We start from the raw sequence: 55646 nt of genomic DNA on the forward strand, positions 1-55646 counted from the left end.
GCGAGCGCCTCCGCGAACGCGCGGTTGTACGTCTCGTACGACGCCCACTGGCGCCGGAACTCCGCGTCGAAGACGGGCTCCAGCGGGGTCTGGTACAGCAGGTGGTGGATGAACCAGAGCACGGAGTTGGCGATGCCGTTGTACGCGTCGGCGTGCACGTCGGCCGGGATGTCGAGCATCCGGACGCCGTCCTCGCCGACCCCGCGCCGTACCGCTTCGCGGTCGTCGTCGGAGAGCGCCGAGCACACCCACAGGGCGCCCGCGTCCGGCCCGATCGCCGACAGGCCCGAGACCAGCCCGCCACCGCCTCTTCTGGCGTGCAGCGAACCGTCCTCGCGCACCTGGTAGGAGACCGGGCCGCGGTTGGACGCGACCAGCACCTGAGCACCCTCAGCAACAGCAGCACGCGTGGAAGCCATACGCCACAACCTAGCCCGGTCCGTAAACGCTCAAACGTACGGATGCGGTCCGTGGACGGGTCATGTCCGGCCGTATACGGCCGCCGGACCGGGTCACGCGGTCGTGCCCGGCCGGCCGTACGCACGGCCCGTCAGGCGACCTTGCGTTCCGCGTACTCGGCGATCTCCGCCATCGGCGGCCGTTCCTCGGTGTCCACGGAGTAGGTGCGCGGCTCGAAGCCGTCCGCGCTCCGTTCGAACTGGGTGAGGGCGGGGCGGATCAGGTGCCCGCGGGCCAGCCGGAGCTGCGCGGTGCGGTAGATCGCCGCCGCCATCCTGCCGAGCGCCTGCCCGTCCTGGTGACGGTGCTTGCGGACGCCGACGTCGACCTGGGCGAGGGCGTCCAGGCCGACCAGGTGCAGGGCGTCGACGAGCATGCCCAGCTCCACGCCGTAGCCGACGGGGAACGGGAGCTGTTCCAGCAGGCTGCGGCGGGCCGCGTACTCGCCGCCGAGCGGCTGCACGAAGCCGGCCAGCTGCGGCCAGTGCATGTTGAGCAGGGGGCGGGCCATGAGTTCGGTGACCCGGCCGCCCTGGCCCGCCGTCCTGCCGGAGCCGGGCGAATGCAGCTCGGTGCCCAGCGGACGGTCGTACATCGCCTTGACCAGGTCCACGCCGGGGTCGGTGAGCAGCGGGCCCACGATCCCCGAGACGAAGTCGGAGGAGAACTCCCTGAGGTCCGCGTCGATGAAACAGACGATGTCCCCGGTCGTCACGAGCAGCGACCGCCACAGCACCTCGCCCTTGCCGGGCACGGCGGGTATCCGGGGCAGGATCTCGTCCCGGTGGACGACGCGCGCCCCGGCCGCCGCGGCGACCTGCGACGTACGGTCGGTGGAGCCCGAGTCGACGACGACGATCTCGTCGACGAGGGGGACCTGCCGCATCAGGTCGTGGCGGATGACCGCGACGATGTCACCGACCGTCTCCTCCTCGTTCAGGGCGGGCAGCACCACCGACACCGACTGGCCCGAGGCGCGCTTCGCGGCCAGGACGCGGTGCAGCGGGCGGTCGGTCACGGACCAGGAGCGGGTGGCCAGCCAGGCCTCGGCTTCTTTCAGCACGGTCTGCGGCTCCTCACTGTCGTGATCACACGCGGTGCACGTGGGGTGACCGTGTGATCCATCTCGCGGTTCGGACGTCTGTCTCAACTGTCCTGGCCTTCGGTTACAGTCTTGAACAACGCGGATGACCATCGCATGTCCGAGGTGGCCGCTGTTCACAACTTCATACCGCTCATCCAGAGGGGCAGAGGGATACGGCCCGATGAAGCCCCGGCAACCCTCCAGCCGCGCGCGCCGCCAGGCGTGAACGCCAACGCGTCACGTCGATGTGGCGAGGCTCCCGGCTAGGGAAGGTGCCAAATCCGTCTCACGGCGAGATGCGTCGTGAGGAAGATGAGGAGAAAGGGCCTCGCCTCACATGGCTGCGCAGACAGTTGCAAGCACCACGAACTCCGTCGATCTCGGTCCCGCCGCGGCGCTCTCCTGCCGCGAGTGCGGACACCGCGTGCCCCTCGGCCCGGTCTTCGCCTGCGAGGAGTGTTTCGGCCCGCTCGAGATCGCGTACGACTTCTCGGCCTACGAGACCGAGGAACTCCGCAAGCGCATCGAGGCGGGCCCCGCGAACATCTGGCGCTACGCGCCGCTGCTGCCGGTCCCGGCCGACGTGGCGGAGAAGCCGAACATCAACCCCGGCTGGACCAAGCTCGTCCAGGCCGACAACCTGGCCCGCGAGCTGGGCGTCGACGCCGGCAAGCTGTTCGTCAAGGACGACTCCGGCAACCCGACGCACTCCTTCAAGGACCGTGTCGTCGCCCAGGCCATCGAGGCCGCCCGCGCCTTCGGCTTCACCACCCTGTCCTGCTCCTCCACGGGCAACCTGGCCGGTGCCGTCGGCGCCGCCGCCGCCCGCGCCGGTTTCCGCTCCTGTGTGTTCATCCCGCACGACCTGGAGCAGGGCAAGGTCGTCATGGCCGCGATCTACGGCGGCGAACTCGTCGGCATCGAGGGCAACTACGACGACGTGAACCGGTTCTGCTCCGAGCTGATCGGCGACCCGGCCGGCGAGGGCTGGGGCTTCGTCAACGTCAACCTGCGGCCGTACTACGCCGAGGGCTCCAAGACGCTGGCGTACGAGATCTGCGAGCAGCTCGGCTGGCGGCTCCCCGACCAGCTCGTCGTGCCGATCGCCTCCGGCTCGCAGCTCACGAAGATCGACAAGGGGCTGCAGGAGCTGATCAAGCTCGGTCTCGTCGAGGACAGGCCGTACAAGATCTTCGGTGCGCAGGCCGAGGGCTGCTCGCCGGTGTCCGTCGCCTACAAGGCGGGTCATGACGTGGTCCGGCCGCAGAAGCCGGACACCATCGCCAAGTCCCTCGCCATCGGCAACCCGGCGGACGGGCCCTACGTCCTGGACATCGCGCGCCGTACCGGCGGCGCGGTGGAGGACGTGGACGACGAGCAGGTGGTCGACGCGATCAAGCTGCTGGCGCGGACCGAGGGCATCTTCGCGGAGACCGCCGGCGGCGTGACGGTCGGTGTGACGAGGAAGCTGATCGAGAACGGTCTCCTGGACCCGACGAAGACCACCGTCGTCCTCAACACGGGGGACGGTCTCAAGACCCTCGACGCGGTGGCCGGCACCGGCCTGACCGCCACCATCCGCCCCAACCTGGACTCCTTCCGAGAGGCTGGCCTCGCATGAGCGTGACCGTCCGCATCCCGACCATCCTGCGCACCTACACCGGTGGCAAGGCCGAGGTCCCGGCCGAGGGCGCGACCCTCGGCGAGGTCATCACCGACCTGGAGAAGAACCACACCGGCATCGCCGCCCGCGTCCTGGACGACCAGGGCAAGCTGCGCCGGTTCGTCAACGTGTACGTCAACGACGACGACGTGCGCTTCGAGCAGGGGCTTGACACGGCGACCCCGGACGGCGCCGGCGTCTCCATCATCCCGGCCGTGGCCGGCGGCTGACCGGTGCCCGTACCCGTCGGTAGTACCTGCCGGTAGTAACCGTCGGTAACAGTAATTACCGAGAGTTCATCCAATTGCCCCCTCCGCGAGAGAAGCGGAGGGGGCAATTCAGTGTGGTTGAGCGCGGTAGAGTTGGGGAACGCGTCGCCCATCGCATGCCGGCCGCATATGAGTTCCGTCGGGGCGGGCGATGAGAAGCAGCCAAAGTGTGCATGTGTTTTGCGCCTTTCATTCCCTTTGTGGGGCCCGACTTGCCCTGAATCCGGGCGAATTCTCACTCTCCTCCGGACCGTTCGCGTCCAGAATTCTCGTCCGATTGACCTGTTGCAGACGGCAGTTGGACAGATACATTCGGCCGCGGTCGACGCGTTCCGGCGCACGCCCCCAACCAACTGGGGGGTGAGGTCTGACCCGGATCCGCGAAGTGCGGATCTGTGCAAGGGCCAGTAATAGGGGAGTTAGGCATGGCTCAGGGCACCGTCAAGTGGTTCAACGCGGAGAAGGGGTACGGCTTCATCGCGGTCGACGGTGGTGCGGATGTTTTCGTCCACTACAGCGCGATCCAGATGGACGGATACCGCACCCTGGAAGAGGGTCAGCGGGTCGATTTCGAGATCTCGCAGGGCCAGAAGGGACCGCAGGCGGACATGGTCCGGCTCGCGACCGGCTGAAGCACGCGCCGACTTGCAGCGACGTTCTTCTGTTCCATCGGCGAAGGGCTCGCACCTCCCGGGGTGCGAGCCCTTCGGCATGTCCGAAGCCGCGTGCGGTCACCCGTCGGCGTCCGCCGCCACCCCTCGTTCACCTGCGGATCCCCGGGGGGCGCTTGCACTCGGCACAGGCGAGTGCTAATCATTGCGTTAGCACTCTGAAGGTGAGAGTGACAACGAAGGACCGGGTCGGTGAGGCCCGCAGGCCAGGTGGGGCAAGGAACCACGGGGCCGGCGAGCCGTCCGTCGCGGGCGCGGGCGCGGTCCGAAGGAATCACCCCCAGTCCTGGAGGGACCACTTCACATGGCCAAGATCATCGCGTTCGACGAGGAGGCGCGGCGCGGCCTCGAGCGCGGCATGAACCAGCTCGCGGACGCCGTGAAGGTGACGCTCGGCCCCAAGGGCCGCAACGTCGTCCTCGAGAAGAAGTGGGGCGCCCCCACGATCACCAACGATGGTGTCTCCATCGCCAAGGAGATCGAGCTCGAGGACCCGTACGAGAAGATCGGCGCCGAGCTGGTCAAGGAAGTCGCCAAGAAGACGGACGACGTCGCCGGTGACGGTACGACCACCGCGACCGTGCTCGCCCAGGCGCTGGTCCGCGAGGGCCTGCGCAACGTGGCGGCCGGCGCCAACCCGATGGCTCTCAAGCGCGGTATCGAGAAGGCCGTCGAGGCCGTCTCCGGTGCCCTGCTCGAGCAGGCGAAGGATGTCGAGACCAAGGAGCAGATCGCTTCGACGGCCTCCATCTCCGCCGCCGACACCCAGATCGGCGAGCTGATCGCCGAGGCGATGGACAAGGTCGGCAAGGAAGGCGTCATCACCGTCGAGGAGTCGCAGACCTTCGGTCTCGAGCTCGAGCTCACCGAGGGCATGCGCTTCGACAAGGGCTACATCTCGGCGTACTTCGCCACCGACATGGAGCGTATGGAGGCCGTCCTCGACGACCCGTACATCCTGATCGCGAACTCCAAGATCTCCAACGTCAAGGACCTGCTCCCGCTCCTGGAGAAGGTCATGCAGTCGGGCAAGCCGCTGCTGATCATCGCCGAGGACGTCGAGGGCGAGGCCCTGTCGACCCTGGTCGTCAACAAGATCCGCGGCACCTTCAAGTCCGTCGCCGTCAAGGCCCCGGGCTTCGGCGACCGCCGCAAGGCGATGCTGAACGACATCGCCATCCTCACCGGTGGCGAGGTCATCTCCGAGGAGGTCGGTCTCAAGCTCGAGAACACCTCCCTGGACCTCCTGGGCAAGGCCCGCAAGGTCGTCATCACCAAGGACGAGACCACCATCGTCGACGGGTCCGGCTCCTCGGAGCAGGTCGCGGGCCGGGTCAACCAGATCCGCGCCGAGATCGAGAACAGCGACTCGGACTACGACCGCGAGAAGCTCCAGGAGCGTCTGGCGAAGCTGGCCGGCGGCGTGGCCGTCATCAAGGCCGGCGCCGCCACCGAGGTGGAGCTCAAGGAGCGCAAGCACCGCATCGAGGACGCCGTCCGCAACGCGAAGGCGGCCGTCGAGGAGGGCATCGTCGCCGGTGGTGGCGTGGCCCTGCTGCAGGCCACCTCGGTCTTCGAGAAGCTCGACCTCGAGGGTGACGAGGCGACCGGCGCCAACGCCGTGAAGCTCGCCCTGGAGGCCCCGCTCAAGCAGATCGCCGTCAACGGTGGTCTCGAGGGTGGCGTCATCGTCGAGAAGGTGCGCAACCTGCCCGTCGGCCACGGCCTGAACGCCGCGACCGGTGAGTACGTCGACATGATCGCCGAGGGCATCATCGACCCGGCGAAGGTGACGCGCTCCGCGCTGCAGAACGCCGCGTCGATCGCCGCGCTGTTCCTCACCACCGAGGCCGTCATCGCCGACAAGCCGGAGAAGGCCGCGGCCCCGGCCGGCGGCGGCATGCCGGGCGGTGACATGGACTTCTGAGCCTGACCGAGGCTCGGTTTTCCACCGAGGGCGGTACCCCCTGCACCGGCAGGGGGTACCGCCCTCGGGCGTTTCGGGCGCCGACGTCGTAGTACGGGGTTGTCGTGGGCCGCCCCGTGCGGCCGTGGGCCGCCCCGCTGGGCCCGGCCGGCGTGGTTCGGATCACAGGGGCGGCGGGGGAGCGGGTGGAATGGCGGAGGCGGGACCGCCGTTGAGAGGGAGGGCGGTTCTTGCATGTGCACATACCGCCCGGAATGTCCGCCGCTCGATGTCCGCCGTGACCTCTTTGAGGAGTCCTCTGTCGTGACTGCCACCCCCGCCGCCACCCGAGCCGCCGAGATCCTCGCGCGTCCCGTCTCCCTCAACGGCCTGACCGTGCCGAACCGCATCGCCATGGCGCCCATGACCCGCATGTTCTCGCCCGGCGGCATCCCCGGCGAGGACGTGGCGTCGTACTACGGCCGCCGCGCCGCCGCCGGTGTCGGTCTCGTCGTCACCGAGGGCACGTACGTGGGTCACGACTCGGCCGGGCAGAGCGACCGGGTGCCGCGGTTCCACGGCGAGGAGCAGCTGGCCGGCTGGGCGAAGGTCGCCGAGGCCGTGCACGCGGGCGGCGGGACGATCATGCCGCAGCTGTGGCACATCGGCATGGTCCGCGAGCAGGGCCAGCCGCCCGTCGCGGACGCCCCCGCCGTCGGCCCCTCCGGCCTGCGCCTGGACGGCGCCGAGGGCACCGGCAAGGCGATGACCCGGCGCGACCTGGACGACGTCATCGGCGCCTTCGCCGAGGCCGCCGCCGCCGCGGAACGCATCGGCTTCGACGGCGTGGAGATCCACGGCGCCCACGGCTACCTGGTCGACCAGTTCCTGTGGGCGGGCACCAACCGCCGCACCGACGCCTACGGCGGCGACCCGGTCGCCCGCACCCGCTTCGCGGCCGAGATCGTCGCCGCCGTACGCGGGACGGTGTCGCCGGAGTTCCCGGTCGTCTTCCGCTACTCGCAGTGGAAGCAGGAGGCCTACGACGCGCGCCTCGCCGAGACCCCGCAGGAGCTGGAGGCCATCCTCGCCCCGCTCGCCGCGGCCGGTGTCGACGCCTTCCACGCCTCCACGCGCCGCTACTGGGTCCCCGAGTTCGACGGCTCCGACCTCAACCTCGCGGGCTGGACGAAGAAGCTGACCGGCCGGCCCACCATCACCGTCGGATCGGTCGGCCTCGACGGCGAGTTCCTCAAGGCCTTCCAGGGCGAGGGCTCCGCCGTCAAGAACCTCGACGACCTGCTCGACCGGCTGGAGCGCGACGAGTTCGACCTGGTGGCCGTCGGCCGCGCGCTGCTCCAGGACCCCGAGTGGGCCGCCAAGGTCCTGGCCGGCCGCCTCGACGAGCTGAAGCCGTACGACGCGGCGGCGTTGAAGACCCTGAGCTGACACCGGCCGGGGCGGACCGGAGCGGGCCGGCCGCAGGGATGCGGCCGGCCTACAGGTTGCCCAGCGGCTCGATGTCGACCTTCACCGGGGTGCCCCAGACGCGCAGCACCTCGTAGTCGGTGAACTCGTGCACCAGGCGGTACGCCATGGCGGGGCGGGAGCCGCGGCGCAGGGCGTTGATGTACAGCTCCGCCTCACGCCGGTCCCGCCTCGGCGTGCCGCACAGATGCCACTCCTGTCCGGTCCACAGTTCCGCGAGCCACCGCTGCTGCGGCTGCGGGCGGTCGGCGCGGGCGCCGTACCGGGAGGGGGCCGGAGCGGTGGGGGGCGCCTGCGGGGCGGGGCCGTTGTACTCGGCGCGCCGGGCCGCGCGGCGACGTGTCTCGCACAGCAGGCACAGGTCGTGCGCCGCCTTGTCGACCGGGCCGTTCGGGTGCTCGGCGCAGCGGGTGGTGGGCGCGGCTCCGACGACGCTGTCGTCCAGCAGGTCCAGGGCGCGCCGCAGATCGGCCTTGATCTCGTGCAGCCGGGCGTCGGGGGTGTCGGCGGTCAGCGCCTCGCCGTGCTCCCCGAGCAGTCGGAGAGCACGACCGAGAGCGGTGAGCTGGGCGTGGTTCATGACACCCAGGGTAGGGCGGCCCGGCCGGACGCGGTTTCTCGCCGTCAGGACGCCGGCGGCGGCAGCCCACCCGTCGCCCGCGTCCGGCCCCGCCCGGGGCTCCCTGCATCCCGGGCAGCACGGCCGCCCGGGCGCTCGCCGGGCCTTCTCAGCACACAACCGGTGCACGCACGCGCAAGTCCGGTGGGTGTTTCCTCCCTAGAGTCCTCCGGGCCCGGGCGGCGGATTCCGACCGGCAGGCGGCAGCCCGGTCCACGGACCGCCGCGGTGCGCTGACGAGGACGAGAGGACAGACGATGAGGACAAGAGGCTTACGGAACAGGGGAATCGGACTCCTGCCGCGCGCGTGGGTGGCCCTGCTGGCCGGACTGGCGCTGCTGCTCGGCGTGTCGGCCGGACCCGCCGCGGCCACCGAGGGGTCGTGGATCAACGAGGGCGGTGACGCCAGGTCGCCCGACGCGCTGTCCGCGCAGTGGTTCCGCGGAGACCTCTACGAGGTGGTGCGCGGGAACGACAACCAGATCTGGTGGCGGTACCGCAACGGCGCCTGGCAGGTGATGCCGGGCGGCGCCCGCACCTATCACCGACCCGAGGTCGTCTCGCTGCTCAACATCGGCACCGGCGGCCTGCAGGACTCCCGACTGGTCGTCTTCCACGTCGGCACCGACGGCGTGGTCTACTACAGCATCCTCCGCGGCGCGGCAGGCAACCTGTGGTCGGACTGGGACAACGTACCGGGCAATTTCCGCACCAATACCGGCATCACCACGGCGAGCGGCATCAACAACGTCGTCCTCTACACGGTGCGCGACCAGCAGGTGTACGTGCACAACATGGAGCTGTGGAACGGCGCACCGTCGTTCCCGCTGGGCGACTGGGGCACGCAGCACTCCCCGCGGGTGAACGGCATGGTGGCGAGCGTATCCACGTTCAGCCGTTCCATCAGTAATAACATCATGAATCTCGAGGTCGCGCGGGGGCTCAACAACCGCGTCTACATCTCCCGTTCGCGCACCGACATGAACAGCGTGCAGAACGCGTCCTTCGCCGAACTGCCCGGCGGCGGCGAGTGCGAGTCCGTCGAGGTCGGCCGTGGGGGCCCCGCCTCTCCCACGACCGACACCAACGACCCCGGCTACCAGGCGCAGCAGAACCTCGCCATCGGCTGCATCAGCCCCAACGACCACGAACTCTGGGTCAACCGCTCCACCGACGGCGGCCAGAACTTCACGGGCTGGTCCCGCGTCAGCACCGGGGCCGCGGCCACCGCCTCGCCCGAGATCCACGGCGCCCCCGGCGGGGAGGTCTTCGCCGTCCTGTCCTGGGGCGGGGACGCCCCCTTCAAGCAGCGCATGATCGTCATGAAGCGGATCATCTGACCCGCAGGCAGCCCGGCGTCGGAGTGCCGGCGGCGCCGGATCTCAGGAGCGGTGCGGGTCGCGGACCGGAGTGACGGCCGTGGCCGCCGCCGCGACCCCGCCGAAGGCGTAGGTCGCGGCGAACCCGACCGCGTACCCCATCAGCAGCCCGCCCGCGTAGATCGCCGCCGTCACGCCCAGCCCCCGGTTGCCCGCCAGCAACGGGAACAGCGCCCAGCCGGACGGGCCGATGGCGGTCGCGCCGACCCGGTCGCCGAGCATCGCGAAGAAGCCGACGAAGGCCCCGCCGGCCGCCCCGCCCGCGCAGGCCGTGAGGAAGGGGCGGCCGAGCGGGAGGGAGACGCCGTAGACGAGGGGTTCGCCGATGCCCAGCAGGCCTGCCGGGAGCGCCGACCTGATCGTCGTGCGCAACGAGGTGTCGTGGCGCAGGCGGACGTAGACCGCGAGGGCCGCGCCGACCTGGCCCGCGCCCGCCATCGCCAGGACGGGCAGCAGCACGGTGTGGCCCTGCTGTTCGATGAGCGTGGTGTGGATGGGGATGAGGGCCTGGTGCAGCCCCAGCATCACCAGCGGGAGGAACAGCCCGCCCAGGACCAGCCCGGCGAACGCGCCCGTCGTCGTCAGCAGCCAGTCCGCCGCCGTGCCGATCGCCGTCGAGACCGCGCCGGCCGCCCACATCAGGCCGTACAGCGTGGCCAGGCCCGCGACGAGGACGGTCAGGGTCGGGGTCAGCAGCACGTCGAGGGCCGCCGGGACCCGGCCCCGGCACCACTTCTCCACGTGCGCCGCCAGCAGTGCCGCCGCCAGCGCGCCGAGGACCCCGCCCTGGCCGGGGGCGAGCGCCACCCCGAACGCCGTGACCTTCCCGACGCCCGGATACACCACGATCGCCGCCACCGCCCCGCCCAGCACGGGCGTGCCGCCGAACTCCCTCGCCGTGTTGACGCCGACGAACACCGCGATCAGCGCCATGAAGGCGGACGCCACGGCGGCCAGCGCGGGCGTCAGCCGGGGCAGCAGGCCGGCGTTGACCAGCAGCCCGTTGACGCCGGCGAGGACTCCGCAGCCGATCAGGGCGGGGATGAGGGGCACGAAGACGGCGGCGAGCCGGCGCAGCGCGGTCCTGCCGGGCGTGGCGTTGCGCCGCTGCCGCTCGCCCTTCAACTCCGCTCCCCGCGCCGCCAGTTCCACCGCCACCGTCGGCCCTCCCACCAGTTCCTCGAACGCCGCCGTCACCCGCCCGACGACCCCCGGTCCGAGCACCACCTGGTACGAACCGCCGTCCACGACGAGCCCCAGCACCCCGGGCACCGCCCGCAGCGCCTCCTCGTCCGCCCGTGACGGATCGGCGAGGCCCAGCCGCAGCCGGGTCATGCAGTGGGCGACGGAGGTCACGTTCGCGGGGCCGCCGACCAGCGGCAGGAGCGCGGCGGCTGTGGCACGGTCATCGGTAGGCACCTGCTGAGCGTGCGGGTCAGGAGCGCGCGGCGGCGAGCGCGGCACGCAGACGGCCGCCGGACTCCTCCAGAAGGCGGGTGGCCGACGGCCCGTCGACCCCGGCGAGCAGCACGAGGATCGCGTTCTTCACCTCGCCGCCGGTGACGTCGAGGGCCCGCTCGATCTCCGCGTCGTCCGCGCCCGTCGCCAGCGAGACGATCCGCCGCGAGCGGGCCCGCAGCTTCTCGTTCGAGGCCCGCACGTCGACCATCAGGTTCCCGTACGTCTTGCCCAGCCGGATCATCGTGATCGTCGACAGCATGTTCAGCACCAGCTTCTGCGCGGTGCCCGCCTTCAGCCGGGTCGACCCGGTGAGCAGCTCGGGACCGACGACCACCTCGATGCCGTGCTCGGCGGCCGCGGCCAGCGCACTGCCCGGGTTGCAGGCCAGCCCGACGGTCAGCGCACCGGCCGAGCGCGCGTACTCCACCGCGCCGAGCGCGTACGGGGTGCGCCCCGACGCGGAGATCCCGACCACCGTGTCCCCGGCGGTCAGCGCGAGCCCGGCCAGATCCGCCCGCGCCAGCTCCCGCGAGTCCTCGGCGCCCTCGACGGAGGTCACCATCGCCGGCGGCCCGCCCGCGACGAGTCCCACGACCTGGCCGGGGGCGGTGTCGAAGGTCGGCGGACACTCGGACGCGTCCAGCACGCCGAGCCGCCCGGCCGTTCCCGCCCCGGCGTACACCAGCCGCCCGCCGCGCTCCATCCGCGCGGCGATCGCGTCGACGGCGGCGGCGATCTCGGGCAGCCGCGCGGCCACGGCGGCGGCCACCCTGGCGTCCTCGCCGTTCATGAGCCGGGCGATGTCGAGGGTGGGCAGCCGGTCGATCTCGGCGAGTTCGGGCCGGAAGGCCTCGGTGGTGAGCGACCCGAGCTGGGCGAGCAGGTCGTCGGGGCGGGGGGTGGAGGTCATGGCAGCGGCTCTTTCTCTCCGGCGCGGGTCGGCCGACTCCGGCGCAGGGCGGTCGACGTGTCCCCACGGTCTACCGGTGCCGGTGCGCCAGGGCCTCGTACGACGCGGCCAGCGCCGGTGCCGCCGTGTCGTACGTGCGCTGCGCCACCCCCACGAACAGGCAGTCCACCACCAGCAGCTGGCCGGTCCTGGACGACATCGCCGCCGGCCGCAGCTCGCTCTCCCGGGCCGTCGACGTCGTCAGCACCTGATCCGCGTACTGTGCGACCGCCCCGCCCGGCCGCCCGGTGACGGCGACGGTCGTGGCGCCCCGCTCGAAGGCGACCCGCAGCGGTTCGACGACGTCCCGCGTCGACCCGGAGTGCGTGATCGCGACGGCGACGTCCCCCGCCCGCAGCTGCACCGCGTTCGTCACCGCGAGGTGCGGGTCGCTGTGGGCGTGGGCCACGAGCCCTATCCGCAGCAGCTTCTGCACGAGGTCCTGGGCGACGAGCCCGGACGCGCCGACGCCGTAGACGTCCGTCCTGCGGGCGGCGGCCACCGCCGCCACCGCCGCCCCGAGCTGCACGGTGTCGAGCCCGGCGGCGGTGTCGGCGAGGGCCTGCCGTTCGTCGCGGGCGAGTTTGGCGACGACGTCCGCGATCGGGTCGTCGACCGCGATGTCGGTGGTGAGGGCGGGGGCGCGGCCGGACTGCTGCTGCGCCGCGAGCCCGGCGAGGGCGAGCCGCAGGTCGCGGTAGCCGGGGTAGCCGAGCAGCCGGGCGGTGCGCACGACGGTCGCCTCGCTGGTGCCGGTGCGCTGCGCGAGGCGCGTGACGGTGAGCGCCGCGCAGCCCGCCGGGTCGCCCGCGACGGTCTCGGCGACGCGCTGCATCGAGCGGGTCATGGACGGGGCGAGCGCGCGGACCCGGGCGGCGAGGGCGCCGCCGAAAATTTCCGTCACGTCCTGGGTCACCCCTGAAAAATATTTCCGGCCCGGTGCCACGGTCAAGAGTGCGCACAATGGATGCATGGATCCCTCCCCTGCCCGCATCAGCCCACTGGAGCAGGCGTTGCACGCCGCGCGCGCCCTCGTCCTCGCCGACCTGGCCTCGGGCGAGGTGGCCGCGGCGGACGTGGTGTCCCTGGTCGAGGAGTCCGTGACGCAGCGGCGCTGGTGGGTGGAGCAGTGGCCGGACGGGGTGGCCTTCGTGGCCGGACTGGTGGCGCAGGACGTGCAGGACGCCCTGCTGGAGCGCCACGGCCGCTGGCCGATCTGCCCGGTGTGCGGCTCGGGCGACCCGCACGCCCTGGAGGTCGAGCCCGAACTCGGGCCCGACCCGCACTGGGTGTGCCACCGGGCGGGTGTGAAGGTCGCGGCGGTCGGGTCGCTGGGGCCTGCGTCCGGCCGGGCCTCGTGAGGCGCGCGTGACGATCTACGTCGATCCGCCGGACTGGCCCGGCCACGGACGGATGTGGTCCCACCTCGTCAGCGACGTGTCCTTCGACGAACTGCACGCGTTCGCGGACGGGTTGGGCGTGCCCCGGCGGGCGTTCGAACGCGACCACTACGACATTCCCTCGCACCGGTACCCCGACGTGGTCGCGGCCGGCGCGGTGCGGGTCAGCAGCCGCGAGGTGGTACGGCTGCTGACGGCGGCCGGACTGCGGCGGCCCAAGGGGCGCCGCCTGCCCTAGGGACGGGATGGCTCGCAGGACCGCGGGGCGCGGCGCGTGTACAGCCGTAGCGTGTCGTCCTCCAGGAGGGGCTCCCGCGCCACGTCGGCCCGGACGAACCCGGCGCGGGTCAGCACGGCCTGCGAGGGGGTGTTCGCCTCCTCCACCGCCGCGTACAGCAGGTGTACGTCGTCCCGCGCGAGCGCCCACCTCGCGAGGGCGTCGACCGCCTCGGTGGCGTAGCCGTGGCCGCGGGCGGGCGCCACGAGGTCGTAGCCGATCTCGGTGCGGCCCTCCTCGTCGGGCATCCCGTGGAAGCACAGGCTGCCGACGGCCCGGCCGTCCGCCCGCCGGACGATGACGAACACGCCGAACTCGGGCCGGTGCACCCCGGCGTCGTACGCCTTCAGCAGGCCGGCGGCGACCTCGCGGGTGCCCTCGTAGGGGGCGTCGCCGAGCCAGCCGAAACCGCCGTCGCCGCCCGCGACCAGGTCGGCGGCGGCCGCCGGGGTGAGGCCTTCGAGGGTGAGGCGTTCGGTGGGCAGGACCAGGTTGTTGTGCCAGCGCCAGCCGGTGACCGGGGCGCGGCCGGGCAGCTCGCCGCGGCCGGTGGCCCACAGCAGGGTCGGCCAGGGCTCGGGGCCCGGCCGCACGTGCGGGAAGATCCGGCTGAGGACGGCCTCGCACAGCCCGGCGGGCGGCTCGTACGCCAGGCCCAGGCCCTCGGCGATGTCGTGGGTGTGCAGGAGGACCTCGGCGATGCCCATCGCGGCGAAGCCCTCGCGGTTCGCGCTGCGGAAGGGGTACGGGTGGAAGGCGCGGACCCGGGGCGGGGTGGTGCGGACGGTGGCGGCGAGCAGGGCGCCGGTGGTCTCGACGACGTCCAGGACGCCCGCCTGGTCGGTGCCCTCGTCGAAGGCGATCTCGAAGGGCACGTACGCCGTCTGCGCCCGGCCCGCCAACTGCCCGGCGTAGGCGATGAGATCGCTCGCCATGTGTTCCGCCGTCCGCCGGCAGGTCCACTCCAGCCGGCCGGCCCGCACACCGGTCCAGTCCTTGTCCGCCACCGTCCGCAGCAGTTCCACGCAGCCCGCCACGGCCTCCGTCACCTGATCCCCGCCCCATGCGCGCATGACGTGCAGGGTAGGCGGGCGCGGGGCTCAGATCGACAGCATGTCCAGCTCCGCGCGCATGTTGTACCGGGCGGTCGCCTCCCACCGCCCCGCCCCGTACGGGGTGCGGAACAGGCGGGGCAGGCCGAGGAGACGGCGCAGTACGGCGGCCCGGCCCTCGCGGAAGGCGTCGTCGGGCAGGAAGTGGTACTCCTCGCGGATCTCGGCCGCGTAGGCGGCGTACGCCGACGGTGGCGCGGCGAGGATCGCGAGGTCGGCGTCGCACAGCACCTGGCCGTCGCGGTCGTCGTCGGCCGGGTCGTGGGTGACGGTGAGCCGGACCAGGCGGGCCACCTCGGCGGTCTTCGCCGCCGGCAGTCCGGCCTCGGGGAGCGCGCGCTCGGCGAGGCGGGCGGAGCGGTCCTCGTTCTCGGAGCGGTCGGGGAGGTGGACGGCGTCGTGGAACCAGGCGGCCAGGCGGACGACGTCCGGGTCGTCGGCGTACTCCTGGAGCGTGTCGATCCGGTCGAGGACCGCGGTGAGGTGGGTGAGCGTGTGGTAGCGGCGCTGCGGCTCCTGCCAGCGGCGCAGGAGGTCGTCGGCGTAGGGTGCGGGGTCCGGGGCGGCCGGGGCGGCGGGACCGGCGGCGGAGGCCGGGGCGCGGGCGGCTTCGAGGGTGCGGCGGAAGCGGGCGCGCAGGGCTTGCGGGGCGGTGTCCCCGGCGCGGGGGCGGTCGGGTGCGGGGTGGTCGGCCATGCCGTCATTCTCGCCCGGCCCGGCCGGGGACGCGGGGGTGAGCGCGGCGGCTCGCAGGCGTACCCTGGAATTGGACTAGACCTGTAGAGCCGTCGACGAATGGGGTCCCATGAGCAAGCGTGCAGTCCTGGAGGTGATCGCCCTCGACGCGCAGGACGCGGTCGCCGCCCAGGCCGGAGGCGCCGACCGCCTCGAAGTGGTCACCGACATCGCCGCCGACGGGCTCACCCCGCCCGCCGCGACGTTCGCCGCCGTCCGGGCCGCCGTCGACATCGACCTGCGCGTCATGCTGCGCCTGACCGACGGGTTCGCCGCCGGTGACGTCGGGCGGCTCGTCCGGGCCGCCGGAACGCTGCGGGCGGCCGGGGCGGACCAGTTCGTGCTCGGCTTCCTCGACGCGGAGGGCGGCGTGGACCTGGCCGCCGTCGAGCGGCTGGTCGCGGAACTGGACGGCTGCCCGTGGACGTTCCACCGGGCCATCGACCACACGGCCGACCGGGACGCCCTGCGCAAGCAGTGCGAGGGACTGCCCGGACTCGACACCTACCTCACGGCCGGATCGGCCGCGGGCGTCGACGACGGATTGCCCGTGCTGGTCGCGGAGGCGGGCCGGCAGGGGGAGCAGGGGTACGAGCAGGAGGTTCTGGTGGGGGGAGGGCTGCGGCTCGAACACGTGCCGGCGCTGCGGGCGGCGGGCGTCGACGCGTTCCACATCGGCGGGGCGGCCCGGCCGGACGGCTGGCGGGGGCCGGTGTCGGCGGAGGCCGTGGGGGAGTGGCGGCGGGTACTGGACGAGGGGTGAGGCGAGGGGGCCGGGGCCTGCGCCGGGAGCGGAGGAACGCCTCCCCCGCCCCCGGTCCCCGCTCGAACGGGGACCGGGGGCGGAAGGGCGGTCACCGGTCGGCCAGTTGGGGCGGCAGGGCGGTGGCGTGGGTGACCACCAGCCCCGAGACGGCTCGGGTCAGCGCCACGTACAGGCGGCGCAGTCCCGTCCGTTCGTCCGGCTCGGCCTCCACCACCGCGCCCGGCTCGTCCAGGACGACGTGGTCGTACTCCAGGCCCTTGGCCAGGGAGGCCGGGACCAGGGTCAGGCGGGTCTCCCGGGTGGTCTCCTCGCCCGGGGCCAGGAAGGGGATCCCCGCCGCCCCGAGGGCCTTCGCCAGTGCGGGCACGCGGGCGTCGGCCGCGATCAGGCCCGTCGACCCCTCGTTGCGGAGCGACTCCTCGCAGGCGGCGACGACGTCCCCGTCGTGCGACACCGCGCGGATCTCGAAGAAGCCGGGGTTCTCCCGGACGGAGGCGACCGGCGTCAGGCCCGGCGCGATGTGCGGCAGCAGCCGGGAGGCGTAGGCGATGACGTCCGTCGGGACGCGGAAACCGGCCGTCAGTTCCTCGACGACCGCGTCGGCCTTGCCGAGGTGCGCGAGGGCCTCCTCCCAACTGCGCGTCGCCCAGGGCGTGGTGCCCTGCGCCAGATCACCCAGGACGGTCGCGCTGCCCGTGGTGCAGCGGCGGCCGACCGCGCGGTACTGCATGGGGGACAGGTCCTGCGCCTCGTCGAGGACGACATGGCCCAGGGAGTGCGTGCGCTCCACGAGGTCGCCGGCCTCGTCGATCAGCACCGCGTCCGCGGCGGACCACCTGGCCGACCTCACCGACCGCACCGGCTTCGCCCACAGGATCGCCGTGCGCTCCTCCTCGGTCAGGATCCCCTCCGCGTGTTCCGCGAGGAACTCCGCGTCCGTGAGCAGCCGCAGCACCAGCTTCGCCGGGTCGACGGGCGGCCAGACGGCCTTCACGGCGGCCTTGACGGCGCTGTTGCGGGCCACGGCGTCCTGCACCCGGTCGTCGGGCGCCTCTCCGGCCCGCTCCATCTGCACCAGCACGGCGTGCGCGACGCGCTGCGGGAGGGCGTCGCGGGCGGCACCGTAGCGGATGTCGCGGTCGAGCAACTCGCGGACGATCTGCTCCAGTTCGTACGCCGGGACCCGCCAGCGGCGCGATCCGCGGACGACGACGACCGGCTCGGTCGGCAGGGTGACGTGGGAGTACAGCGCCCGCCGCAGCACCTCGGCCATCCTCGCGTCGCCCTTGACGACCGCCGCGGGGGCCTCGTCCGTGCCCCGCACCTCCACCTGCGCGACGAGGTCGTCGACGGTGGCCTGGCGGACCGTCAGCTCGCCCAGCGCGGGGAGCACCTGCTCGATGTAGCTGAGGAAGGACCGGTTCGGGCCGATGACCAGCGTGCCGGTGCGGGCCAGCCGCTCGCGGTGCGCGTACAGCAGGTACGCCACCCGGTGCAGGCCGACGGCCGTCTTCCCGGTGCCGGGGCCGCCCTGCACGCACACCGAGCCGCCCAGCCCGCTGCGGACGATCTCGTCCTGCTCGGGCTGGATGGTGGCGACGATGTCCCGCATCGGACCGACACGCGGCCGCTCGATCTCCCGCTGGAGCAGCTTGCTGGTGCCGGCCGCCTCGGCCGGGTCCGAGAGGTGCTCGTCCTCGTACGCGGTGAGGTCGCCGCCGGTGTAGCCGAAGCGGCGCCTGAGGCCGACGTCCATCGGGTCCTTCCTGGAGGCCCGGTAGAACGGCTGCGAGACCGGCGCGCGCCAGTCGATGACCATCGGGTCGCCGTCGTGGTCGTGGACGTGCCGGCGCCCGATGTAGAAGCGTTCCCCTTCCGCGCCCTCGGCCCGCTCGGCGCCGGGGGCGCGGAGGTAGTCCAGCCGGCCGAAGAACAGCGGGGTGTCGCTGAGGTCGGCGAGCGCCTTGACGCGGTCGGCGATCTGGCGCTCCAGGATCTGCGCGTTGACCCAGTTGGCGGTGACGTCGCTGATGTCGAGGGACTGCACGTCCTCGCGCATGGCGCGCAGCGCGGCGCGGGAGGCGGCGAGGTGGGAGCGCTCGCGGAGGAGCGGGTCGGCGGCGGACACGGGCGTGGACAAGGGGGTGCCTCCGGGCCTGCGGAAAGGGGTGACTGCGGAAAGCCGTCCGGTTTCCGTCCGGGCGGCGGCGCTCCCTGGGGAGGCGGGCAAGAGCGGAGATTCTAGGACCTGGGGGCCTCGCGAAGCCAACGGGTTTCCGCCCGGCCTCCGTCCTGCCCGCCTGCCCGTCCTGCCGCCTGCCTTCTTCTCCCCGTCCCCTGGGGGACGGGCCCCTCTCCCCGGAGGAACCGCTCCGCCCGGAGGCGGACGGGAGGCCCCCCGAAGTGGCCCCCGGGACCGATGCCGCCCTTATGTCCGCGATCGCACCATGGAGGTATGAGCACAGCGACCTTCACCCCAGCCCCCGCCCCGGGCCGCCCGCCCGGCGCGACCCCCGTCTCCGGCGGCCACCACCACCGTCTGGGCGACGCCCTGCACGCGATCCGCGTCTTCGCGGGCGCGGCCTTCGACGTGGTGATCCTCGGCGAGTACGGCGAGGAGGTGGGCGTCCGCCGCAAGCACCTCGTGCTGGTCCCGCCGCGCGGCTGAGTACGTGCGGCGCCCGGCCTGAGTACCCGCGCCGATGCCCACCCGCACCGCCCGGCGGTTGGCTCGGGGCATGACGACACCGCACCCCGCGCCGTACCCGGGACCGCACGCGATGCCCGTCCCGGTCCCCGCCGACCAGGACCGCCATGCCTGGGTGGCCCCGCTCGTCGCGACAGTTCTGCTGATCTTCCTGGCGCCGGCGGCCCTGTTCCTGGGCGGTCTCTCGGCGATGGCGACCGACAGCTGCGGTCCCGACGACTGCTCGGCGGCGCTGAACACGTCCCTGACGCTGATCTACGGCATCCTCGAACTCGGCGGACCGGTCACCCTGGCCGCCTTCGTCGCCGCCTGGGCCCTGCCCTGGAAGCGCCGCTGGTCGGCCGTGCGCGCCTGCCTGGCCGCCGCGTCACTGCTGCCGCCGCTGACCGTGCTGTTCCTGGTGTTCACCCTGCCCGCGCCGTAGGCCCCGCCCCGCTCGGGCGTCCTCCGCCCGCGCCGTGGCCCCCGCTCCCGCTCCCGCTCAGACGTCCTCCGCCAGCAGTTCGTCCGCGTCCATGATCCGGTAGGCGTAGCCCTGTTCGGCGAGGAAGCGCTGCCGGTGGGCGGCGAAGTCCTGGTCGAGCGTGTCGCGGGCGACGACCGAGTAGAAGTGCGCCTGGTGGCCGTCCGCCTTCGGCCGCAGCACCCGTCCCAGCCGCTGCGCCTCCTCCTGGCGCGAGCCGAAGGTGCCCGACACCTGGATGGCGACCGTCGCCTCGGGCAGGTCGATCGAGAAGTTCGCGACCTTCGACACCACCAGCACGCTGATCTCGCCCTGCCGGAACGACTCGAACAGCTTCTCGCGCTGGGCGTTGGACGTCTCGCCCTTGATGACCGGCGCGTCCAGGTGCTCCCCCAGCTCGTCGAGCTGGTCGATGTACTGCCCGATGACGAGGATCTGCTGCCCGGCGAACCGCCGCACGATCGCCTCCGTCACCTTCCGCTTGGTCTCGGTGGTGGCGCAGAAGCGGTACTTCTCCTCGGCCTCGGCGGTCGCGTACGCGAGCCGCTCGGAGTCCGTCAGGTTCACCCGGACCTCGACGCAGTCCGCGGGCGCGATGTAGCCCTGCGCCTCGATCTCCTTCCACGGAGCGTCGAACCGCTTCGGCCCGATGAGGGAGAACACGTCCGACTCGCGGCCGTCCTCGCGCACCAGCGTGGCCGTCAGGCCCAGCCGGCGCCGCGCCTGGAGGTCGGCGGTGAACTTGAAGACCGGCGCCGGCAGCAGGTGCACCTCGTCGTAGACGATCAGCCCCCAGTCACGGGAGTCGAACAGCTCCAGGTGCGGGTAGACGCCCTTCCGCCTGGTCGTCAGCACCTGGTAGGTGGCGATGGTGACGGGGCGGATCTCCTTGCGCGTCCCGCTGTACTCGCCGATCTCCTCCTCGGTCAGCGACGTCCGCTTGATCAGCTCGTGCTTCCACTGCCGGGCGGAGACGGTGTTGGTGACGAGGATCAGCGTGGTCGACTTGGCCTGCGCCATCGACCCCGCCCCCACCAGCGTCTTGCCCGCACCGCAGGGCAGGACGACGACGCCGGACCCGCCGTGCCAGAAGTTCTCCACGGCCTGCTTCTGGTAGGGCCGCAGCGCCCAGCCGTCCTCGGCCAGCTCGATCGGGTGCGCCTCGCCGTCGACGTACCCCGCGAGGTCCTCGGCGGGCCAGCCCAGCTTCAGCAGGGTCTGCTTGATCTGCCCGCGCTCGGAGGGGTGCACGGCGACCGTGTCGGGGTCGATCCGGGCCCCGACCAGCGGGGCGACCCGCTTGGACCGCAGGATCTCCTCCAGGACCGGCCGGTCCGTGGTGGTCAGTACGAGACCGTGCGCGGGATGCTTGCTGAGCGTCAGCCGCCCGTAGCGGTCCATCGTCTCGGCGATGTCCACCAGCAGCGCGTGCGGCACCGGGTACCGGCTGAACTCCACGAGCGCGTCCACCACCTGCTCGGCGTCGTGCCCGGCGGCGCGCGCGTTCCACAGGCCCAGCGGGGTCAGCCGGTAGGTGTGGATGTGCTCGGGCGCCCGCTCCAGCTCCGCGAACGGCGCGATGGCCCGACGGCACGCGTCGGCCCGCTCGTGGTCGACCTCCAGGAGCAGGGTCTTGTCCGATTGGACGATGAGTGGACCATTCACGCGCGGCACCCTTCCCTTCACGGCCGTGGCACGCGGCCAAACGTCCAGTGTGCCCTACCGGCCGCGACGGGGGCGGGGGTGCGCCACAGTGGCCTTCATGACAGCCACGGGCGAGCGGGTCGAACGGGTGGACGAACAGGATCGGGTGATCGGGGTGGTGGACCGCGGCGAGGCCGTCGCCCGCCAGTGGCTGCACCGCGTCGCCACGACCGTCTGCCGCGACGCGCACGGCCGGTTCCTGGTGCACCGGCGGCCGGAGACCGTGTCCCGCTTCCCCGGCTGTCACAACTGGCTGATCGGCGGAGCCGTCGAGCCCGGCGAGTCCTACGAGCGGGCCGCCGCCCGTGAGCTCGCCGAGGAACTCGGCGTGCGGGCGCCGGTCCGGCCCCTGTTCAGGTTCCTGTGCCGGGGAGCGATCAGCCCGTACTGGCTCGGCGTCCACGAAGCCGTCGTCACCGGCGGCCTCACCCCCGACCCGGCGGAGATCGACCGGTACGCCTGGGTCACCGAGAGCGAGCTGTGGGACATGGCCGGGCGCCGCACGTTCGTCCCCGACGGCGCGGCGGCCCTGCGCCGGCACGCGGCTACGGCTGGTCGTCCGCCAGCTCCGCCACTCCCGTGATCCGGTGCAGCGGGTACGTCCTGACCTCGTCCGCGGTGTGGTCGTACGCCGTCACGAAGCCGCCCTCCACCCGGACCGGGGCGATGACGCGCTGGCTGGCGGACCCCTCGGCGTTGACGTAGCCGATCCACACGGCCTCGCCGGTCAGGACGGCGGCCTGCACGGTGGCGAGGGTCTCCGCGGGCGAGGTGCGGGGCAGCGCGCCGGGCGCCTGCGCCGCGGCGTCGTCGGCCGGCTTGCGGGGGGCCGTGGACGCCAGGTCACCGGCGCGGATCGCCCGGATCGCGGCCGACAGCAAGGTGTCGTCGGGGACGGGCGGACCCTCCGGCACCGGTTCCGGTGCGGTGCGGGGCGGGCTGCGGTGGGCGTCGGCGCGGGTGATCAGGACGTCGCCCTCCGCCGACTCGGCGGCCGGCGCGAACCCCATCGCCCGCAGCCCGTCGAGGAGGGCCGCCGGGTCGGCCCCGGCCGCCAGTACGGTCGGCGCGAGACGGCGCAGCCGCAGGGCGACGGCGCGCTTGTCGGCGAGGATCTCGTTCAGCATCGCGTCGTCGTCGCAGCGCACGTACGCCGAGGCGGCGCCCACCCGCAGATGCCCGTGCCGGCGCGCCACGTCGTCGATCAGGTACGCCAACGGCTGCGGGACCGGCGTACGGGAGTGCTCCGCGAGGAAGGCGTGCAGGTCGGAGGCGGTACGGCCGGCGTCCAGGGCGCGGCGTACGGAACCGGGCGTGAAGCGGTAGACGGTCGCCCCGCCCTTCGACTCGACGTCGGCCAGCACGCCCAGCATGTCGGCGAGCGGCCGGTGCAGCGGGCCCGGCGCCACCGCGGTGAGGTCAGCCTGGAGCAGCACGTGGTCCAGCGGCTCGGGAAGCAGCGGCGCCAGCAGCCGCACGGCGGCGGCGGAGGCGGCGGCCTGCTCGGCGGCCGGGAGAGGGCCGGGCGCGAGGGTCGTCGCGGCCGTGGCCGCGGTGTGGTGGGGGAAGGGAAGCTTGTCGCCGGGGCCCGGTGCGGCGTGTGCGCCTCCGGCCGCGGGAGACGCCTCGTCGCCTCGGGCCGCCGGCCGGTCCGCCGCCGGGCCGAGGAGGGCCCGGCCCTGGGACGACAGGGCGCCTCGGCCCGTGACGCCCAGCAGTTCCGCCTCCGACAGGGCCCAGCCGGCCAGCCGGGCGCGCAGGTCGTCCTCGCGCTGGGGTCCGCGCAGGGGGCGCTCCCAGCTCAGCCGGGCGAGCACCGACTCGGCGGTCGGCGCGGTGCCCTCCGTGAGCCCGGCCAGCAGCGCCAGCACCCGGCGGCGCACCTCCGGCGCGGCCGAGCGGTCCAGGCCCGGCCCGAGCGCCGACAGCGTCCGCTCCTTCGCGTCCCGCCCGCCGACCAGCCCGGGCGTCCGGGTCCCCGCCAGCCAGGCCTGAGCCAGCCGGACCCAGCGCTCGGCGGCCGGAAGCTCCAGCCACTCGTCGTAGGCCGGGGTGGCCGCGTACCGCTCGTCGGCCTCGCCGTCGGAGGCGACCAGCCCGGCTGCGTACGCCAGCTCGACCCAGAACGCGGCCATCGGCTCCGACACGTCCAGGGCGACGGCCGTCCGCTTCAGGTCCCGCAGGCTCAGCCCGCCCGCGCGCAGCACCGCCGGCCCGCCCTCGTCCCACTCCTTCAGCAGCTCCTCGACGGTCGCCGTCGCGGTGTACGCCTGCCCCGCCGCGGCCGCGTCCACCACCTGCGGACGGTGCGTCGCGGCCGGCTCGACGGCGGGCGGCACCGGCTCGGGCGTGCGGTGCGCGCGGCCTGCCCGCAGGTGCAGGGCCACCTCGCGCGGCAGGACGACCGTGCCGGGCGAGGTCGGCAGCAGCAGCCCCCGGTCCAGCAGCCAGCGCAGCCGGGCCCCCGGCTCGGCGGTGACCTGCCCGTACGGCGGCCCCCACACCAGCCGGTCCAGTACGTCGAGGGACTCGGCGGGAGCCCCGGCGAGCAGCGCGCCCATCTTCCGGCGGTCGCCGAACAGGCCGGCCAGCGCGCCGGCCGCGGAGACGGGGTCATGGGTGGACGGCAGCCCGGCGGCCGTCACGATCTCCTGGATCCGGCCCGGCGACATGCCCGCGGTGGCCTCCCGCACGGACGGGCCGAGCCCGGTCGGCGAGGGGTGCTGCGGGGACGGGGCGAGCAGCTCGCGCGCGGTGCGCACCAGCCGGAGCCGGTCGTCGTCGCCCCAGACCAGGGCCTGCTCCCGCAGCACGGCCACCGCCCCCGGAAGGGCGGCGGCGACGGCCGCGTCCCGCTCGTCCCCCGCCATCAGCCCCAGCAGCTCCTCGTACGCCGCCGGTTCCGCCGCCACGGCCAGCGCCTCCGCCGTCTGGAGCGTGAACCGGTCCAGCCGCTCCAGGGCCCGCACCACCGACGCCCGGGTCCCGGCGCGGGTGGCGAGCTGGGTGAGGTCGGTGGGGACCGGCGTGACGAGGTCGGGGCGGGCGCGCAGGAGCGCGGCCAGGGACGTGTCGTCCCGGGCACGGAGCGCCTCCGCGAGGGAACGCGGGGCCGAGGGCTTCTCGTCGCTGCTCATCCGCTCCACGGTAGCGGGTGGCGGGCCCGGGAAGAGGGTGCCGCCGGGGCCGGGAACCCGTGCGCCGGGCGGGTGACGGACGAACGGAACATTTCCCCGGTGGCCCCGGAGCCGCGGAACTCCCGCCGCGAGTACGGCGACCGCGGCGACCGCCTCCGCCCGCAGGCGCCGAACTCCCTCCCCCCGCCCGCCGTCGTGAACGGCCGGGCGGCGGCCACGCTGCGCTAACGTCGTGTCGCGGGGTATCCAAGGCACCGGCCCCGGAGGGGACTTCGTGGGTATCGAAAGCGATCAGGTCGTCTACGAGTATCTGAGCCGCGTCGGCGACGTGGCGCAGCAGCGGCAGTTGTCGTCGGCCACGCGCATGCGGCTCGTGTCCGAACTGCGCAACGAGATCGACCGGCGCCGCGCCAGGGCGCCCGTCGACAGCCCGGCCGCCGTCCGCCGCATCCTCGACCGGCTCGGCAGCCCCGACGAGGTCGTCTCGGCGGTCGGCGGCACCCGCGGCGGCGCCGAACCGCAGGCCCCGCCCGCCGCGGTGCCCGTCCAGCGGCAGCAGGAACCGCCGGACGCCTCCGGACGGCGGCCCAAAGGGCTGCGGCGCGTCGTGCCCGGCCCCCGGCAGCGCCCCGACGCGCCCGCCGCCGCCCCGGACGTCCCGTCGCCGCCGCACCGCGCGGGCGCGCACGAACTGGGCGGTGTCGGGGAGACCCCGGACTGGTGGCGCCGGGAGGCGACCCCGTTCGGGCTGGGGGAGGAGGTGCCGGGGTTCGTCGGCGGGGTGGAGATCGCGGACATGCTGAGGCCGCCGCCCCCGCCGGCGTCCCCGTCGGCGCAGGGGAAGGCGCCCCCCACGGCGCCGGTACCGGAATCGGACCCGGAGGAGCCCGCCGCCCGCCGCCGCTTCCTTCCGGCGCTGCCCCGCGGCCGCTGGAGCAACCCGCTGCTGCTCATCGCCGCCGCCTGCCTGGTGGCGGGCACGGTGACCGGCCAGTGGCTCGCGCTGCTCGTCGGCTGGGCCATCGCCTACGCCTCCCGGCGGCTGTCCGACCGCGAGACCAAGTGGGCGGTCATGGTCCTGCCCGGTCTCGCCGTCGCCGCGGGCGTCGGCTGGCTCTGGGGCCGTACGGCCGGCCGCTGGGGCGCCCCGATCCCCGAGGGCCACATGAACGAGGCACTGGCCGAGACCTGGCCGTGGGTCCTGCGCGGCGCGGCCCTGGCCTCGGCCCTGTTCCTGGTGTGGCGCTCCCAGCGGACCAGATAGCCGACCGGGCGGCGGACCGCACGCCGAAGGCGGGCCGGCGCCGGTGCCGCCGAACCGGGCCGCGCGGCCGGTGTTGCGGGGTGCCGCCACTCCCGGCCTCGCCCGAGCGGGGGTCCCGTTCGCCGAGCGGCAGGCCTGCCCGCAGCGTGCGGCGGCTGCCTCCGGCCGGTCCCGGCGAGCCGGCCAGGGGGCCGCACGCCGAGGGCGCCCGGTGCCGGTGCCGCCGCGCGGCCGGTGCTGCGGGGTGCCTCCCGCTGCCGGCCTCGCTCGCTCGGGGCCCGTTCCCTCCTGGCGGCGGGCCCGTCCGCAGCGTGTGGCGGCTGCTTCGGGGCGGTCCCGGTGAGCCGGCCGGGGGCTGCCTGCCGGGGGTGTCCGGTGTGGGTGGCGGCTCGCGCGGCCGGTGTTGCGGGGTGCCTCTCGCGCTCTCGGCGTGACTCGATCGGGGGATCTCCGCCGGGCCCCGCGGGCAGCCGCAGGCCGGCGGCTACTCGCCGCGGACACCGGGACGCGGACCCGCGAGTCGGGGCGGATCGGCGCCCGCCCGGGGTCGGCGCCCGCACCCGGGCGGCGGTCGGCGGGCAGCCGCGCGGACGGCACGGGGCGCCTGCCCGCGGCCGGACGGGCGGGGGCACGGGACGCCGTGGCCCCGCGAGGGCCGCGACACCGCGGCCCCCGCGGGGGCTCGGCAGAATGGGGGCATGACTTCCCCGCGCTCCGCCGCTCCCGTCGTCGGGTTCGATCTCGACATGACCCTCATCGACTCCCGGCCGGGCATCCACGCCGCCTATGTGGAACTGGCCGCCCGCAGCGGGACGTACATCGACGCGGATCTGGTGGTGACGAGGCTGGGGCCGCCGCTGGAGGACGAGATGGCGCAGTGGTTCCCGGCGGAGCGGGTCGCGGCGATGGCCGACCTGTACCGGGAGATCTACCCGGAGTACGCCGTCACCCGCACGTCCGCCATGCCCGGCGCACGGGAGGCGGTCGAGGCGGTGCGGGCGGCGGGCGGCCGGGCGATCGTGGTCACCGCGAAGTGGGAGCCGAACGCCGAGCTCCACCTGACGCACCTGGGCATCGAGGCGGACGCCGTCGTCGGCAACCTGTGGGCGGAGCAGAAGGCGGTGGCGCTGCGCGAGCACGGCGCCGGCGTCTACGTGGGCGACCACGTGGGAGACGTCCGCGGCGCCCGCACCGCCGGCGCGCTGTCGGTGGCCGTCCCCACGGGCCCGTGCGGCGCGGACGACCTGCGCGAGGCCGGCGCCGACGTGGTCCTCCCGGACCTGACGCACTTCCCGGCCTGGCTCACCGGACACGTGGCCGCCGGGGCGGCCTGACCGAAGGCCGCAGCGCCCCGCGCCCCGGCGGTCACCGCCCCCGCGCCCCGGCGGCTACCGCGCCCCGCGCGCCTGTCGGCGCCCGGCCGCGACGGACCGCAACACCCCCGCGCCCGCGATCAGGAACCCGACACCCATGAGCATGCTCAGACCGAACATGTAGGTCGGAAACGGCGTCGTGCCGAGGAACAGCGGGGCCACGGTGACCAGTGTGGCCACGGCGCCGATGAAGAACACGATGGCACCGGCACGGATCAGTCGGTCACCGGGAGCGGCGGAATTCGTTTGGGTTTTGTCACGCACCCGACCAGGGTAGTTCCCAGCGCGAAGGAACAACCGGGAGACGTCTTGTCACCCGGGCGAAGACCATTAGCCTTGGTAGCGGCGGGTCGAGGTCGACCCGCCGCGGTGTTGTCAAGAGCCGTTTCCCCAGCAGTTTTCCGACGAGCACGAGGACGAGGACAGACGTGCCTACCGGCAAAGTCAAGTGGTTCAACAATGAGAAGGGCTTCGGCTTTCTCTCCCGTGACGACGGCGGTGACGTCTTCGTCCATTCCTCGGTCCTCCCCGCCGGAGTCGAGACGCTCAAGCCGGGCCAGCGCGTGGAGTTCGGCGTCGTGGCCGGACAGCGCGGTGACCAGGCACTCTCGGTCGTGGTCCTCGATCCGACGCCCTCGGTCGCGGCGGCCCAGCGCAAGAAGCCGGACGAACTCGCCTCCATCGTCCAGGATTTGACGACCCTCCTCGAGAACATCACGCCGATGCTGGAGAAGGGCCGTTACCCCGAGAAGAACTCCGGCAAGCAGATCGCGGGTCTGCTGCGCGCCGTCGCCGACCAGCTGGACGTGTGACCGGAAGGCGTCGACCCGCTTTACGGGAAATCGAGTGACCGCGGGCCGAGGGGCGGCACCAGCCCCTCGGCCGCCGCGCGCGTGAGGAGTCCGCGTACGGCCGCGTAGCCGTCCTCGCCGAGGTCGGCCGTGAACTCGTTGACGTACAGCCCGATGTGCTGGTCGGCGACGGCCGGGTCCATTTCCTGGGCGTGTTCCATGACGTACGGGCGCGACGCCTCGGGATCGTCCCAGGCGGCGTGCACCGAGGCGCGGACGGAGTCGGCGAGGCCGGTCAGGGCCGCGGCGCCGAGCGACCGCTTCGCGATGATGGCGCCGAGCGGGATCGGCAGCCCGGTGGTGGACTCCCAGTGCTCGCCCATGTCCGCGAGTTTGTGCAGTCCGTAGTTCTGATAGGTGAAGCGGGCCTCGTGGATGACCAGGCCCGCGTCGACCTTCCCGTCCCGCACGGCCGGCATGATCTCGTGGAAGGGCATGACGACGATCTCGCCGACCCCGCCGGGCACCATGTCGGCCGCCCACAGCCGGAACAGCAGGTACGCCGTCGACCGCTCGCTCGGCACGGCCACGGTCCGGCCGGCCAGACCCGCACCGACGGCGGCGGGCGAGGCGCCTCCGCGCCCGGCCTCCCCGGTCAGCACCAGCGGCCCGCACCCCCGCCCCAGCGCGCCCCCGCAGGGCAGCAGCGCGTAGTCGTCGAGGACGTAGGGCAGCACGGCGTACGACACCTTGAGCACGTCGTGCTCGCCGCGCTCGGCCATGCCGTTGGTGATGTCGATGTCCGCGAACGTCACGTCGAGCGCGGGCGCGCCGGGGACGCGGCCGTGGGCCAGGGCGTCGAAGACGAAGGTGTCGTTCGGGCAGGGGGAGTACGCGATCTGCAAGGGGTCACCGGTCATGTCGGTTCCAACTCTCCAGGACGGGTGCGAGCTTCCCGAAGGCCGTCGTCAGGGCGGCCAGCGCCTCGCCGACGCGCCAGGCGGCGCGGTCGCGCGGGCCCACCGGGTTGGAGACCGCGCGGACCTCCAGCACGGGCACGCCGTGCGCGACGGCGGCCTCGGCGACGCCGAAGCCCTCCATGGCCTCGGCGAGGGCGCCCGGGTGGCGGGCCCGCAGTGCGGCGGCCCGGGCGGCGGTGCCGGTGACCGTGGAGACGGTCAGGACCGTGCCGGTGCGCGCTCCGGCGGCGGTCGCGGCGGACCGCACCAGGTCGGCCGGCGGGCGGTGGGTGACGGTGCCGAAGCCCAGCTCGGTCACCGGCAGGAAGCCCTCGGCGGTCTCCGCGCCCAGGTCGGCGGCGGTGATCGCGTCGGCGACGACCAGGGAGCCGAGCGGCGCCCCGGGCGCGAAGCCGCCGGCGATCCCGGCGGACACCACGAGGCCGTACGGCGTGCCCGCGAGAGCGGCCGCGGTGAGGGCGGTGGCGGTGGTGGCGGCGGCCAGGGCGGGGCCCACACCGGCCGCGAGGAGGTCGTACGCGGTGCCGGTGCCGGTGCGGTGCAGGGCCGGGGCGCCGGGCAGGCGCACCTCACGGGCCGGCTCCGGGAAGGCCCGTGCCACCGCGTCCCGTTCGGCGGGGACCGCGGTGGCCACGAGGATGCAGGCGCAGGACGTGATCAGTCGTCCTTCTTCAGCTTGAACGACCACAGGCCGGTGACCGCCTGGCTGTCCTTCTTGCCGTCGCCCGCCTTGATGGAGACCAGGGTCGAGTCGCCCTGGGCGCCGTACTGGGCGTTGAAGAAGACGCTGCCCGGGATGGTGCGGTAGGTCTTGGTGCTGTCCTCGGTGAGCGGCTGACCGTTCATCAGGATCGTCCAGCGCTGGTCGGCGATCTCCGGGTCGACACCGAAGCGGACGGTCTCGTCCGGGTCGACGGTGATGGACTTGATGTCCTTGTCGGCCAGGCACTTCGTCAGCTCCGCGGCCTTGAGGACGCCGTCCTCACCGCCGCAGGTGGCCTCCGAGCTGACCGAGGAGGAGCCGACGGTGATCGTGGACAGCGGGGTCGGCTTGTCACACGCCGACAGGACGAGCAGTCCGGCGGAAACGGCGCCGGCGGCGGCGACGGCGCGGCGGCGTCGCACAACGGATCGCATCGAGGTCATGGGGCGAAGGCTATCTGGCACGTCCGGCGCTCCTTCTACGTGGGGTGCGGCGCGGCCGCGGGTTACGCCACGCGGGCTCGGGCCCGCCCGCCCGGCCGGGCGACTTCCGGCCGGGCGGTGCGCTACGCCGGGCGGGCCGGCAGGGCGGGCGGCGGGGCGCCGTGCCGGCGGGGCGAGGTCAGGCGACCTTCGCCCGGGGCGGCCCCTTGTGCCGGGCCGAGCCGATCAGGCTCCGTGCGGTCGTCGTCCAGCCGACGGCGATGACCAGGGCGGCCACGGACAGCCCCAGGGTGCCGTTCAGCGGCATCACGATGCCGACCGCGCCCCCGCACACCCACGACATCTGCAGCAGCGTCTCCGAGCGGGCGAACGCCGAGGTGCGCACCAGTTCGGGCACGTCCCGCTGGATCAGCGCGTCCAGGGACAGCTTGGACAGCGCCTGCGAGAAGCCGGCGACGGCCGTCAGGCAGGCCACCAGGAACGCCCCGAAGAAGACCGCCGCCGTGATCGCCGCGCCCAGCACGACCGCGACCACGGTCACGATGATCAGTTCCGGGGCGCGTGAGCGCAGGGCCGCGCCCACGGAGGTGCCCAGCGCGTTGCCGACGCCCGCCGAGACGGCCACGATGCCCAGCGACACCGCCGCGCCCTGCCCGGTCAGCGGGTGCTCGCGCAGCAGGAACGCCAGGAAGAACGTCAGGAACCCGGACAGCCAGCGCAGGGACGCGTTGGCGCCCAGGGCGTGGGTGACCGCGCTGCCGACCGTCCGCAGGCCGGGGCGCTTGACCGGGCGGATGTGCGGGCCGTGCAGGTGCTCCTCGTCGGCCGCGAGCAGCGCCCGGTCCTCACCCTTGGCCGAGTCCACCTTCGGGGGCAGCGAGAAGGACAGGAACGTGCCCGCGACGAAGATCACGAAGGCGCCGTAGAGCGGGTAGCGCGGGCCGAGGAGCTGGAGGGCCCCGCCCACCGGCGCGGCCACACCGGTGGCCAGCAGGCCGCCCAGGGTGACCCGGGAGTTGGCCCTGACCAGTGAGAAACGCGGTGGCAGCAGGCGCGGCACGACGGCGCTCCTGACCACGCCGTACGCCTTCGACGCCACCAGCACGCCGAGGGCCGCCGGATACAGCTCGAGGCTGCCGCTGACGACGGCGCCGGACAGCACCAGGGCGAGGAGCGCCCGCGCGGCCATCGCGCCCGCCATCGCCGCGCGGCGGCCGTGCGGCAGCCTGTCGAGGAGGGGGCCGATCACCGGGGCGAGGAGCGCGAACGGGGCCATCGTGATGGCCAGGTAGAGCGCCACCCGGCCGCGGGCCTCGTCGGTGGGTACCGAGAAGAACACGGTCGAGGCGAGCGCGATGGTGATCATCACGTCGCCCGCGCCGTTCACGGCGTGCAGTTCGATCAGTTTGCCGAGCCCGGACTCGCCCGCGCCGTGCGCGTGCGTGGCCTTGCGGATGCCACGGGCGGTTCCGGTGAACGGCAGGTGCAGGGCACGGCCGATCGCGCGGACGGACCCGTTCACCCGGCCCGATCCGCTCACCCGGCCCTCCCCTTGTAGCCCTTCGCCCCACCGGTCCCGGTGGCGCCCTGGGGTGTCCTCGCGGCTGCCACTCCGCCATAGTGCCCCGAGAAACCGGGATGTAGCGCGGTTACCGCACGTATGGGCGCGCACTTTCCGGTTCGCGGTCGGTTCCGGGGCCGGTTGCGCGGACGGCTCGTGCGCGGCGTGCAAAGGGGCCGGGTCCGGGCCGGCGCCGGGGGGCCGGGGCGGGGCCGGCGGGGGGACGAGTGCGCGGAAACTCGGCGCGGAGTGCCGTAGAAGCACCGTCGGTGTGGGATGAGCGGCCGCGAACAGGTAGCGTGCGTATCTCAGCCATCCCCCACAATGGATGGCACAGGTGCGCCCGAGCGCGATCGGACGCGGACGTCGACGCGGCCCACTGGTCCGCTCCGTCCGCTCCGCCGCCGGTGGCAACCGCACCCGAGTGACGGCGTAGGAGAGAAGCGATACCTGTGAGCGCAGCGACCACGCGAAGCCGCACCCCCGACCGCCTGTGCGCCGAGGCCGTCGACCTCGCCCGCGCGGCGGCAGAGGAGGCCGCCGCGCCCGGCGTGGTCGGGGAGCACGTAGGGGTCCTCTCCGAGGGCGACCGGGTGGTGACGCACTTCTTCGAGTGCAGGGAGCTCGGCTACCGGGGCTGGCGCTGGGCGGCGACCGTCGCGCGGGCCTCGCGGGCGAAGATCGTGACCCTGGACGAGGTGGTGCTGCTGCCCGGTCCGGACGCGGTGCTGGCCCCCGAGTGGGTCCCGTGGAGCGAACGCCTGCGCCCCGGCGACATGGGCCCCGGCGACCTCCTCCCCACGGACGCGGACGACCTGCGTCTGGAACCGGGCTACACCGGCGAGGACGTCCCGCTGGCCGGCTCGCCCGTCTCGGAGGAGATGGCGGAGCTGGCGGAGGCCGAGGACGCCGACGTGACGGCGGCGCCGCCCGCGCTGCTGCCGGCCGTCCCGTCCCGCGGCTCCATCCCCGCGGTGGCGGAGGAGCTGGGGATGCGCCGGGCGCGGGTGCTGTCGCGCTACGGCCTGCACACCGCCGCCGACCGCTGGGAAGAGGCGTTCGGGGCGAAGACCCCGATGGCGCAGGCGGCGCCGGCGTCCTGCGTCAGCTGCGGCTTCCTCACGCCGATCGGCGGCTCCCTCGGGCAGGCCTTCGGGGTCTGCGCCAACGAGTTCTCCCCGGCCGACGGGCGCGTGGTGTCGCTGGCGTACGGCTGCGGCGGGCACTCGGAGGCGGCGGTCATGCCGAAGCCGCCCCGGCCGGCCCTGCCGGTGATCGACGAGAACCGGGTGGACCCCTTCCCGCTGCGGCCGGCCCCGGACTCCGGTTCGGTACCGGTGGTGACGGACGAGGAGTCGGCGGAGCTGGGCCACTCGTAGCGGGGGCGGTTTTCCCGCTCCCGCCCCCGTCCCGGCAGCTCCCGCCCGGCCCGGCCCGGCCCCGGGGGCTGCGCCCCGGACCCGCTCTCGGCCTGAACGGCTCCGTCCTCAAGTGCCGGACGGGCTGAAACACCCGACCGTCGCCCTCCTCCCACCGGCGTCCGGTGAACGGGCGGGCACAGGCCCGAAGGCCCGGAGGGCGGAGCCCCCGGACGGGCTGGAGGGGGTTGGGCCCCTCGATGGAAAAACGGCGGAGCCGCCTCGCGGTACCTTCGAGCTCACGGCGATGAGGAGAGTGAACCGACGTGAGCAAGTTCGTGCGGCCCGCGGCCGAGGGGGCCGATCCGTTCGGAACGGCCCGACTGCGGCGCGGAGTGCTGGACGCCTGGGCCACGAGTCCCGCCCGTTTCCGGGAGGACGCGAACGCCGAGGAGGATCTGGCGCTCGGCGGCTACCGGGACCGCCTCGTCGTCGAGCTGGCGCAGAACGCCGCCGACGCGGCCGCCCGCGCCGGCGTGCCCGGCCGGCTGCGCCTCACCCTCCGCGAGGGTGTCCTGGTCGCCGCGAACACCGGTGCCCCGCTGGACGCGGCCGGCGTCGAGTCGCTCTCCACCCTGCGCGCCTCCGCGAAACGCGAGGCCCACCGCTCGGCGGTCGGCCGGTTCGGCGTCGGCTTCGCCGCCGTTCTCGCCGTCACCGACGAGCCCGCCGTGGTCGGCCGGCACGGCGGTGTCCGCTGGTCCCTGGCGGAGGCCCGCGTGCTGGCCTCCGAGACCGCCCGCCACAGTCCCGGCCTGGGCGACGAGATCCGCCGCCGCGAGGGCCATGTGCCGCTGCTGCGACTGCCCTTCGCCGCCGAGGGCACCGCCCCCGAGCCGTACGACACGGCCGTCATCCTGCCGCTGCGCGACACCGCCGCCGCCGATCTCGCGGAACGGCTGCTCACCGCCGTCGACGACGCCCTCGTCCTCGCCCTGCCGGGCCTTGAGGAGGTCGTGATCGAGGTCGGCGACGCGGCCCCCCGCACCCTGCGCCGGGACACCGAAGGCGCCCTCACGCTCGTGTCGGACACCCGGGAGGGCACGACCCGGTGGCGGATCGCCGCGGCCGACGGGCCCCTCACGCCCGACCTGCTCGCCGACCGGCCGGTGGAGGAGCGGCTGCGTCCCCACTGGTCGGTGACCTGGGCCGTACCGGTCGACGCGGACGGGTCCCCGGCCCGGCCCCGCACCAGCCCCGTCGTGCACGCGCCCACCCCCAGCGACGAGCCGCTCGGCGTGCCCGCGCTGCTGATCGCCTCCTTCCCCCTCGACACCACCCGGCGGCACGCGGCGCCCGGCCCGCTCACCGACCACCTCGTGCAGCGGGCGGCGGACGCGTACGCCGCCCTGCTGGCCGGCTGGCGCCCGGTGACCGCCGGGCTCATCGACCTCGTGCCGGGCCCGCTGGGCAAGGGCGAGCTGGACGGCGCCCTGCGGCAGGCGATCCTGGAGCGGCTGCCGCGTACGGCGTTCCTGCCGCCCGCCGCCGAGCCGGTGGAGGGCGACGACGAGCTGCCCGAGGCGTTGCGGCCCCGGGACGCGGAGGTTGTCGAGGGCGCGGGCGCCGACACCGTACGGGTGCTCGCCGAAGTGCTGCCGACGCTGCTGCCGGCCGGGCTGGAGCGCCGGGTGGAGCTGCGTACGCTCGGGGTGGCGCGGGTCCCGCTGGCCGACGCGGTCGACCGGCTGGCCGGGCTGGAGAAGGACCCGCAGTGGTGGTACCGGCTCTACGAGAGCCTCGCCGGAGTGGACCCCGAGCGCCTCTCCGGGCTGCCGGTGCCCCTCGCCGACGGCCGGACGACGATCGGCCCCCGCCAGGTGCTGCTGCCCACCCCGGACGCGGCCCGGCTCGACACCGAGGTCCTCGCCCGCCTCGGCCTCAAGGTGGCCCATCCCGGCGCCGCGCATCCGCTGCTGGAGAAGCTGGGCGCCCTGCCCGCGACCCCGCGCGCGGTCCTGACCACCCCGCAGGTGCGGGCCGCCGTGGCCGCGTCCCTGGACGACGACCGCGGGGCCTGGGACGACCAGGACACGCCGGACGCCGAGGAACTGGCCGACACCGTCCTCGCGCTGGTGCGCGACGCGGGCCTGGAACCCGGCGAGGAGCCCTGGCTGGGCGCCCTCGCGCTGCCCGACGAGGAGGGTGAGCTCGCCCCGGCCGGTGAACTCGTCCTGCCCGGCAGCCCGTTCGCGCAGGTCATCCGCGAGGACGAACTCGCCTCCGTCGACCCGGAGCTGGCCGAGAAGTGGGGTGAGCAGCCGCTCGCCGCCTGCGGTGTCCTCGCGGACTTCGCGCTCGTGCGGGCCACGGACGTCGTCCTCGACCCGGACGAACTGGAGCCCCGCGAGGGCGACTTCGCCGAACCCGACGACGCGGGACTGCTGGACGCCGTGGACGTCTGGTGCGAGGACATCCTCGACCGCTTCCCCGACACGCCCGTCCCGCCGGTCGCCACCGAGCTGGTCGCCGTCCGCGACCTCGACCTCGTCGACGACGACCACTGGCCGCAGGCCCTCGCCCTGCTCGCCCGGCCGCCCCTGCGCGACGCCCTCACCCAGCCGGTCCGGATCCTCCTCCCGGACGGCACGCACGAGGTCGTACGCCCCTACACCGCCTGGTGGTTGCGCGGCCACCCCGTCCTCGACGGCCGCCGCCCGGCGGGCCTGCTCGCGGCCGGCGGCGACCCCCTCCTGCACGGCCTGTACGACCAGGCCGACGCGACCGGCTTCGACGACGAGCAGGTGCTGCGGGCCCTGGGCGTACGGACGTCCGTGGCCGCCCTCCTCGACGAGCCGGGCGGCGCCGCCGAACTGCTCGACCGCCTCGCGGACCCGGACCGCCCGGTGGGCGCCGCCCAACTGCACGGCCTCTACGGCGCGCTGGCCGAGCTGGACCCCGAACAGGTGACCCTGCCCGACGAGCTGAGGGCGGTCGTCGACGGCCGGGTCGAGGTCGTCGACGCGGCCGACGCGGTCGTCGTCGACTCCCCCGACCTGCTGCCCTTCACGGCGGGCGTCCCGCTGCTCCCCGTACGGCCCGCGCGGGCGGCGGAGCTGGCCGAGCTGTTCCAGGTCCGCCGCCTCAGCGAGTCCGTGACGGGCGAGATCCACTCCGAGGGCACCGAGCACGACGTCCCGGAGCCGGTACGCACCCTCCTCGGCCCGCGCACCCCCGCCACCTACGTCGAGCACGAGGAACTCGTGGTGGACGGAGTCGAGATCGACTGGCGCCTGACCGGCGACGGCGTTCTGCACGCGGCCACCCTGGAGGGCGTCGCCGCCGGCCTGGCCTGGGCGGCCGGCCAGTGGCCCCGCCGCTTCGAGGTGGCGGCCCTGCTGGAAGACCCCTCCAGGACGGGCGAGTTGGCACGGGACCGCTGGTTCGACTGAGCGACTGCCCGCACGGGCGGGGTGCCCCGGATCCACCGGGGCACCCCCAGCGGGTCCGTCCGCGCGTCCGGGCCCCGGCGTCCGGGCTTCCGCGCGAAAATCTCCACCGCTTTCGTACAACCCTTCACATCCGCCATGCATCTGATCATGTGAGCCAACAGGCTCCGTGATCACCTGGGTCCTGCGCGATGACGATCCGTGAGGAACACCGCCGGCCAGGACCCTCTCTCCTCCCGGGGGAATGCATGCGCATCCGCGCCACCGTGGCCGCCGTTTCCGGCGCCCTGGCCCTTTCCGCCCTCGCCGTGCCGGCCGCGCAGGCCGACGACTCCTCGTACCGCGAGAGCGCCGCCGCGGCCTTCGCCGCCGCCCACGGCGCCTCCGGAAAGTCCGCGTTCACCACCGCCGTCGACGGCGACCTGAACGTGTCCTTCTCCAACTTCAAGATCGCCACCGCGGTCAAGGTCGGCACCACCAACCACGTCGCCACCACGGTGACCTACAAGCTGACGCACGGCGCCGAGGTCGACATCCACGCCGAGGACTTCGCCACCGGTCCGTACATCTACAAGGGCGCGTTCGCCGACCCGGACAACATCCTGTTCGGCTACTACGCGGCCACCTGCACCGACACCTCGGCGACCACCGCCACCTGCAAGGGCAACATCGACATCTACCCGGCCGACGGCGAGCTGCTGAACTCCGACGCCGGCAGCTGGAAGGGCGGCGCGCTCGCCCTCAACTACACCACCGACGACTACGCCGACCAGGGTGGCCTCGGCTCCACGCTGGTGCAGCGGAACTCGAAGCTGACCGTCAACGCCTCCCCGGAGCCCGTCGTCAAGGGCAGGACCATCACGGTCACGGGCAAGCTGTCCCGCGCGAACTGGGAGGACAACCTGTACCACGGTTACTCCACCCAGCCGGTGAAGCTGCAGTTCCGCAAGAAGGGCAGCAGCACCTACACCACCGTCAAGACCATCAACACCAGCACGACCGGCACCCTCAAGACGACCGTCAAGGCGACCGCGGACGGCTACTTCCGCTACAGCTTCGCGGGCACCTCGACCACCCCGGCCGTCAGCGCCGCGGGCGACTTCGTCGACGTGCGCTGAAGCGACTGACACCGCGCAGGGAACGGCCCGGCCCCGCACCCGGCGGGGAACGGCCCGTTCCCTCCACCCCGCACACGCCACACTCCAGATTCTCCGAGGAACCTGCATGCGCGTACGCGCCACCACCACCGTCGCCGCCGTCATCGGCGCCGTCGCCCTCTCCGCCCTCGCCGTGCCGGCCGCGCAGGCCGCGCCGGCCGGTCCGGCGGTCACCTTCTCCAACGTGAAGGTCAGCAGCAAGACCGTCGTCGTCGGCCCCACCGCGAAGGTCACGGTCTCCGCGAGCTACACGGTGACCAAGCCCGCGAACCTGAGCGCCGCCTCCTTCGACAGCGGCCCGATCCTCTACCGCGGCAGCACGCTGAACGTGGAGAACCGGATCCTCGCCGGCGACAACCCCGGCACCTGCACCGCGGCCTCCGCCACGGTCCTGAAGTGCACGGCCAAGATCCAGTTCCGGCCGGCCCGGTCCGGGGAGTACGACGACCTGATCAACTCCGACGCGGGCACCTGGAACATCGGCGCCCTCGCCATCAACGACAGCGGCTACACCGCCAAGGGCGGCTTCGGCACCGTCAAGCTGCTGCGCGCCTCCAAGCTCACCGCCGACGCCACCCCCGAGCCGGTGAAGAAGGGCAAGACCCTCACCGTCACGGGCAAGCTGTCGCGCGCCAACTGGGACAGCAACACCTACGCCGGGTACTCCGCCCAGCCGGTGAAGCTGCAGTTCCGCAAGAAGGGCGCCAGCGCCTACACCACGGTCAAGACCGTCAAGACGTCCACGACGGGCGCCCTGAAGACGACCGTCCAGGCGACCGCGGACGGCTACTTCCGCTACACCTTCGCCGGCACCTCGACCACCCCGGCGGCCACCGCCGCGGGCGACTTCGTCGACGTGCGCTGATCCGTCCGACCGGCAGGAGGCCCGGCCCCGCAACCAGCGGGGCGCGGGCCTTTTCCGTCCACGACCTCCCGGGACGGACCACCTAGGGCGTGTTTCGAAAGTGGCGTCGTCTGCCCGAAGGGCAGACGGGACTTTCGAAACACGCCCTAGGCCGGCCAGCGGCGGCCGACCCACCTCCACAGGAGTTCCAGGACGGCCCCCGCGACCGCGGCGACGCCCACCGCCGTCCACGGCATGGCCATGCCGACCAGCTTCAGCGCGAAGAAGTCCTGGAGCCACGGCACCGCCAGCACGAGCACGAAGGCCGCGCCCATGGACGCCACCAGCAGGACCCGCCACCAGGTGTAGGGCCGGGCGATGATCGCCAGCACCCACACCGAGATCAGGAACAGGGTCAGCGTCGCCGCGCTCGTCTCGGCCTCCAGCGACCCCGCGCCCGTGTAGTGGTGCCGGGCGACCAGGTACGTCACGAAGGTCGCCACCGCGGCCAGTACCCCGCCCGGGACCGCGTACCGCATCACCCGCCGTACGAAGTGGGGCCGCGCGCGCTCCTTGTTGGGGGCGAGGGCGAGGAAGAACGCCGGGACGCCGATCGTCAGCGTCGACAGCAGGGTGAGGTGGCGGGGCAGGAACGGGTACTCCACCTGCCAGCACACCACCAGCAGCGCCAGCAGCACCGAGTACACGGTCTTCACCAGGAACAGCGTGGCCACCCGCGTGATGTTGCCGATGACCCGCCGGCCCTCCGCCACCACCGACGGAAGCGCGGCGAAGCTGTTGTCCAGCAGCACGATCTGGGCCACCGCCCGTGTGGCCTCCGAGCCCGAGCCCATCGCCACGCCGATGTCCGCGTCCTTCAGCGCGAGGACGTCGTTGACGCCGTCCCCGGTCATCGCGACCGTGTGTCCGCCCGACTGGAGGGCGCCGACCATGTCCCGCTTCTGCTGCGGGGTGACCCGCCCGAACACCGTGCCCTCGTCGAGCGCGGCGGCCATCTGCTCCCGCTCGGCGGGCAGCCGGCGCGCGTCCACCGCACGGCCGTCCAGGCCCAGCTTGGCGGCCACGGCGCCCACGGACACCGCGTTGTCGCCGGAGATGACCTTGGCGCGGACGTCCTGCTCGGCGAAGTAGCGCAGGGTGTCGGCCGCGTCGGGGCGCAGCCGCTGCTCCAGGACGACCAGGGCGGTGGCGCGGGCGCCGCGGGCGACCTCGGGGTCGTCGAGGCCGTGCGGGGTGCGGGCGAGCAGCAGTACGCGCAGGCCCTGCTCGTTGAGCCGTTCCGTCTCGGCGAGGGCGGGGTCGCCGTCGGCCAGGAGGACGTCGGGGGCGCCGAGCAGCCACGTGCTGCTCTCGCCGTCGCCGTCGCCCTCGGTGAAGGCGGCACCGCTGTACTTGCGGGCGGAGGAGAAGGGCAGGGCGCCGGTGCGGCGCCAGTCCCCGGTGTCCGGGCAGGCGTCGATGATCGCCTGGAGGGAGGCGTTGGGCCGTGGGTCGGACGCGCCGAGCGCGCCGAGCACCTTGCGGACGTACCCGTCGTCGCTGCCGTCGAGGGCGCGGACCTCGGCGACGTCCATGCCGCCCTCGGTGAGGGTGCCGGTCTTGTCCAGGCAGACGGTGTCGACGCGGGCGAGGCCCTCGATGGCCGGCAGTTCCTGGACGAGGCACTGCTTGCGGCCGAGCCGGACGACGCCGATGGCGAAGGCGACGGAGGTCAGCAGGACGAGGCCCTCCGGGACCATCGGCACGATCCCGCCGACGGTCCTCGCGATCGAACCCCTGAGGTCGTTGTTCTTGACGAAGAGCTGGGTGATCACCAGGCCGACCGCGGCCGGGACCATCATCCACGTCACGTACTTGAGGATCGTGGAGATGCCGGTGCGCAGCTCGGAGTGGACGAGGGTGAAGCGGGACGCCTCCTCGGCGAGCTGCGCCGCGTACGCCTCGCGCCCGACCCTGGTGGCCCGGAAGGCGCCGCCGCCCGCGACCACGAAGCTGCCGGACATCACCTGGTCGCCGGGGTGTTTGACGACGGGGTCGGCCTCACCGGTGAGCAGCGACTCGTCGATCTCCAGACCGTCGGCCTCGACGCACACCCCGTCCACCACGGCCTTGTCGCCGGGCCCGATCTCGACGATGTCGTCCAGGACGAGGGCGGAGGTGCCCACGGCGACCGCGACCCCGTCGCGCCGGACGGTGGGGCGGGCCTCGCCGATGACGGCGAGGGAGTCCAGGGTCTTCTTCGCCCGCCATTCCTGGACGATGCCGATGCCGGTGTTGGCGAGGATGACGTACCCGAAGAGGCTGTCCTGCACCGGCGCGACGAACAGCATGACGATCCAGAGGACGCCGATGATCGCGTTGAACCGGGTGAAGACGTTGGCGCGGACGATCTCGCCGACCGAGCGGCTGCTGCGGACGGGCACGTCGTTGACCTGACCGCGCGCCACGCGCTCGGCGACCTCGGCGGCGGTGAGTCCGGTCGCCGCGGGGGCCCGGGCGGTGGCGGCGGCGTCGGTATGGGTCATGGCAACGACGGTACGTGCGGACGGGGGTGTTCACCCGCCGGAGTGGCGGAAGATCCGACCTGGGGAGGACGGCCGTCGTGCGGCGGTACCACGTGCCGTCCACGGGACCCCGACTTCCGGCTCCGGGTACACCCGGCTTCCGGCTCGGGGGACACCCGGCTTCCGGCTCCGGGACCCCGGCCGGCTTCCGGCTCCGGGGACACCCTGGCTCCGCGGCTACGGCTGTTCGGCGGCGGCCCGCTTGATCGCCGCGTCCCGCCTGCGGACGTACCAGATGCCGATGAATCCCAGACCGCCGCCCGCGAGGCAGGTCCACAGCCACCAGAGGTGACCGTGGTCGTCGAACCAGCCGTAGAAGGGCAGCTGGACGAGGAAGAGGGCGAACCAGAGGATCGTGCCGCCGGTGATGGTGGCGACCACGGGGCCCTCCAGGGGCTCCGGCGCCTCGTGCTTGGGGGTCCACTTCGCCATGGGGACAGCCTACGAGGCGATCAGGTCTACGCGCGGAGATGGTGTTCGCCGATTTATGTGTTCATACTGAATCCGTTTGTCTCTGACCATTTTCATTCGTAGGAAGCACCAAAGCGGCATGGGGGATGTCCGCCGGTGATGAGGTTCCACATGTCCACCTCGGCCCCCGCCAAGGTCCCCGCGCCCGGAGAACCGGGCGGCACGCCCGCCCACGGCGCGCTCGACCGCTTCTTCCGCATCTCCGAGCGGGGCAGCACGCTGTCCCGGGAGATCCGGGGCGGTTTCGCCACCTTCTTCGCGATGGCCTACATCATCGTGCTGAACCCGATCATCCTCGGCAGCGCGAAGGACATGTACGGGCACCAGCTCGACAACGGCCAGCTCGTCACCGCCACCTGCGTCACGGCCGCGTTCACGACGCTGCTGATGGGCGTCATCGGCAACGTGCCCATCGCGCTGGCCGCCGGCCTCGGCGTCAACTCCGTCGTCGCGCTCCAGCTCGCCCCCCGGATGGCCTGGCCGGACGCGATGGGCATGGTCGTCCTCGCCGGTCTCGTGGTCATGCTGCTGGTGGCGACAGGTCTGCGCGAGCGCGTCATGAACGCCGTGCCGTTCGGCCTGCGCAAGGCCATCAGCATCGGTATCGGCCTGTTCATCATGCTGATCGGTCTCGTCGACTCCGGCTTCGTCACCCGCATCCCGGACGTCGCCCAGACCACCGTCCCGCTCCAGCTCGGCGCCGACGGTCACCTCAACGGCTGGCCGGTTCTCGTCTTCGTCCTCGGCGCGCTGCTGACGCTCGCGCTGATCGTCCGCAAGGTGCCGGGCGCGATCCTCATCTCGATCGTCGCGATGACCGCGCTGGGGCTGATCATCAACGCGGTCGCCACCGTGCCGTCCTGGGGCCTGACCACCCCGGAGTGGCCCGGCAACCCCGTCGCCACCCCCGACTTCGGGCTCATCGGCGAGGTCAGCCTCTTCGGCGGCTTCGGCAAGGTCGGCGTACTGACGGGCGTCCTCTTCGTCTTCACCGTGCTGCTGTCGTGCTTCTTCGACGCGATGGGCACGATCATGGGCGTCAGCGACGAGGCCAGGCTGACCGACGCGCAGGGCCAGATGCCCGGCATCAACAAGGTCCTCTTCGTCGACGGTCTCGCCGTGGCCGCCGGCGGCGTCAGCTCCTCCTCCGCCACCACCGCCTTCGTGGAGTCCACGGCCGGCGTCGGCGAGGGCGCCCGCACCGGCTTCGCGAACATCGTCACCGGCGGTCTCTTCACCGTCGCCCTGTTCCTGACCCCGGTCGCCACGATGGTCCCCTCCCAGGCGGCCACCCCGGCCCTGCTCGCGGTGGGCTTCCTGATCCTGGCCGGTTCGGTCAAGGAGATCGACTGGGCCGACCACACGATCGCGATCCCGGCCTTCGTCACGATGGTGATGATGCCGTTCACCTACTCGATCACCAACGGCATCGGCATGGGCTTCATCACCTTCGCGGTGCTGCGCCTGGCGGCCGGCCGCGGCCGTGAGGTGCCGGTCCCGATGTACGTGGTCTCCGCCGTGTTCGCCTTCTACTACCTGATGCCGGCCCTGGGCCTGACCTGAGCCGCGTGCCTCACCCGGACCGCGTGCCCGACCTGAGCCGCGTGCCCGACCTGAGCCGCGTGCCCGACCCGGGCCGCGTGCCCGACCCATGTCTCACGGCCTCACCCGGACCGCGTCACGCGGCTCAGGTGAGGCCGTAGAACTTCTCCGTCTCCTCGACCGCGGTCTGGAACCGCTCGTCGAAGTCATCGCGCATGAGCGTCCGGACGACGTAGTCCTGGACGCTCATTCCTCTTCTGGCGGCATGGTGCCGGAGCCGTTCGAGCAGCTCGTGGTCTATTCGCAGGCTGAGCACATCGGTCCCCATGGCTATGAGGGTCGCGGCACGATCCGGGACGGCGGGTGCCGTTCCGCGCCCGCACCACCCGTTTGAGTGATATTGGGGTGATGTGGCGATTCAGTGGCGCGCGTCACGGGAACCAGCGCGCCCCCACGGTGGTCTTTAGCGAGGGTAATGAGTTACTCTAAATACATGCCGGACCTCGAACATGGCGACGACGCTGCCGCCGTGAACTCCCTGCGATCCGCCGTGATGCGGCTGTCCCGTCGGCTCAAGCACCAGCGCGTCGACGAGTCACTGAGCCCCACCGAGATGTCGGTGCTCGGCACCCTCTCCCTGTGCGGCAGCGCCACCCCCGGTGAGCTGGCCCGCAAGGAGCACGTACAGCCGCCGTCGATGACCCGCATCGTGGCGCTCCTGGAGGCCAAGGGCCTGGTCCGGCTGGAGCCTCATCCCGAGGACCGCCGCCAGAAGGTCGTCACGAAGACCGAGCAGGCCGAGGCCATGCTCGCGGAGAGCCGCGCCAAGCGGAACGCCTTCCTGGCCACCCTGGTCGACGGCCTCGACGAGGACGAGTGGGCGAAGCTGCGCGCCGCCGCCCCCGTCCTGGAGAAGCTCGCACACCTGTAGGCACTTCGCGAGGAGGCGACCCTGTTGAGTACGGGACCCGGAGCAGACTCCGCCCCCGCACCGACCACCCACGACTCTCCCCCCGGCCCGTCCGGGGGCACCCGCAGGTCCTCGATGTTCAGCTCCCTCCGGGTCAGGAACTACCGCCTGTTCTTCGCCGGCCAGGTCGTCTCCAACATCGGCACCTGGATGCAGCGCATCGCCCAGGACTGGCTGGTGCTGAGCCTCACCGGCTCCGCCACCGCCGTCGGCGTCACGACGGCCCTGCAGTTCCTGCCGATGCTCCTGTTCGGCCTCTACGGCGGCGTCCTCGTCGACCGCTGGCCCAAGCGCCGCACCCTCCTGTTCACCCAGGTGGCCATGGCCGTCACCGGGATCGCGCTCGCTCTGCTCACCCTCTCCGGGCACGTCGAGGTCTGGCACGTCTACGTCGCCGCCTTCGCCGTCGGACTCGCGACCGTCCTGGACAACCCGGCCCGCCAGTCCTTCGTCTCCGAGATGGTCGGCCCCGACCAGCTCCAGAACGCGGTCAGTCTCAACTCCGCGAACTTCCAGTCCGCCCGCCTCGTCGGCCCGGCCGTCGCCGGCCTGATGATCACCGGGGTGGGCACCGGCTGGGCGTTCCTCGCCAACGGCCTGTCCTTCGTCGCGCCCATCGCCGGACTGCTGCTGATGCGCGGCCGCGAACTGCACGCCGCCCGGCGCGCCCCGCGCGGCAAGGGCCAGCTGCGGGAGGGCCTGCACTACGTCGCCGGCCGCCCGGACCTGATCTGGCCGATCGTCCTGGTCGGCTTCATCGGCACCTTCGGCTTCAACTTCCCCGTCTACCTCTCCGCCTTCGCCGACGACGTCTTCCACGCGGGCGCCGGCTCCTACAGCCTCTTCAACACCCTGATGGCCGTCGGCTCGCTCGCCGGCGCACTGCTCGCCGCCCGCCGCGGAACCTCCCGCATGCGGGTGCTGATCGCGGCGGCCGTGGCGTTCGGCGTGATGGAATTGGTCGCCGCCGCCGCCCCGTCCCTGTGGCTGTTCGCGCTGCTCATGGCGCCGATCGGCATGTTCGGCATGACGGTCAACGTCACCGCGAACACCACCATCCAGATGGGCACCGACCCGGCCATGCGCGGCCGCGTCATGGCCCTCTACATGATGGTCTTCCTCGGCGGCTCCCCGGTCGGCGCCCCGATCGCCGGCTGGATCACCGACGCGTACGGCGTCCGGGCGGGCCTCGCGGCGGGCGGCGCGGTCTCCGCGCTGGCGGCGGCGGTCGTCGGCCTGGTCCTGGCCCGCGTCGGCGGCCTGCGCCTCGCCGTCGGCTGGCGCCGCGGCCACCCGGTCGTGCGGTTCGTGCCCCGGGAGCGGCGCGAGGAACTGGCGGCCGCGGTGTGACGCGGCAGGGGCAGGTGCCGGAGGCGGAAGCGGTTGCGGTGGTGACGGAAGGCACACTGGCCCCATGAGACTCTTCGCCGCCGTGCTGCCCCCGCAGGACGTGGCCGACGAACTCGCCGCCGAGGTCGACGCGTTGCGCAGGCTGCCCGGCGCCGACCGGCTGCGCTGGACCGGCCGCCCCGGCTGGCACCTCACCCTCGCCTTCTACGGCGAGGTCGACGCGGAGGCCGTACCCGGGCTGTCGGCACGGCTGGAGCGGGCCGCGCGGCACACCGGGCCCTTCGTCCTGGCCCTGCGCGGCGGCGGGCAGTTCGGGCACGGGCGGGCGCTGTGGGCCGGGGCCGCGGGCGGGACGGCGGCGCTGCGGCTGCTGGCGGACCGGGCGGAGGCGGCGGGCCGCAAGGCGGGCCTGGACCTCGGCGAGCACCGCCGTTACAAGGCCCACCTGACGCTGGCCCGCAGCCGCGACGCCGTCGACACCCGCCCCTACGTCGACTCGCTGCACACCTTCGCGGGCCGCGAGTGGACCGTGCGGGAGCTGACGCTCGTGCGCAGCCACCCGCCGACGTCCGGGGTGCCGGGGGAGCAGCCGCGTTACGAGCCGGTCGGCCGCTGGGCGCTCGGCGCGGCCGGTTAGGCTCGGAGGGTGGACCCGAAGACCCGGAACCGGATCATGGCCGGTGCGCTCGTACTGATGTTCGTCGTGGTGGCGGTGGCGGCGGCACTCGGGAAGTGACCGCCCGCCGCCGCACACCGCTGCCGCGGGCTTGACGGGGACAGACCCTCCGGCCGGCGGACCGCCGCCCCCGGCTCACCGGACCGGGCGGCCGGCTCACCGGCCCCGGACCGTCGCCGCTCGACTACCAGGCGAAGGCCTCCGGGGACGGACCCGGGCCGGGGAACACCTCGTCGAGGCCCGCCAGCAGCTCCTCGCCCAGCTCCAGCTCGACCGCCCGCACGGCGGACGCGAGCTGCTCGGCCGTACGCGGACCGACGATCGGGCCGGTCACGCCGGGCCGGGTGAGCAGCCAGGCCAGCGCGACCTCGCCGGGCTCCAGGCCGTGCTTGTCGAGCAGGTCCTCGTACGCCTGGATCTGCTCGCGTGCCTTGGTGTCCTTGAGCGTGTCGGCCGCGCGGCCGCTCGCCCGGCGCCCCTGTGTGGCCTCCTTCTTGAGGACGCCGCCGAGCAGACCGCCGTGCAGCGGCGACCAGGGGATCACCCCGAGGCCGTACTCCTGCGCCGCCGGGACGACCTCCATCTCGGCGCGCCGCTCGGCCAGGTTGTAGAGGCACTGCTCGCTGACCAGGCCGATGGTGCCGCCGCGCCGGGCGGCGATCTCGTTGGCCTGGGCGATCTTGTAGCCGGGGAAGTTGGAGGAGCCGACGTAGAGGATCTTGCCCTGCTGCACGAGCACGTCGACCGCCTGCCAGATCTCCTCGAAGGGAGTGTCCCGGTCGACGTGGTGGAACTGGTAGAGGTCGATGTGGTCGGTCCGCAGCCGCTTGAGACTGGCGTCGACCGCCCGCCGGATGTTGAGGGCGGAGAGCTTGTCGTGGTTGGGCCAGGCCTCGCCGTCGGCGCCCATGTTGCCGTACACCTTGGTGGCGAGCACGACCTTGTCGCGCCGCTCGCCGCCCTGGGCGAACCAGTTCCCGATGATGGATTCCGTACGGCCCTTGTTCTCGCCCCACCCATAGACATTTGCGGTATCGAAGAAATTGATGCCCGCGTCCAGCGCCGCGTCCATGATCGTGTGGCTGGTGGCTTCGTCTGTCTGCGGTCCGAAGTTCATGGTCCCGAGGACCAGTCGGCTGACCTTGAGTCCGGTGCGTCCGAGCTGCGTGTACTCCATGGGCTCAAGCCAACGGCCTGGAGTGGGCTCTATGCAAGGGGGGCCGCCCGCGGGGAGCGTTCAGCCCCGTACGGCCCGCCCAGCCCCCACCCCTGGTGCAGGGCCTTCGCGAAGGCCGACGCCAGCCGGTGTTCGCCGTTCGCGTTCGGGTGGGTGCCGTCGTAGGTGTCGGTGGCGATGTCCCAGTCCTCCGGGACCGGGGCCAGGAGGAGGGGGGAGGCCGGCTCGTCCAGGTCGGCGGCGGTCTTGGCGAGGAGCTCGTTGAAGAGGGAGACCTGGGCGGCGAACGGCTCGTCCTGCGCGGCCCGGATGTTGGGAATCACCGGCAGGAGGACCATGCCGATCTTCGGGTTCGCCGTCCGCGCCCGCTCCACGAAGAGGCGGACGTTCTGCGCCGTCTGCTCGGCGTTCGTGTAGAAGCCGAGGTCTATCAGGCCGAGGGAGACCAGCAGGACGTCCGCCCGGCAGTCGCGGACCGCGTCGCCGACGAGCGGGGCCATGTGCAGCCAGCCCTCGCCCCAGCCGGCCAGGTGGCGGCGGGGGAAGCCGGGATCGGCGTAGGCGTACGACGTGGGGGCGTCCGCCGCCTTGTCGTACAGCGTCTCGCGGGGGCCGACGAGCGTGACCGGGGCCCCGTGCGTCGCGCACAGGTGCCGCCACAGGCGGTGGCGCCAGGTGTGCTCGCCCGCGCTGCCGATCGTCATCGAGTCGCCGACGGGCATGATCCTGAGCATCCGCTCATCATGGAGGACGGGAGCGGCGCGTGGGATGTGAGTCGGACCACGAGTGAGGAACAGGCAGGCGGGATGGCAGGCTTGGGGCATGCGCCGACCGTTCGCCCTCCTCGCCGGGGCCCTGCTCGTGGGTGCGCTCGCCGCGCCCGCCTCCGCCGCCGACGGCGACAAGAGCTTCACGATCGAGGACCCGAGGATCACCGAGTCCAGCGGTCTGGCCGCCTCCCGGCAGCACCCCGGCGTCTACTGGACGCACAACGACAGCGACGACGGCCCCTACCTCTACGCCGTCGACAGTGCCTCGGGGAAGACGGTCGCGCGCCTCACCCTCACCGGCATCGGCACCCCGCGCGACGTCGAGGCGATCTCCGTCGGTCCGGGCAACCGGATCCTCGTCGGGGACATCGGCGACAACCTCGGCGGCACCTGGCCGTACGTGTGGATCTACGAGCTGCCCGAGCCGAAGGAGCTGAAGGACGCGACCGTGCGCGCCACGCAGTACGTCGTGACGTACTCCGACGGCGCCCGGGACGCCGAGTCGCTGCTCGTCCACCCGAAGACGGGGCGCGTCTACATCATCGACAAGAAGGAGGACGGCGGCCACCTGTACGAGGGCCCGGCCAAGCTCTCCGCCTCGGGGAAGAACGTCTTCCGCCCCGTCGCCCCCATCGACCTGTGGGCCACCGACGCCGCCCTCTCCCCGGACGGCGAACGGCTCGCCGTACGCGGCTACTTCGGCGGCATCGACTACGACTGGAACGCCGGCGTCCCCAAGCGGCTGGGCCGCCTCGACGTGCCGTTGCAGCGGCAGGGCGAGTCCGTCACCTTCTCCGCCGACGGCTCGAAGCTGATGTACGGCACCGAGGGCGCCGGCAGCGAGGTGCGGGCGGAGGACGCGCCCGGTGACCCGGGGTCCGGGTCGCCCTCCGGCGGCGGCGGTTCGGCGTCCTCCTCCGACGGGGGCGAGGACTCCGGGACGAGCGGGAGCGTGAAGGTGGGGGCGGTCGCGGTGGCGGTCCTGTGCCTGGCCCTGTTCGGCCTCGGCCGGCTGCGGCGCAGGCGCTGAGGCGCCCGCCCCGGGCCGAGCCGGGACGCCCGCCCCGGGCCGAGCCCGGAAGCCCGCCGCGCCCCGGGCCGGGACGCCCGCCCCGGGCGAAGCCGGAGTGCACCAGCTGACGTCGACCATCTTGACGTGTCCATGTGAGCCCTCTTCCATGGGAGGCGCGGTTGTGGGAGCGCTCCCACTCTTTCCGGGCCGCACCCCGAGAGGAAGCAGCGACATGTTCCGCACCATGCGCAGAGCACTGTGCACGGCCGCCGCCGCACTCCTGCTACCGCTGATCCCCCTGGCCGCGGCCCCGCAGGCGCAGGCTGCGGACGCCGGCGGAGCCGGGTACTGGCACACCAGCGGCCGCCAGATCCTGGACGCGTCCGGGCAGCCGGTCCGCGTCGCCGGCATCAACTGGTTCGGCTTCGAGACCTCCAACAACGTCGTCCACGGCCTGTGGTCCCGCGATTACAAGAGCATGATCGACCAGATCAGGACGACGGGTTACAACACCCTGCGGCTCCCGTTCAGCGACGACATCCTCAAACCCGGCGCCGTCCCCAACAGCATCGACTTCTCCGCCGGGAAGAACGCCGACCTGCAAGGACTCACCTCCCTCCAGGTGCTGGACAAGATCGTCGGATACGCCGGCCAGACCGGCGTCAAGGTCATCCTGGACCGGCACCGCCCGGACGGGGCGGGCCAGTCGGCGCTCTGGTACACCTCGGCGGTCCCGGAGTCGACGTGGATCGCCAACCTCAAGTCGATCGCCGGGCGTTACGCCGGCAACCCCACCGTCGTGGGCATCGACCTGCACAACGAGCCGCACGACCCCGCCTGCTGGGGCTGCGGGGACACGACGAGGGACTGGCGGCTGGCGGCCCAGCGCGCCGGGAACGCCGTGCTCTCCGTCAACCCGAACCTGCTGATCTTCGTGGAGGGCGTGCAGACCTTCGACGGGGTCTCCGGCTGGTGGGGCGGCAACCTGATGGGCGTCGCCCAGTACCCGGTCCAGCTCGACGTGCCGAACCGGGTCGTCTACTCCGCCCACGACTACGCCACCAGCGTGGCCCAGCAGAGCTGGTTCAGCGACCCGGCGTTCCCCGCGAACATGCCCGGGATCTGGGACAAGTACTGGGGCTACATCTTCAAGCAGAACATCGCCCCCGTGTGGGTGGGTGAGTTCGGCACCACCCTCCAGTCGACGGTCGACCAGAAGTGGCTGACGGCCCTGGTGAACTACCTGCGGCCCACCTCGACGTACGGCGCGGACTCCTTCCACTGGACGTTCTGGTCCTGGAACCCCAACTCCGGTGACACGGGCGGCATCCTGAAGGACGACTGGCAGACCGTGGACACGGTCAAGGACGGCTACCTGACGAGCGTCAAGGCGCCCGGCTTCGCGCCGGGGACCGGGAGCGGCGACCCCGGCGACCCGGGCAACCCCGGTGACCCGGGCGGCGGTACGGCCGCCTGCACCGCCGCGTACACGGTCAGCAGCGACTGGGGCGGCGGCTTCAACGCCGACGTGAAGGTCACCAACACCGGTACGAAGGCAATCAGTTCGTGGAAGGTGACCTGGACCTGACCCGGCTCGCAGAAGGTCACCAGCATGTGGAACGCGTCGTACACCCAGAGCGGCGCGACGGTCACGGCGGTGAACGCCGCCCACAACGGGGCGCTGGCCGCGGGCGGTTCGGCGAGCTTCGGCTTCGGCGCGGCGCCGGGGGGCGGGGGCGTGCCGAACGTGAGCTGCACGGCTGCGTGACTGGTACGACGGCGTCAGCCGTACGGCCGTGGGCAGGGGTGTCCGGTGGCAGCCGGGCACCCCTCGGTGCCTGTGGCGGCCGACGACCTGTCCGCGTGCCGTCCACCCGCCCCGGAGCGGTCCGACGGGTGGTGAACCGGTTCCGGGAGTTGTCCGTTTCCCTGCGTATCGGCTGCTCCGTGCTCCGCGGCTCCGCGGGACGGCGGCGACTTTCGATGTGGTCACCCCGGAAGGCTGCGATGCGCGTCAACGAGACATCCCCCGAGCGCGACGGTTCCAGGCCCAGTCGTGCCCCCGCTCGCACATCGGCGAAAGCGCCTGGTCCCGGCGCCGCGACGCCCGCGCACACACTGCTGGCGCAGCAGGGCGCCGCGGGCAACGCGGCGGTCGTCCAGATGCTGCGGCAGGCGGGACACCCCTGGGCCCGGCACCGGCACGGCGCCGGGTGCGGCCATGAGGGGACGGCCGTACAGGGCGCGGTGCAGCGTTCCGCCGTGCACGACGTCCTGCGCGCGGCCGGCCGGCCCATGGACGACACCACCCGCTCCGACATGGAAGCCCGGTTCGGTCAGGACTTCTCCGACGTCCGTATCCACGAGGGCGGTGCGGCGCGGGCGTCCGCGTCCGAGATCGGCGCCCGTGCCTACACCTCCGGACATCACATCGTCATCGGCGACGGCGGCGCCGACAGGCACACCCTCGCCCACGAACTCACCCACGTCGTCCAGCAGCGGCAGGGCCCCGTCGCCGGCCTCGACAACGGGGCGGGCCTGAAGGTCTCCGATCCCTCCGACCGCTTCGAACGCGAAGCCGAGGCCAACGCGGCACGGGTCATGTCGTCACCGGCGCCCGTGCAGCGCCTTCCCCGGCGGACGGGCGCCGACAGCGGTGCTCTCCCCGCGGTGGCGGCGGCCGGCCCACCGCCGGTGCAGCGCATGCTCCGCTACGACCCGGTCAAGATGGACGGCGGTTACGACGCCGACTACTACGACTCCCACTCCTCCGGTTCCGAGCGGGGCCGGAGCCGCAACCCGAGCCCGGGGGAGGCCGGCCGTACCGCCCCGGCACCCCGGCAGGTGTCGGCGCCCGCGGCTTCGCCCGCCTGGACGGCCGGTGAGATCGCGCGCAGTGTCGCCCTCCGTCTCTGCGCGCCGCAACCGGGTGCGACGGCCGAGGAGGTGTCCGCCATCACGGAGTTCGCGAACATCGCGGCGGCGTGGGCCTCCCACGAGGTGGGTGCGATCGACGTCCGGCCCCGGTCGAGGGAGGCCGTGGAGTTCGAGCACGCGTTCCGCGCCACGTACACGAGCGTCTTCGACGAGAAGCACTACGAACAGGGCCGCACCGCCGCGGTCGTCGAGGAATCCGCGCGCGCGGCCGCCCGTGAGGCGTACGCCGCCATCGGACTCGAGAGGCGGCTCCAGGGCGTCCGCGGCGTTCCCGATCTCCCTCTCGACGAACTGATCGCCCCGCTGCGGACCTTCATCAGGAAGAGCGTGGCCGACGGGGAGGCGGACTCGTACAAGGTCACGGTCAAGGCCGACCGCGGCAAGCCCTGGACCAGCCCGGACTTCTACCAGGACTACGAGGTGGGTCACGTCTGGATCCAGTGGGAGACCAGCAGCAGGAAGCGTGCCTCCTTCGGCTTCTATCCGCAGGCCGGCGCCGGTCCGGTGCAGAGCGTGCCCGGCATGATCCGCTGCCCCGAACCGCACCGCCGCTACGACGACAAGCTCTCGGTGAACGTGTCGCTGAGAGACGTCGTCCGCGGGTACATGCTGGCCCACCAGCGCTCGGGGGAGGACTACAACTTCCTGCGCTACAACTGCACCAGCTTCGCGGCCGAGGTGTGGAGGGCCATGACCGGCCGGACGTTGCCCCGGGGAATGGTGGTGTCGAACCCCGCCTCCACCGGCAGCGGTATCTACGAGGCGTATCAGCAGGCCGGCCGGCGAAGGGCCCACGGCGGCGCCACCGGACCGTTCCCGTACAGCGACTCCGAGCCGCACGGCAACTGATACCGGCCGGCCGGGCCTTCCGGGCCGAACGGGCCCGGCGGCTGGTCAAGCCGCAGGACGTACGGCCGCGCCACGTCGTCGTCGGTCCGCCAGGACGGTGGCGCGGGTGCGGGCGGGTCTCCCAGCAGGACTCGTCGTGCGGGAAGGGCGGATGGCGGCCGGTGGCACGGGAGCGCCTGGACCAGCGGCGCCGGCGGGCGTCGTGGGGGTTCGGCAGCCGCCAGACGTAGGGGTCGGGCGAGCGGACCGCCTGCGCCAGATCGCTCATGAGGGGTTCGGGTGGCTGTGGCCGGGTGAACAGGCGGGTGCCCGCGTCAAGAAGCAACCGGAACACGGGCCTTCTCCGGGGACCCCGTCGCGGCCGGTGAGAACCGGGCCCACACGCGTTTCGTGTACGGCTCCTGCCGGCACCCCCAGGAGTCGGCCAGCGCCGCGACGAGCGCGAGGCCGCGCCCGCTCTCCTCGTCCGGGCCGGAGTGGCGGAGCCGGGGGAGCCGGTCCCGGTCCGGGTCCGCGACCTCCAGGACCAGCTCCGTCCCGTGCAGGGTCAGCGTGACCTCGACCTGGGCGTCGGCGACGCGGCAGTGGGTCACGGCGTTGGTGACGAGTTCGTTGGCCAGGAGGGTTGCTGAGTAGGCGAGTTGGTCGGTGACACCCCAGTCGGCGAGGGCCTTGCGGACACGCTGGCGGGCGGTGGCGATGTGCCGTCGGTGTCGGGGGATGCGGAAGGTTTCCGTCGGTGACATGGGGCGAAACTGCGGACGTATCCGATACGCCCACAACCTTCTCTATTGAATACATGCAGTTGTGCACTCGATCGAGTGATGGGATCCCGGAGGCGATGACGCGTGTGGCATCGTTGCGGCCGGAGAGGGGAGATCCCATGCCCGCAGGGGGACGGCCGACCGTACGCAGCAGGCGTCTGGGGACGGCGCTCAGGCAGTACCGGCACGCCGCCAAGCTCGACCAGCCGCAGGCCGCCGAGATCATCGCGTCGAGCCAGGCCAGGGTCAGCCGCCTCGAAAGCGGACACGTCACCGCACGCGTCATCGAAGTACGGCTGCTGCTCGACGCGTACGGCGTCACGGACCCTGAAGTGCGCTCCAAGCTGGAGGATTTGGCCAAGCACTCGAAGAAACGGGGCTGGTGGCTGGAGCACGCGGCACACTTGCGGCCCGACTACCTCGACCACATCGCGCTGGAGGACGACGCCTCCCACATTCGTGAGTGGCAGCCGGTGTTGGTGCCCGGCCTGCTGCAGACCCCCGCTTACGCCGAGGCGGTCACCACCGAGGGGCCCAACTACGTTTCCCCCGAACGGATCACCCAGCTGGTGAAGGTCCGGGAGAGCCGCCAGGCGAAGATCGAAGAAGGCGGAGCGACGTACACCGCCATCGTGTGGGAGGCGGTCGTCGCGCACCCGCTGGTGGACGTCGAGGTTCACAGGGAGCAGCTCTCCGCGATCCTCGAAGCCGGGAAGCGGAAGAACGTCACGATCCAGGTACTGCCCTTCAAGGCCGGGCTCCTGGCAGCCGCGACCTCGGCCTTCTCCACGTTCAGCTTCGACTCGGAGCCGACCGTCGAGGCGGTGACGCTGGAGAACCTGAGGGGCGCGTCGGTCCTTGAGGACCCCGAGGACCTGGCGGCTTACGCCAATACGTATGACCTACTACGATCATCCGCACTGGCTCCGGAGGCGAGCGCCAGTCTCATCCGGAGCGCACTGCGGACCCTCAAGGAAGACACGTCATGATCGAGGTCATAGGCCCGTTCCGGAAGTCCTCCTACTCGGGGCAGGAGAGCAACTGCGTGGAAGTGGCCGCCACCAACGTCAACGGCCGCGCGCTCCGGGACAGCAAGTGGCGGGACGGCCCGCTGATCGCCGTCTCCGGTCGGAGCTGGCAGGGCTTCCTGCGGCAGTTCGCGCAGGAGGAGAGCTCGTGGTGACCGAAGCGGTGAGCCCCTTCATGCCGACGTCCGCGGCCTGACGGCGGCTCGGCACCAAGGCTGTTCCGGGACTGTGTGAGGACGGGAACAGCCTGCCCGGAGCTGTCCGAGCAGGCTGCTGTGGGTCACTCGGTGGGGCGAGCGACCCACGCATTCCGGAGAGCCGTCTGCACGTCCTTCCCGAGAACGGCGTGCATCGTCCCGCCGGGCAGGGTGGGCAACTCGGCCCAGTGGGTCACGCTTTCGGCATTGGTGGAGCCGTAGGGCAAACGGACGATCCCGTCGGAGTCGACGAAGCAGTCCCGGTGCTCCGTCCCGTCCTCGCTCCAGTGCAGAGTCGTGAAGTACATCGGCCTCACCAGCCAGAATTCCTCACCCGACGCCGTACCGGACTCGGTGGCGCTGTCAGCCGGATAGCGACCGGTGATCGCCGCCGCCACCGGTGTACCGCTCCGGGGCAGTCTGTCGCGTGCGTCGACCCATGTCACCGCGGTGTTCATATCCGTCATCCCCGACCTCACTCAGGTACTCGGCAAGTCCTCTTCTGCTTCTGCCCGTATGCCGACCCACGGGCATCCGGACGATGCCCGACCCCGGCACCCGGCAGGACCGCTCGGCGTTCACGAAGGTTGCTCGGGACGGAACGAGTGCGGAACCAAGCGATCCGCGACCGCCTCCCTCTCCTTCCGGACTTACGCCCCCCAGCGGACGGACCAAACACCGCCGCACGTCCCACCGCCGTCACCGACCAACTCGGCGAAGGTGAACGCCCGGCCGAAGGGGCTGCACGACCGACGACGGAGTGAACACCTCCACGCCGTTCGGGCACTGCCGCACCCGCACCCGTGCGGGGAGGTCAGCCGACGAGGGCGACCGGGGCGTCCCACGCGTTGCGGTCCACGGTGATCGTGTAACCGCCGCGGGTCTCCTTGCTGTTGACCATGTACTGGTGGCCGCGGCTGTGGTTCGTGTACAGCTTGGGGTCCCAGGGCCAGTCCGCGGTGGTGGTGTTCTTCTTGTCCCATAGGGCGTACCAGAGGTTGCCCGGCAGGTCCGTCCGGTTCGTCGCGGTGGCGATGGCCTTGGCGCTGGAGCTGCTGAAGCCGTAGAGCCCGGCGCGGTATGTCTTGGCGCGCAGGGTCTTGGTGAAGGAGCGCACGTACATCAGGGTGGCGTCGTTGCACGCCT

Annotated in this window: 51 protein-coding genes, 2 pseudogenes and 1 riboswitch (2 of these 54 only partly in view); of the genes and pseudogenes, 29 read left to right on the forward strand and 24 right to left on the reverse strand. The window is 73.0% G+C overall.

Annotation, left to right across the window (positions count from 1 at the left end; all coding sequences use genetic code 11):
- On the reverse strand, window positions 1-419 hold the start of the coding sequence (locus tag ACIP5W_RS16675; RefSeq protein WP_401473083.1) for a trehalose-6-phosphate synthase. 994 nt of this gene lie to the left of the window's left edge; 419 of the gene's 1413 nt are visible here — the first part of the coding sequence; the start codon lies at window positions 417-419; its stop codon lies off the left edge, out of view.
- Between the two features lie 131 nt (window positions 420-550).
- The gene (locus ACIP5W_RS16680; protein WP_401473086.1) at window positions 551-1522 is read right to left on the reverse strand and encodes a glucosyl-3-phosphoglycerate synthase; all 972 of its coding nucleotides are present in this window, start codon (window positions 1520-1522) and stop codon (window positions 551-553) included.
- Window positions 1523-1691: 169 nt separating this feature from the next.
- Window positions 1692-1862, forward strand: a riboswitch (SAM riboswitch).
- Window positions 1863-1880: 18 nt separating this feature from the next.
- Between ACIP5W_RS16680 and thrC the strand changes: the two genes are divergently transcribed.
- The 5 genes from thrC to ACIP5W_RS16705 all read left to right on the forward strand — a co-directional run bounded on the left by thrC (window position 1881) and on the right by ACIP5W_RS16705 (window position 7501).
- A complete protein-coding gene (gene thrC, locus ACIP5W_RS16685) occupies window positions 1881-3164 on the forward strand; it encodes a threonine synthase (RefSeq protein ID WP_401473089.1) in 1284 nt (427 codons plus the stop codon).
- Complete coding sequence (locus ACIP5W_RS16690) at window positions 3161-3436, forward strand: MoaD/ThiS family protein (RefSeq protein ID WP_363086812.1); 276 nt, start codon at window positions 3161-3163, stop codon at window positions 3434-3436. Before thrC ends, ACIP5W_RS16690 begins: the two co-directional genes overlap by 4 nt.
- Window positions 3437-3900: 464 nt before the next feature.
- A complete protein-coding gene (locus ACIP5W_RS16695) occupies window positions 3901-4107 on the forward strand; it encodes a cold-shock protein (protein ID WP_007493268.1) in 207 nt (68 codons plus the stop codon).
- 343 nt (window positions 4108-4450) lie between these two features.
- Window positions 4451-6073 carry a chaperonin GroEL gene (gene groL, locus ACIP5W_RS16700; RefSeq protein ID WP_363086811.1) on the forward strand — a complete coding sequence of 541 codons (1623 nt, stop codon included), beginning with the start codon at window positions 4451-4453 and terminating at the stop codon, window positions 6071-6073.
- A 303-nt stretch (window positions 6074-6376) separates the two neighbouring features.
- Window positions 6377-7501, forward strand: a complete 1125-nt coding sequence (locus tag ACIP5W_RS16705; RefSeq protein WP_401473094.1) for an NADH:flavin oxidoreductase — start codon at window positions 6377-6379, stop codon at window positions 7499-7501.
- A gap of 49 nt (window positions 7502-7550) precedes the next feature.
- Here ACIP5W_RS16705 and ACIP5W_RS16710 read toward each other — a convergent pair whose 3' ends face one another.
- A complete protein-coding gene (locus tag ACIP5W_RS16710; protein WP_401473097.1) occupies window positions 7551-8120 on the reverse strand; it encodes a hypothetical protein in 570 nt (189 codons plus the stop codon).
- Between the two features lie 296 nt (window positions 8121-8416).
- Between ACIP5W_RS16710 and ACIP5W_RS16715 the strand changes: the two genes are divergently transcribed.
- Window positions 8417-9499, forward strand: coding sequence for a hypothetical protein (locus ACIP5W_RS16715; RefSeq protein ID WP_401473100.1), 1083 nt, complete (start codon window positions 8417-8419; stop codon window positions 9497-9499).
- Between the two features lie 42 nt (window positions 9500-9541).
- Here ACIP5W_RS16715 and ACIP5W_RS16720 read toward each other — a convergent pair whose 3' ends face one another.
- The 3 genes from ACIP5W_RS16720 to ACIP5W_RS16730 form a co-directional block, all read right to left on the reverse strand.
- A complete protein-coding gene (locus ACIP5W_RS16720) occupies window positions 9542-10957 on the reverse strand; it encodes a PTS transporter subunit EIIC (RefSeq protein ID WP_401473103.1) in 1416 nt (471 codons plus the stop codon).
- A 16-nt stretch (window positions 10958-10973) separates the two neighbouring features.
- Window positions 10974-11909, reverse strand: a complete 936-nt coding sequence (gene murQ, locus ACIP5W_RS16725) for an N-acetylmuramic acid 6-phosphate etherase (protein WP_401473106.1) — start codon at window positions 11907-11909, stop codon at window positions 10974-10976.
- Between the two features lie 70 nt (window positions 11910-11979).
- Window positions 11980-12864: a MurR/RpiR family transcriptional regulator gene (locus ACIP5W_RS16730; protein ID WP_401473109.1), complete on the reverse strand. Its 885-nt coding sequence runs from the start codon at window positions 12862-12864 to the stop codon at window positions 11980-11982.
- Window positions 12865-12919: 55 nt separating this feature from the next.
- On the opposite strand from ACIP5W_RS16730, the gene ACIP5W_RS16735 reads away from it, so the two are divergent.
- Together ACIP5W_RS16735 and ACIP5W_RS16740 are read left to right on the forward strand one after the other, a co-directional pair.
- Window positions 12920-13309 (forward strand): hypothetical protein, encoded by a 390-nt coding sequence (locus tag ACIP5W_RS16735; protein ID WP_401473112.1) that lies wholly within the window; start codon window positions 12920-12922, stop codon window positions 13307-13309.
- A 7-nt stretch (window positions 13310-13316) separates the two neighbouring features.
- Entirely contained in the window at window positions 13317-13586 is a 270-nt protein-coding gene (locus ACIP5W_RS16740; RefSeq protein WP_401473115.1) for a DUF4031 domain-containing protein, read from the forward strand.
- On the opposite strand, the gene ACIP5W_RS16745 is transcribed toward ACIP5W_RS16740, so the two are convergent.
- Together ACIP5W_RS16745 and ACIP5W_RS16750 are read right to left on the reverse strand one after the other, a co-directional pair.
- Complete coding sequence (locus ACIP5W_RS16745; RefSeq protein ID WP_401473118.1) at window positions 13583-14698, reverse strand: GNAT family N-acetyltransferase; 1116 nt, start codon at window positions 14696-14698, stop codon at window positions 13583-13585. The genes ACIP5W_RS16740 and ACIP5W_RS16745 overlap by 4 nt on opposite strands.
- A gap of 27 nt (window positions 14699-14725) precedes the next feature.
- The gene (locus ACIP5W_RS16750) at window positions 14726-15433 is read right to left on the reverse strand and encodes a hypothetical protein (RefSeq protein ID WP_401473121.1); all 708 of its coding nucleotides are present in this window, start codon (window positions 15431-15433) and stop codon (window positions 14726-14728) included.
- A gap of 109 nt (window positions 15434-15542) precedes the next feature.
- Here ACIP5W_RS16750 and ACIP5W_RS16755 point away from each other — a divergent pair, with 109 nt between their 5' ends.
- Complete coding sequence (locus ACIP5W_RS16755; RefSeq protein ID WP_401473124.1) at window positions 15543-16235, forward strand: copper homeostasis protein CutC; 693 nt, start codon at window positions 15543-15545, stop codon at window positions 16233-16235.
- A gap of 91 nt (window positions 16236-16326) precedes the next feature.
- On the opposite strand, the gene ACIP5W_RS16760 is transcribed toward ACIP5W_RS16755, so the two are convergent.
- On the reverse strand, window positions 16327-18378 hold the full coding sequence (locus tag ACIP5W_RS16760) for a HelD family protein (RefSeq protein ID WP_401473127.1): 2052 nt from the start codon (window positions 18376-18378) through the stop codon (window positions 16327-16329).
- Window positions 18379-18693: 315 nt separating this feature from the next.
- Here ACIP5W_RS16760 and ACIP5W_RS16765 point away from each other — a divergent pair, with 315 nt between their 5' ends.
- Both ACIP5W_RS16765 and ACIP5W_RS16770 read left to right on the forward strand, forming a co-directional pair.
- Complete coding sequence (locus ACIP5W_RS16765; protein WP_401473130.1) at window positions 18694-18906, forward strand: hypothetical protein; 213 nt, start codon at window positions 18694-18696, stop codon at window positions 18904-18906.
- 70 nt (window positions 18907-18976) lie between these two features.
- Window positions 18977-19369 (forward strand): hypothetical protein, encoded by a 393-nt coding sequence (locus ACIP5W_RS16770; RefSeq protein WP_401473133.1) that lies wholly within the window; start codon window positions 18977-18979, stop codon window positions 19367-19369.
- A 57-nt stretch (window positions 19370-19426) separates the two neighbouring features.
- Here ACIP5W_RS16770 and ACIP5W_RS16775 read toward each other — a convergent pair whose 3' ends face one another.
- Window positions 19427-21073, reverse strand: coding sequence for a DNA repair helicase XPB (locus tag ACIP5W_RS16775; protein WP_401473136.1), 1647 nt, complete (start codon window positions 21071-21073; stop codon window positions 19427-19429).
- A 97-nt stretch (window positions 21074-21170) separates the two neighbouring features.
- Here ACIP5W_RS16775 and ACIP5W_RS16780 point away from each other — a divergent pair, with 97 nt between their 5' ends.
- A complete protein-coding gene (locus tag ACIP5W_RS16780) occupies window positions 21171-21695 on the forward strand; it encodes an NUDIX hydrolase (protein WP_401473139.1) in 525 nt (174 codons plus the stop codon).
- Here the strand turns inward: ACIP5W_RS16780 and ACIP5W_RS16785 are convergent.
- Window positions 21658-24249 (reverse strand): helicase-associated domain-containing protein, encoded by a 2592-nt coding sequence (locus ACIP5W_RS16785; RefSeq protein WP_401473142.1) that lies wholly within the window; start codon window positions 24247-24249, stop codon window positions 21658-21660. The two genes, ACIP5W_RS16780 and ACIP5W_RS16785, sit on opposite strands and share 38 nt — an antisense overlap.
- Before the next feature lie 99 nt (window positions 24250-24348).
- Between ACIP5W_RS16785 and ACIP5W_RS16790 the strand changes: the two genes are divergently transcribed.
- The 3 genes from ACIP5W_RS16790 (at window position 24349) to ACIP5W_RS16800 (ending at window position 26847) form a co-directional block, all read left to right on the forward strand.
- Window positions 24349-24477: a hypothetical protein gene (locus ACIP5W_RS16790; protein WP_401473145.1), complete on the forward strand. Its 129-nt coding sequence runs from the start codon at window positions 24349-24351 to the stop codon at window positions 24475-24477.
- Between the two features lie 46 nt (window positions 24478-24523).
- Window positions 24524-25513: a hypothetical protein gene (locus ACIP5W_RS16795; RefSeq protein WP_401473148.1), complete on the forward strand. Its 990-nt coding sequence runs from the start codon at window positions 24524-24526 to the stop codon at window positions 25511-25513.
- A gap of 698 nt (window positions 25514-26211) precedes the next feature.
- On the forward strand, window positions 26212-26847 hold the full coding sequence (locus ACIP5W_RS16800) for an HAD family hydrolase (protein WP_401473151.1): 636 nt from the start codon (window positions 26212-26214) through the stop codon (window positions 26845-26847).
- A gap of 54 nt (window positions 26848-26901) precedes the next feature.
- Here ACIP5W_RS16800 and ACIP5W_RS16805 read toward each other — a convergent pair whose 3' ends face one another.
- Entirely contained in the window at window positions 26902-27150 is a 249-nt protein-coding gene (locus ACIP5W_RS16805) for a hypothetical protein (protein ID WP_382785468.1), read from the reverse strand.
- A gap of 164 nt (window positions 27151-27314) precedes the next feature.
- On the opposite strand from ACIP5W_RS16805, the gene ACIP5W_RS16810 reads away from it, so the two are divergent.
- Window positions 27315-27698, forward strand: a complete 384-nt coding sequence (locus tag ACIP5W_RS16810) for a cold-shock protein (protein ID WP_401473154.1) — start codon at window positions 27315-27317, stop codon at window positions 27696-27698.
- A 20-nt stretch (window positions 27699-27718) separates the two neighbouring features.
- Here ACIP5W_RS16810 and ACIP5W_RS16815 read toward each other — a convergent pair whose 3' ends face one another.
- The 4 genes and pseudogenes from ACIP5W_RS16815 to ACIP5W_RS16830 all read right to left on the reverse strand — a co-directional run bounded on the left by ACIP5W_RS16815 (window position 27719) and on the right by ACIP5W_RS16830 (window position 31414).
- Window positions 27719-28597, reverse strand: coding sequence for a 1,4-dihydroxy-6-naphthoate synthase (locus tag ACIP5W_RS16815; protein ID WP_401473157.1), 879 nt, complete (start codon window positions 28595-28597; stop codon window positions 27719-27721).
- On the reverse strand, window positions 28587-29345 hold the full coding sequence (locus ACIP5W_RS16820; RefSeq protein ID WP_401473160.1) for a futalosine hydrolase: 759 nt from the start codon (window positions 29343-29345) through the stop codon (window positions 28587-28589). Before ACIP5W_RS16820 ends, ACIP5W_RS16815 begins: the two co-directional genes overlap by 11 nt.
- Entirely contained in the window at window positions 29315-29794 is a 480-nt protein-coding gene (locus ACIP5W_RS16825; protein WP_401473335.1) for a DUF2771 domain-containing protein, read from the reverse strand. The genes ACIP5W_RS16820 and ACIP5W_RS16825 overlap by 31 nt, the downstream gene beginning before the upstream one ends.
- 187 nt (window positions 29795-29981) lie before the next feature.
- A pseudogene (locus tag ACIP5W_RS16830) lies at window positions 29982-31414 on the reverse strand (MFS transporter).
- A gap of 402 nt (window positions 31415-31816) precedes the next feature.
- Between ACIP5W_RS16830 and ACIP5W_RS16835 the strand changes: the two are divergent.
- The 4 genes from ACIP5W_RS16835 (at window position 31817) to ACIP5W_RS16850 (ending at window position 38193) form a co-directional block, all read left to right on the forward strand.
- A complete protein-coding gene (locus tag ACIP5W_RS16835) occupies window positions 31817-32743 on the forward strand; it encodes a DUF3027 domain-containing protein (RefSeq protein ID WP_401473163.1) in 927 nt (308 codons plus the stop codon).
- 305 nt (window positions 32744-33048) lie between these two features.
- Window positions 33049-36174 (forward strand): sacsin N-terminal ATP-binding-like domain-containing protein, encoded by a 3126-nt coding sequence (locus tag ACIP5W_RS16840; protein ID WP_401473166.1) that lies wholly within the window; start codon window positions 33049-33051, stop codon window positions 36172-36174.
- 245 nt (window positions 36175-36419) lie between these two features.
- Complete coding sequence (locus ACIP5W_RS16845) at window positions 36420-37289, forward strand: hypothetical protein (RefSeq protein WP_401473169.1); 870 nt, start codon at window positions 36420-36422, stop codon at window positions 37287-37289.
- Between the two features lie 106 nt (window positions 37290-37395).
- Entirely contained in the window at window positions 37396-38193 is a 798-nt protein-coding gene (locus tag ACIP5W_RS16850; RefSeq protein ID WP_401473172.1) for a hypothetical protein, read from the forward strand.
- A gap of 146 nt (window positions 38194-38339) precedes the next feature.
- On the opposite strand, the gene ACIP5W_RS16855 is transcribed toward ACIP5W_RS16850, so the two are convergent.
- Together ACIP5W_RS16855 and ACIP5W_RS16860 are read right to left on the reverse strand one after the other, a co-directional pair.
- On the reverse strand, window positions 38340-40718 hold the full coding sequence (locus tag ACIP5W_RS16855; protein ID WP_401473175.1) for an HAD-IC family P-type ATPase: 2379 nt from the start codon (window positions 40716-40718) through the stop codon (window positions 38340-38342).
- A 216-nt stretch (window positions 40719-40934) separates the two neighbouring features.
- The gene (locus ACIP5W_RS16860) at window positions 40935-41189 is read right to left on the reverse strand and encodes a DUF2530 domain-containing protein (RefSeq protein ID WP_401473178.1); all 255 of its coding nucleotides are present in this window, start codon (window positions 41187-41189) and stop codon (window positions 40935-40937) included.
- A gap of 150 nt (window positions 41190-41339) precedes the next feature.
- On the opposite strand from ACIP5W_RS16860, the gene ACIP5W_RS16865 reads away from it, so the two are divergent.
- On the forward strand, window positions 41340-42791 hold the full coding sequence (locus ACIP5W_RS16865; protein ID WP_401473181.1) for an NCS2 family permease: 1452 nt from the start codon (window positions 41340-41342) through the stop codon (window positions 42789-42791).
- A gap of 124 nt (window positions 42792-42915) precedes the next feature.
- Here ACIP5W_RS16865 and ACIP5W_RS16870 read toward each other — a convergent pair whose 3' ends face one another.
- The gene (locus tag ACIP5W_RS16870; protein ID WP_401473184.1) at window positions 42916-43098 is read right to left on the reverse strand and encodes a ribbon-helix-helix protein, CopG family; all 183 of its coding nucleotides are present in this window, start codon (window positions 43096-43098) and stop codon (window positions 42916-42918) included.
- A 165-nt stretch (window positions 43099-43263) separates the two neighbouring features.
- On the opposite strand from ACIP5W_RS16870, the gene ACIP5W_RS16875 reads away from it, so the two are divergent.
- From ACIP5W_RS16875 to thpR, 3 genes are all read left to right on the forward strand, one after another.
- Window positions 43264-43701: a MarR family transcriptional regulator gene (locus ACIP5W_RS16875; protein ID WP_363086778.1), complete on the forward strand. Its 438-nt coding sequence runs from the start codon at window positions 43264-43266 to the stop codon at window positions 43699-43701.
- A 24-nt stretch (window positions 43702-43725) separates the two neighbouring features.
- On the forward strand, window positions 43726-45090 hold the full coding sequence (locus ACIP5W_RS16880) for an MFS transporter (protein ID WP_401473188.1): 1365 nt from the start codon (window positions 43726-43728) through the stop codon (window positions 45088-45090).
- 64 nt (window positions 45091-45154) lie between these two features.
- Window positions 45155-45727, forward strand: a complete 573-nt coding sequence (thpR, locus tag ACIP5W_RS16885; RefSeq protein WP_401473191.1) for an RNA 2',3'-cyclic phosphodiesterase — start codon at window positions 45155-45157, stop codon at window positions 45725-45727.
- Window positions 45728-45950: 223 nt separating this feature from the next.
- Here the strand turns inward: thpR and ACIP5W_RS16890 are convergent, their stop codons facing one another.
- Together ACIP5W_RS16890 and ACIP5W_RS16895 are read right to left on the reverse strand one after the other, a co-directional pair.
- Window positions 45951-46943 carry an aldo/keto reductase gene (locus ACIP5W_RS16890; RefSeq protein WP_401473194.1) on the reverse strand — a complete coding sequence of 331 codons (993 nt, stop codon included), beginning with the start codon at window positions 46941-46943 and terminating at the stop codon, window positions 45951-45953.
- 29 nt (window positions 46944-46972) lie between these two features.
- Window positions 46973-47677, reverse strand: a complete 705-nt coding sequence (locus ACIP5W_RS16895; RefSeq protein ID WP_401473197.1) for a GDSL-type esterase/lipase family protein — start codon at window positions 47675-47677, stop codon at window positions 46973-46975.
- Between the two features lie 88 nt (window positions 47678-47765).
- Between ACIP5W_RS16895 and ACIP5W_RS16900 the strand changes: the two genes are divergently transcribed.
- The 3 genes and pseudogenes from ACIP5W_RS16900 (at window position 47766) to ACIP5W_RS16910 (ending at window position 52511) form a co-directional block, all read left to right on the forward strand.
- Complete coding sequence (locus tag ACIP5W_RS16900; protein ID WP_401473200.1) at window positions 47766-48743, forward strand: WD40 repeat domain-containing protein; 978 nt, start codon at window positions 47766-47768, stop codon at window positions 48741-48743.
- 214 nt (window positions 48744-48957) lie between these two features.
- Window positions 48958-50493, forward strand: a pseudogene (locus tag ACIP5W_RS16905) (cellulase family glycosylhydrolase).
- Between the two features lie 239 nt (window positions 50494-50732).
- On the forward strand, window positions 50733-52511 hold the full coding sequence (locus tag ACIP5W_RS16910) for a DUF4157 domain-containing protein (RefSeq protein WP_401473203.1): 1779 nt from the start codon (window positions 50733-50735) through the stop codon (window positions 52509-52511).
- A gap of 314 nt (window positions 52512-52825) precedes the next feature.
- On the opposite strand, the gene ACIP5W_RS16915 is transcribed toward ACIP5W_RS16910, so the two are convergent.
- Window positions 52826-53257 carry an ATP-binding protein gene (locus ACIP5W_RS16915; RefSeq protein ID WP_401473206.1) on the reverse strand — a complete coding sequence of 144 codons (432 nt, stop codon included), beginning with the start codon at window positions 53255-53257 and terminating at the stop codon, window positions 52826-52828.
- A 137-nt stretch (window positions 53258-53394) separates the two neighbouring features.
- Between ACIP5W_RS16915 and ACIP5W_RS16920 the strand changes: the two genes are divergently transcribed.
- Entirely contained in the window at window positions 53395-54264 is an 870-nt protein-coding gene (locus ACIP5W_RS16920; RefSeq protein ID WP_401473209.1) for a helix-turn-helix domain-containing protein, read from the forward strand.
- A complete protein-coding gene (locus tag ACIP5W_RS16925) occupies window positions 54261-54458 on the forward strand; it encodes a DUF397 domain-containing protein (protein ID WP_401473212.1) in 198 nt (65 codons plus the stop codon). The genes ACIP5W_RS16920 and ACIP5W_RS16925 overlap by 4 nt, the downstream gene beginning before the upstream one ends.
- 125 nt (window positions 54459-54583) lie before the next feature.
- Here the strand turns inward: ACIP5W_RS16925 and ACIP5W_RS16930 are convergent, their stop codons facing one another.
- The gene (locus ACIP5W_RS16930) at window positions 54584-54967 is read right to left on the reverse strand and encodes an AQJ64_40280 family protein (RefSeq protein ID WP_401473215.1); all 384 of its coding nucleotides are present in this window, start codon (window positions 54965-54967) and stop codon (window positions 54584-54586) included.
- Between the two features lie 347 nt (window positions 54968-55314).
- Window positions 55315-55646: the final stretch of a glycoside hydrolase domain-containing protein gene (locus ACIP5W_RS16935; RefSeq protein WP_401473218.1), read on the reverse strand. The gene runs 499 nt beyond the window's last position; only the last 332 of its 831 coding nucleotides appear in the window; the start codon falls outside the window, past its right edge — the gene reads right to left on this strand; the stop codon is at window positions 55315-55317.

The sequence above is a fragment of the Streptomyces sp. NPDC088766 genome, from assembly GCF_044750845.1.
Classification (GTDB): domain Bacteria; phylum Actinomycetota; class Actinomycetes; order Streptomycetales; family Streptomycetaceae; genus Streptomyces.

What these genes read in the sequence shown, in the direction of transcription:
- thrC (WP_401473089.1), top strand. Translation starts at nt 1,881, where the DNA reads ATGGCTGCGCAGACAGTTGCAAGCACCACGAACTCCGTCGATCTCGGT.
- ACIP5W_RS16690 (WP_363086812.1), top strand. Translation starts at nt 3,161, where the DNA reads ATGAGCGTGACCGTCCGCATCCCGACCATCCTGCGCACCTACACCGGT.
- ACIP5W_RS16695 (WP_007493268.1), top strand. Translation starts at nt 3,901, where the DNA reads ATGGCTCAGGGCACCGTCAAGTGGTTCAACGCGGAGAAGGGGTACGGC.
- groL (WP_363086811.1), top strand. Translation starts at nt 4,451, where the DNA reads ATGGCCAAGATCATCGCGTTCGACGAGGAGGCGCGGCGCGGCCTCGAG.
- ACIP5W_RS16710 (WP_401473097.1), bottom strand. Translation starts at nt 8,120, where the DNA reads ATGAACCACGCCCAGCTCACCGCTCTCGGTCGTGCTCTCCGACTGCTC.
- ACIP5W_RS16715 (WP_401473100.1), top strand. Translation starts at nt 8,417, where the DNA reads ATGAGGACAAGAGGCTTACGGAACAGGGGAATCGGACTCCTGCCGCGC.
- murQ (WP_401473106.1), bottom strand. Translation starts at nt 11,909, where the DNA reads ATGACCTCCACCCCCCGCCCCGACGACCTGCTCGCCCAGCTCGGGTCG.
- ACIP5W_RS16735 (WP_401473112.1), top strand. Translation starts at nt 12,920, where the DNA reads ATGGATCCCTCCCCTGCCCGCATCAGCCCACTGGAGCAGGCGTTGCAC.
- ACIP5W_RS16745 (WP_401473118.1), bottom strand. Translation starts at nt 14,698, where the DNA reads ATGCGCGCATGGGGCGGGGATCAGGTGACGGAGGCCGTGGCGGGCTGC.
- ACIP5W_RS16750 (WP_401473121.1), bottom strand. Translation starts at nt 15,433, where the DNA reads ATGGCCGACCACCCCGCACCCGACCGCCCCCGCGCCGGGGACACCGCC.
- ACIP5W_RS16755 (WP_401473124.1), top strand. Translation starts at nt 15,543, where the DNA reads ATGAGCAAGCGTGCAGTCCTGGAGGTGATCGCCCTCGACGCGCAGGAC.
- ACIP5W_RS16765 (WP_401473130.1), top strand. Translation starts at nt 18,694, where the DNA reads ATGAGCACAGCGACCTTCACCCCAGCCCCCGCCCCGGGCCGCCCGCCC.
- ACIP5W_RS16770 (WP_401473133.1), top strand. Translation starts at nt 18,977, where the DNA reads ATGACGACACCGCACCCCGCGCCGTACCCGGGACCGCACGCGATGCCC.
- ACIP5W_RS16780 (WP_401473139.1), top strand. Translation starts at nt 21,171, where the DNA reads ATGACAGCCACGGGCGAGCGGGTCGAACGGGTGGACGAACAGGATCGG.
- ACIP5W_RS16785 (WP_401473142.1), bottom strand. Translation starts at nt 24,249, where the DNA reads ATGAGCAGCGACGAGAAGCCCTCGGCCCCGCGTTCCCTCGCGGAGGCG.
- ACIP5W_RS16800 (WP_401473151.1), top strand. Translation starts at nt 26,212, where the DNA reads ATGACTTCCCCGCGCTCCGCCGCTCCCGTCGTCGGGTTCGATCTCGAC.
- ACIP5W_RS16815 (WP_401473157.1), bottom strand. Translation starts at nt 28,597, where the DNA reads ATGACCGGTGACCCCTTGCAGATCGCGTACTCCCCCTGCCCGAACGAC.
- ACIP5W_RS16825 (WP_401473335.1), bottom strand. Translation starts at nt 29,794, where the DNA reads ATGCGATCCGTTGTGCGACGCCGCCGCGCCGTCGCCGCCGCCGGCGCC.
- ACIP5W_RS16845 (WP_401473169.1), top strand. Translation starts at nt 36,420, where the DNA reads ATGCGCATCCGCGCCACCGTGGCCGCCGTTTCCGGCGCCCTGGCCCTT.
- ACIP5W_RS16850 (WP_401473172.1), top strand. Translation starts at nt 37,396, where the DNA reads ATGCGCGTACGCGCCACCACCACCGTCGCCGCCGTCATCGGCGCCGTC.
- ACIP5W_RS16855 (WP_401473175.1), bottom strand. Translation starts at nt 40,718, where the DNA reads ATGACCCATACCGACGCCGCCGCCACCGCCCGGGCCCCCGCGGCGACC.
- ACIP5W_RS16860 (WP_401473178.1), bottom strand. Translation starts at nt 41,189, where the DNA reads ATGGCGAAGTGGACCCCCAAGCACGAGGCGCCGGAGCCCCTGGAGGGC.
- ACIP5W_RS16865 (WP_401473181.1), top strand. Translation starts at nt 41,340, where the DNA reads ATGTCCACCTCGGCCCCCGCCAAGGTCCCCGCGCCCGGAGAACCGGGC.
- ACIP5W_RS16870 (WP_401473184.1), bottom strand. Translation starts at nt 43,098, where the DNA reads ATGGGGACCGATGTGCTCAGCCTGCGAATAGACCACGAGCTGCTCGAA.
- ACIP5W_RS16875 (WP_363086778.1), top strand. Translation starts at nt 43,264, where the DNA reads ATGCCGGACCTCGAACATGGCGACGACGCTGCCGCCGTGAACTCCCTG.
- thpR (WP_401473191.1), top strand. Translation starts at nt 45,155, where the DNA reads ATGAGACTCTTCGCCGCCGTGCTGCCCCCGCAGGACGTGGCCGACGAA.
- ACIP5W_RS16890 (WP_401473194.1), bottom strand. Translation starts at nt 46,943, where the DNA reads ATGGAGTACACGCAGCTCGGACGCACCGGACTCAAGGTCAGCCGACTG.
- ACIP5W_RS16895 (WP_401473197.1), bottom strand. Translation starts at nt 47,677, where the DNA reads ATGCTCAGGATCATGCCCGTCGGCGACTCGATGACGATCGGCAGCGCG.
- ACIP5W_RS16900 (WP_401473200.1), top strand. Translation starts at nt 47,766, where the DNA reads ATGCGCCGACCGTTCGCCCTCCTCGCCGGGGCCCTGCTCGTGGGTGCG.
- ACIP5W_RS16910 (WP_401473203.1), top strand. Translation starts at nt 50,733, where the DNA reads ATGCGCGTCAACGAGACATCCCCCGAGCGCGACGGTTCCAGGCCCAGT.
- ACIP5W_RS16915 (WP_401473206.1), bottom strand. Translation starts at nt 53,257, where the DNA reads ATGTCACCGACGGAAACCTTCCGCATCCCCCGACACCGACGGCACATC.
- ACIP5W_RS16920 (WP_401473209.1), top strand. Translation starts at nt 53,395, where the DNA reads ATGCCCGCAGGGGGACGGCCGACCGTACGCAGCAGGCGTCTGGGGACG.
- ACIP5W_RS16925 (WP_401473212.1), top strand. Translation starts at nt 54,261, where the DNA reads ATGATCGAGGTCATAGGCCCGTTCCGGAAGTCCTCCTACTCGGGGCAG.
- ACIP5W_RS16930 (WP_401473215.1), bottom strand. Translation starts at nt 54,967, where the DNA reads ATGACGGATATGAACACCGCGGTGACATGGGTCGACGCACGCGACAGA.